We start from the raw sequence: 53,826 nt of genomic DNA, 5'->3' as shown, positions 1-53,826 counted from the left end.
GGGCGATCAGCGGAATGTCGAAGCGCTTGGCATAGGCCAGCACGTTGGCGAGCTCGGCGGTCTCGCCCGACCAGGACAGCAGCAGCAGCGTATCGTCGGCGGCGATCATGCCGAGATCGCCGTGGCTCGCCTCGGTCGGGTGCACGAAGAAAGCCGGCGTGCCGGTCGAGGCCATGGTGGCGGCGATCTTGCGGCCGATATGCCCGCTCTTGCCGACGCCGGAGATGATCAGCCGGCCCTTGCGGCCCGCCACCAGTTCCACCGCGGCGTCGAAGGCGGCGCGCAGCGCCTCGTCGCCCCGCACGAGGTCGGTGAGGGCCTCGACCGCCTCGGAAGCCTTGTGCAGCGTGCGCAGCAGCGAGGCGACGCCGGGGCTGTCGGCCCGCTCGGCCGGAAGGGTCCTATTCAGCATCGACTCACCATGAGGCATTCCACCATCATCGCGTCTTCCTATCCGATTTGCGCGGCCGGCGCACGGCGGCGGGTGGGAAGGCCCTCTCCGCGCCGCCGCTGCATAGCCGTGTTCTGCCGGTTTGTCTCGTTTCCGTGTCAGCTCCGTCCGTTGTCCGTCTCTTGCCCAGCCATGCGGGCGGGAATGCGGCACGGGGATTGCGAAGGGGGCCGGGCCGCTTCGCCTTAAATCGATCACACGAACGTCACGTGGTAGTAGCTAGGAAGGCGGCGGCGTGGCTGGCGAGATGGCCGGCGACGCCAGACCAGCAGAGGATCGAGCCGATAATGAGCGACGCAGCCGGCACGGTGCCGAACGGAAGTCTCGGAGCCTTCTCCCTGGCGGGACTGGCCGAACGCCATGCCCGGCTCGCCCTGGTGCTGCTGTTCTTCGCCTGCGTGCTGCCGGGCTTCTTCACCCTGCCGGTGATCGATCGCGACGAGGCGCGCTTCGCGCAGGCCTCGCGGCAGATGGTGGCGAGCGGCGACTATGTCGCACCTCGGCTCGGCGACGAATACCGTTTCAAGAAGCCGATCGGCATCTACTGGCTGCAGACGGCGGCGGTGAAACTCACCGGGCTGGCGCCGGAGGCGCCGATCTGGGCCTATCGGCTGCCCTCGCTGTTCGCCGCGCTGATCGCGGTGCTGGTGACGCATGCGGTCGGGCTGCGGCTGTTCAATCCGCGCGCGGCCTTCATCGGCGCGGCGCTGCTCGCGGCCTCGCTGATCCTCGGGGCCGAGGCGCGGCTCGCCAAGACCGACGCGACGCTGCTTGCCTTCGCGGTGACCGGGCAGATGGTGCTGGCCCGCTTCTACACCGCCCGGGCGGGAGAGCCGGTGCCGCTCGGCTGGACGCTGCTGTTCTGGGGCGCGATGGGCGGAGGCATCCTGATCAAGGGTCCGATCGTGCCGATGCTGGCCGGCTTCACCGTGCTCGGCCTGCTCGCCTGGGAGCGCCGGGCGGCCTGGCTGAAGCCGCTGCGGCCGTTGATCGGCGTGCCCTTCATGCTGCTGATCGTGCTGCCCTGGCTGATCGCCATCTTCATGAACACCGGCATGGCCTTCTTCCACGAGGCGATCGGCAACGACCTGCTCGGCAAGGTGTCGACCGGGCAGGAATCGCACGGTGCGCCGCCCGGCGCGCATCTGCTCGCCTTCTTCGTCATCTTCTGGCCCGGCGCGGCGCTGGCGGCGATCGCCACGCCCTGGGTGTGGGCGAACCGCTCGCTGCCGGCGGTGCGCTTCGCCCTGTGCTGGATCATACCGTTCTGGATCGCCTTCGAACTGTTCGCCACCAAGCTGCCGCACTACACGCTGCCGGCCTATCCGGCGATCGCGCTGCTCGCCGGCGCGGCGCTCGCTTCCGGCCGGCTGACCCCTCCGGCCGGCTGGGCGCGCGTGCTGGCGCTGGCCGCCGCGACGGGAGGCGTGTTCGCCGGCATCGGCCTCGTCGTCGGGCTGCACCTGCTGGCGGGGCGACTGCCGGTCGAGGCCGTGGTCCTCGCGGCGCTCGCGACCGTCCTCGGCCTATGGGCGGCCTTCAGGGCGCTGCGCTCGACGTTGGAGGCCACCTATGTCCCGCTGATCGCCCAGGCGGTGGTGCTCTACGGCCTCGGCTTCGGGGTAGCGGCGCCGCGCGTCGAGGCGCTGTGGGTCTCGCCGCAGATCGCCCGCTCGATCGCCTCTCATGTCTCCTGCGCCAATCCGCAGATCCTGGTGTCCGGCTTCGACGAAGCCAGCACGCTGTTCGTGCTGGGCACGGAGACGCGGCATGGAACTGGCGCTGACGCGGCCGATTTCCTCGCCGGGCCGGGGTGCCGGGTGGTGGCGGTCACCGACCGCCAGCGCGCCGCCTTCGAGGCCCGTCAGGCCGAACTTGGCGCGCAGGTCGCGCTACTCGACACCGTTTCCGGCTTCAATCTCGGCAATGGCCGCGCGATGACGCTGCAAATCCTGGGCGCTCCGGCGACCGGCGCGAAAGGATCGTGAGCATGATGTCGTTGACCATCACGCCGTGGCTGATCATCGGCTTCATCGGCCAGGTGCTGTTCACCGGCCGCTTCGTGGTGCAGTGGATCGCCAGCGAGCGGGCGCGGCGCAGCGTCGTGCCGCTGACCTTCTGGGTGTTCTCCATCGCCGGCGGCGTGACGCTGCTTGCTTATGCGATCTATCGCGAGGATCCGGTCTTCATCTTCGGACAGGCGGCGGGGCTGCTCATCTATGCCCGCAACCTCTATTTCGTGATCCGCGAGCGACTGGGGCGCACGCCTGTCGTGGTGGCGGCCGAGGCGAAGCGGGGCGCCGACACGGCGGCCTGAGCCTGTGTCATAATGCCAACTATCCCCAGCTTTCGCCAACGCGTCACCGAGGCTTCATCGACGCTACACCTACGCCTTGTTGAGTCCCCCGCATCGCAGCAAGGGGGACCGGATGGTGATGCGATTCAAGGTATTCTGCGCGGAGAACCGGGTGATCGCCTGCCTTCTCGCCACCTTGCTGCTGTCATCGGCGTTCATCCTGTTTCCAGGCATCGATTTGGCGATCAGCCGGCAGTTCTATGTGCCCGGCATCGGCTTCCCGCTGGCGCATAGCGGCCTGTTACAGGACGTCCGCATGGCCGGCAGCAACATTCCCGTCACGGTGGCGGTGGTGGTGTTCGCCGCGCTGGTGCTGAAGCTGCTGCACCCGCTGCGCCCCTGCCTGCTGCCGCCCCGCTTCGCGCTCTATTTCGCCAGCCTCTATCTGCTCGGCCCTGTGCTGCTGGTGAACGGGGTGCTCAAGACCTTCTGGGGGCGTCCGCGGCCGGTGAAGGTGGAGGAGTTCGGCGGCTCGGTCCCCTTCCTCGACGCCTGGTCGCTGGGCGAGAGCTTTACCCACCGCTCCTTCGCCTCCGGCGAGGCGGCGACCATCGCCTGCCTGTTGCCGCTGGCGCTGTTCGTGCCGCGCCCCTGGCGCTGGCGCGTCGCGGCGATGCTCGGCGTCGTCGTCGCGCTGGTGTCGTTGAACCGCGTGGCCTTCGGAGGGCATTTCCTCTCCGACATCACCGTCGCCATCGCGCTGGTGCTGACGATCGCGGTCGCGCTGCGGCAGATCTTCTATGTCAGCCACGCCGAGCTGTTCGCCGATGCGCGCCTCGATACCGAGCTGACCCGCCTCGGCCTCGCGGCGCAGAGCAAGACGAGGCGCGATCTCGACGCGGCCGCCGCCCTGATGCGGAACGGACTGGCGCGCCTCGCCGGTCCGTTCCGGCGCGTCGCAACTCAGAGGCTGGCGGCTCAGAGGCTGACGGTGTCGGCGTCGATCCTGCCGGCCGAGTGAGCCGGCGCCGCCGGTCGCAGCGGGATGGCGGCGCCGCTGTCCTCGGCGATGGGCGGCACGATGGTGCGACGGCGGAGCCAGACCACGCCGAACAGGTCGTAGATGCCCACGAGGGCGCGCCCGAAATTGGTGTATTTCGAGCTTCCGGCCAGGCGCGGCCGATCCCCGACCGGCTCATAGGCGACCTCATGCCCGTAGCTGAGGAACAGCGCGGGCAGGTAGCGGTGCATGCTGGAGAAATAGGGCAGGCGCAGGAAGGCTTCGCGCCAATAGACCTTGATGCCGCAACCGGTGTCGGGGCAATCGTCCTTGAGCAGGCGCGCACGCAGCCCGTTGGCGAAGCGCGACGCGAAGCGGCGCGAGCCGGTGGCGAGCCGCCGGGCCCGCAGGCCGCCGACCAGAGCGGGGCCTGGGCCGCCCGGCGGGGCGAGGCGGGCGAGCAGGGCTGGGATATCGGCAGGAACGTTCTGGCCGTCGCCATCCATGGTGGCGACGACGGGGAAGCCCGCGGCGAATATGCCGGTGCGCAGGCCGGCGCTCTGGCCGGCCCGGTGGGCGTGCCGGAGGTAGCGCAGGCGCGGATATTGCGCCATGAGCCCGCGAATCTCGGCACGCGTGCCGTCGTCGCTGCAATCGTCGACGACGACCACCTCGCCGAGAATGTCCTCGGGCAGGACGTTGAAGGTTTCGGTAACGAGACGGCCGATATTGCCGGCTTCGTTATAGGCAGGGATCACAACTGAAACGCGCATCGTATCGCAATCTCGATCAATCCGCAGATACTGCCAAACTTCGATGAAATCGGCGTGAATAGACAATACGCGCGTAGTTAATGGCGAAAATCAGCTGGCCGTCAATTTCCGTAACGTCGTGTGCGCCCGCCAAGACGACATGCGGCGGCGTTCCGTGTCGTGCCGCGGCGCGCCTTTTCATCCGCGTCGGAGGCAGCAGATTCGCGCCGCCGGAACTTCATCGCGGTCCGGACCGTTGCACCGTACCGGCCATCGCCCGCGCTGCGCGCGACCGCAGGCCGGTGTCTCGGCACAGGGGGAGCGAATGCCCGGAAAGACCGCGAAAAAGTCGAACCCGACGCCGCCCGACGTCACGGTCCATGGGGCCTCCACCCTTGCCGCCGTCACCGTGGACGGGTTCAACGCCCAGCTGCGCGATGGCGACGGCTTCGTGGGGGATCGCGCCCGCCGCGCCGCCTTCTTCGAGATATTCGAACGCTGGCGCCAGCTGGCGGAGCGCAAACTGCCACTGCTCGACGAGGTGTCCCCCGACGACATGTCGAAATCGCGCATTGACGAGGCGCTGGCGGAGGGGAGGCCGCAGGAGCAGGCGCTGGTGCACAGTGCCATCGAGGACTATGCGCGCGAGCTGCTGGTTGTCATCCGCCGCCTGCTGCGCAGCGAGAGCTGGCGCGATACCCAGCGTATCGTCATCGGCGGCGGGCTGAAGACGGGTCGTTTCGCCGAGATCGCTATCGCCCGGACCGAATTGCTGGCGCGGGCGGACAAGATCGATATCGAGCTGCGCCCCATCCACAACGACCCCGACGAGGCAGGGCTGATCGGCGGCGCCCATCTGGCGCCGAGCTGGATGTTCGCCAGCTACGACAACATCCTCGCCATCGACATCGGCGGCACCAACATCCGCTGCGGCATCGTGAGGCTCAATCTCGACAAGGCTGACGACCTGTCCAAGGCGCGGGTCCGCGACCTCGAGCTGTGGCAGCATGCGGAGGAGAAGCTCGGGCGCGACGCCGCCGTCGCCCGGCTGGCCGGGATGCTGGAAGGGCTCATCCGCAAGGCCGACAAGGAGGGATTGCGGCTCGCGCCCTTCATCGGCGTCGGCTGCCCCGGCTCGATCGCCGCCGACGGCTCGATCGAGACCGGCGCCCAGAACCTGCCGGGCAATTGGGAAAGCGCGGGGTTCAACCTGCCGACAAGGCTATGGGAGGCGATTCCTTCCATCGGCGGGCACGAGACGACGGTAACGATGCACAATGACGCCGTCGTGCAGGGCTTGAGCGAAATCCCCTTCATGCAGGACGTCGCGCGCTGGGGCGTGCTGACCATCGGCACCGGCCTCGGCAATGCGCGCTTCACCAATCGCGCGCGGCCCAATGAGGAGCAGAAGGCGGCACGCAAGCGGGACGACAGCAGGGATGCCGGCGGGGGCACGCGGAAGGGCTGACGGGCGGGAGGACTGGCAACCGGAAAGGCTAGGCGCTTTTTGCCGCCATCAGCACCCGCGTGGTGCGGGTGGCGACCGTTGTGTCGCCGCGGGCGAAGCCGCGTGCCTCCAGCGTGCAGCGCCAGGGGAATTCGGCGCCGGGCAGGCGTTCGATCCGGTAGAGGTGGTAGCCGCCCGGCCAATGGCTGTCCTCCGGTCCGGCGGCGAAGGACGGTGCCTCGACGACCGGCACCAGCCCGCCGGAGGGGCCGGCCAGCATTTCCACCATCGGCCGGTGGTCGTGGCCGCAGATCACCAGTTCGGCGCCATGCGCTGCGAGGCAGGCCCGCACCGCCTCGGCATCGAGGAGCCGCTTATGCGCCGAGCGGTGGCCGCAGGGCGGGTGATGGATCAGCACCACCCGGAACAGTTTCTGCTCGCCGAGTTCCTTCAGCACCCCGGCCAACCGCTCGATCTGCCCGCGTCCGACCTTGCCGGTCGCCATGAAGGGCTGGGTCGGTACCGCCGTCGAGACGCCGATCAGCGCGACGTCGCCGCGCCGGCGCACGAAAGGGAAGGGGAATTCGGCGACCACGCCCTCCGCGTCGCCGCCCTCGGCGCCGTCGCCGCGCATGTAGTTGCCCCAGTTGAGCAGCGCGTGATGGGCGGTGGAGCGCACATAGGCGTCGTGATTGCCGGGCACGACCGTCACATAGTGGCCGGGCCCCAGTTCCTGCAGGAAGTCGAGGCCGGTGCGATATTCCGCCGGCAGGCCGACATTCACCAGATCGCCGGTCACCGCGATATGGTCCGGCGCCGTCGCCTTGATGTCGGCGAGGAGGAGATCGATGGTGTCTTCCGAGAATCGCCGACGCCGTCCGCGGCGCCAGTTGATGACGCCGAGCGCCCGCTTGCCGGCGAGCTCGAGGAGCCGCGCCCGCGGCAGCGGACCGAGATGGGGGTCGGTGAGATGAGCGAGCACGAACACGGGGCCCTCCATAGCAGCGCCGACATGCGGATGGGAAGCCGGGCCGAGGGACCGGACATCGCGTCCACGCCAAGTCGAACCGGGCTGCCGCCGTTCCGCCTGCCGCGCCTGCTGCATCTGTGGGGCCGGCTGACGCGCGGGGTGACGCTGGGCGTGCGCGCCGCCGTCATCGATCCGCAGGGGCATATCCTTCTGGTGCGTCACACTTATGTCGCCGGCTGGCATCTGCCCGGCGGCGGCGTCGATCCCGGCGAGACGGCGGAGGAGGCGGCGCGCCGCGAACTGATGGAGGAAGCGGCGATCCGTCTCACAGAGCCGCCGCTGCTGCACGGGCTGTTCCTCAACGCCCATCTCGGCTCGCGCGATCACGTCGCGGTGTTCGTCTCGCGCGGCTTCGACATCGGCCCGCCGGTACATCCCAACCGCGAAATCGCCGAAACCGGCTTCTTCCCGCCGCAGGATCTGCCCGCCGCGACCACGCCGGCGACGCGGCGGCGCATCGCCGAGATCGTCGAGAAACGCCCACCGGCCGCGTTTTGGTAGGCCGCAACGCGCTTCGGCTGTGTGAAGTATGCACAGCGGCGCTTGACACCCTTCGGCGAGCTTCCTTATATCCGCGCACCTCGCGAGGCGGCCCGACACGGCCGCTCCCGATGGCGGAGTAGCTCAGCTGGTTAGAGCACGGGAATCATAATCCTGGGGTCGGGGGTTCGAGTCCCTCCTCCGCTACCAATTTTTCTCAAGAAGCATCAATGATTTAAGTGGCGCGCTGCCTTCGAAAGGAAGGCCTGCATGTCGCGCCCCGATGCGAGCTGCTTTCCTTAATTTCCAATGATTCCCGGGACGGTACGGCGAATCCACGCGGCATAAAACGCGCCACCCCTCCTGATAGCGAATGGCCTCGCCACCCGGCGATGATTGAATTCGTCCAAGGGTTCGCCCGCATTCAGGCCCGCGCTGATTTCGCTCGTGAAATGGAAGCCGCCCGAACCGAGGCCGCTTCTCAGCAGCAAGCCGATCTCTCCGCCAGCCCTTCAGAAGCGCCTGTGAGCTTCGTCAACACGCCAGAAGAGGTCGTGCTGCGCTGGACATGCTCGCCGGCCGAGCTTCGCCGCTTCGCCCGCGCAATCCTCGCCGCCTGCGGCTAGGCGGAGAGCTCGAGACAGCCCGATGGGTGGCCGGCGGGCTCCCTGCACACTCTGTCGGCCGATGGCGTCTGACGGAACCCTTTTCGCTCGGCGCGATTGATCCGCCATGCGCAAGAACATGCAGCCCGTCAGCATCTGGGAAAGCGATGCGGTCATGCGCACGCTGACCGACGTCGAGGGCGCGGCCCAGTTCCTGCTGACGAAATGGCCTGACGTCGACGATACGGAGATTCGCCGGGCGGCTCGTCAGGCGGCGCTGGACGCGCTTATCGGAGCCACGTTCGTCGAGACGTTCCGAGCCGCATTCATTGCGGCAGCAGAGGAGGCCGGCATTCTGGCTTGAGCCCGCCAGCCGAATGACCGGCGGGCTTTATCGCAGCAGATCAGGCGGCGACGATCTTCGACGGCATTTGAGCGGCGATCCGAGCGCGGATGGTCGCCGGCAGCTGGCGAGCCGACTTGACGCGCGGCAGGTCCATTTCGGCTATCGTATCGCTGGGCTCGCCGTACAGCGCCTCGAATTCCGCGTAGTTGTCGAACCGCCGGCGCGTGACGTTGTTCACGAACGTTTCGGCCGGAACGCCCTCGGCCAGCACCAGCGCGTGGTCCTCGAGTTCGATGTGGTAGTAGGTGAAGCGGATTTCCTCCGGCTTGTGGCGCAGGATGGTGACGCCGTTCACCAGCGCGCCGGCCTGGACGAGGATGCCGCCCAGCATCAGCGCGTGTTTCGGCGAAACAAAGAGATCGCGCAGGGGGAGATCGTCGCCCAGCACACCGGCCGTGATGCGGATGGGGTAGTTCGCCAGCGGATCGGCGAAGCGGGACACAACGGTTTGCCGGCCCAACCAGCGCACCGGGCGTGTCTCGCCGGAAGCGGTCAGCAGGAGGTCGCCAATGGCAAGCTCTTCCACCGGGCGCTCGCCATCCGGCGTGGCGATCAGTGTGCCTGCGAGGAAGCAGGTCGTGTAGTTGGCCCTCGTCATCGTGAGTTCGGATTCCGAGGGAACGTCCACATGCGTGGCATACCAGTAAAACCCGGAGGTGTACTGGATGATGATGCCGTCGTCGCTGTACCCGGCATAGTACCCGATAAGGGAGGGTTCGCTGCCCTGCGTCGAGATGTAGATCGGGTCGCCAATCGCAAAGGTCTGCGTCTCGTCGTTGAGGTTGGTGACATAGGTTGAATCGTAATGGATATTGTACCAAGTCTCGAAGGTGTCGCCTTCTCCGACAAGGCGGACCATGTAATCGAGCGAAAGATCGGCCATTTCAGCGGTTCCGGAAGTTCGTGGCATGAAGCTGTGCGGCACCTCGATGGAGCCGCGTGAGGGATGTGCCGGTCGAAGCCTTTCGCACGGCGTTCGTCGCCGCCGCAGAGGAAGCGGGGATTTTGGCTTCACCATGCCGGCCCAAGGGCTTGGCCACGCGGTTCTGAACGAATGCGTAAGGTTCCATGGGGCACTTCATGGGCGATTCTCGGTGTGCGTTCCAGAGCGCCCCTGACTCCCGTGTTCCTGTTTCGCTCTCATAGTGGGCATGGAACCACGCCTCTTGGATTTCCCCCTATGTCGTCGTCCGCGTGCAGTGCTCGCGCGGCGAAAGGTTTGGCGAATATAGGCTTGCACGGCTTGCCGCGCGCTTCGGCCGGGAAATCGGGCTTGGCGAGCCGATCAAGGCGCTGTCGCAGGACTGCTGCCACCGTCGCGAGACACACCTCCGCCAGCTAGGGTGCCGCGCGCGGCTGCTCTACTGCCCGCCGAACCGGCCTCGGATGAACCGTTCTCGGGCTTCATGGTCGCGCGCGGCGGGAGGGCGGCGTAGCCGTGGTGCAAGACGTCTGCAATCCGTCCAACATTCCGAGCCTCCGTTCCTGCGGCTGGAAGATGGGGATGGAGTGCCTGACGTGCGGGCATCGCGCCGTGCTGACTGTCGACGAACTGATGAAGCGCAGCAACGTCGGCGAGATGGGCTGCCTTGACGAAATGGCGCGTCGTGCCAGGCGTGGCCCCTGCGGCGGCAAGAGCAGCCGCTGCCAGCCGATCGAAAGCGCGACCGGGGCCAAAGAGTGGGTTTGAGAGGCGCTGTCCCAGGTCGCGGCTGGCAGATCCAAATACTCGCCGAAATGCGTTAGCAAACGCTTCCGGGCAGAAACCCGACGACGGCGTCGACCTCGTTTACATGCGTTCTGCGCCTGTGCGCCGGCCTCGATCCGTCCATTCGCTTGCGCTCGCGCGGATCACAGTGTCGGGAACGGGTCGGCAATTTATTGACCGATCGTTCCATAATAGCTATCGCTGGGCCATGGCGAGACCCAAGGAATTCGACAAGGACCTGGCACTGGATGCCGCGATCGGCGTGTTCCGCGAGCACGGCTTCGAGGGCACGTCGGCGGGCATGCTGACCGGGGCGATGAAGATTGGCCGGCAGAGCCTCTACGACACTTTCGGCGACAAGTGGCGGCTCTATTGCGCGGCCGTCGCGCGCTATGCCGAGGCGGAGACGCGGGCGCATCTTGCCGCCCTGCGCGGCGCGTCCCGCGCCATCGACGGCCTTGGCGAGATGATGCAGCGGGTGGTCGCCGAGGCCCGGCGTCCCTGTCTCGGTATCGGCTCGATCTGCGAGTTCGGCCGGCGCAGCGCGGAATTGTCCGCCATTCACGATGCTGCCCATGCCGCGCTTCAGGCCGCCATTGTCCGGCGGGTGGGCGAGGCGCAGGCGGCCGGCGATGTGCGGCCGGACCTCGACCCGCAGGAGGCCACCGGCTTCCTGCTCGGCAATGTCGCCGCCATCCGCCTCGCGGCGCGCGGTGGCGCCGACGACGCCCATCTGGCGGCGCTCGGCCGGCTGGCGCTGCGCGCCCTGCGGTGAGGCCGCGCATTTTTTTGCCGGATTATGGAATGATCAGTCAATAAAGGAGAGCGGCATGAAGACGGTGGTGATGACCCGCACGGGCGGGCCGGAGGTGCTGGAGGTGATGGAACGGCCTGACCCCGTGCCGGCCGCGGGGCAGGTGCTGGTGGAGGTCGCGGCTGCCGGCGTGAATTTCATGGATACCGGCGTGCGCCGGGGGCTCGCCTGGGCGCCCGAGCCCAATCCCAAGGTGCTCGGTGTCGAGGGAGCGGGCCGGGTGCTGGCCGTCGGCGAGGGTGGCGCCCGCTTCCGGCCCGGTGACCGGGTCGCCTGGGTCTATGCGCCGGGGAGCTATGCCGAGCGCATCGCGGTGCCGGCCGATGCCCTCGTCGCCGTACCGGACGCCATCGACGACCGCACCGCCGCCGCCGTGATGATGCAGGGGCTGACCGCCAGCCACTTCGCGACCGATTTCTACCCGGTGCAGCCGGGCGACATCGCGCTGGTGCATGCGGCGGCCGGCGGGCTCGGGCTGCTGCTCACCCAGATCGTCAGGCTGCGCGGCGGCCATGTCATCGGCCGCGTTTCCTCGCCGGACAAGGTCGCGGCCGCCCGCAATGCCGGCGCCGACCATGTGATCGTCGCGACCGGGGGAGACTTCGCCGCCGAGGCGGTGCGGCTGTCCGGCGGGGAGGGGGTGCATGTCGTCTATGACGGCTCGGGTCCAGCGACGTTCCAGGGCTCGCTCGATTCGCTGCGGCGATCCGGCACCTTCTGCTGGTACGGTCCGGTGCTGGGCGGGCCGGGGCCGCTCGACATCATGAGCCTGCCGAAGAGCATCAAGATCGGCTACGCGACCTTCTTCGACCACATCCACACGCCCGAGCTGCTGCGGGCCCGCGCCGGACAATTGTTCGAATGGATCGCCTCCGGGGCGCTGAAGGTGACAGTCGGCGCCACCTATCCGCTCGCCGACGCCGCCCGGGCGCATCGCGACATGGAGAGCCGCGCCACCACCGGCAAGCTGCTGCTGCTGCCGTGAGGCGGCCCCCGACGGCCATCCGGGCCGGGTGCTCGGCTGGCCGTCGACGGCGGCGTGCGCGGCGAGGATCAGCCGAGCCGGACCTCGGCCCGCAATCCGCCCTGCGGGCGGTTGGCAAGCGTCAGCGTGCCGCCGATCGCCAGGGCCAGCTGCTGGGCGATGGCGAGGCCGAGGCCGGTGCCGCCGGTATCGCGGTTGCGGGACTGCTCCAGCCGGTAGAAGGGTTGCAGCACCGTGTTGAGCTGATCGGGCGGGATGCCCGGCCCGTCGTCCAGCACGGCGATGATGACGACGCCTTCCGCCGTGCGGTCGATCTCGATCTCGGCCGCGCCGGCGAATTTCAGCGCGTTGTCGACGAGGTTGGTGAGGATGCGTCGCAATGCGTGCGGCCGCGTGGTCACCACCGCATCGAGGTTGCCGGCGTAGGAAACCGGCTTGCCGGTGTCCTGATAGTCGAAGGCGAGGCTGGCGACGAAGGAGCCGATATCGATGCGGGCGGGCTTTTCGACGTCGCCATGGGCGCTGCGCGCATAGGCCACCCCCTCGCGCACCAGCCGCTCGATCTCGGAGAGGTCGGCGGTCAGCTTGTCCTTCTCCGGTCCGTCCTCGGCCATTTCCGCCCGCAGCTTCATGCGGGTGATAGGGGTCTGGAGATCGTGCGAGATGGCGGCGAGGATCTGCACGCGTTCCTGTAGATAATGAGCGATCCGGTCGCGCATGGCGTTGAAGGCGCCGGCGGCATAGGCGACCTCCGCCGGTCCGCTCTCGTCCAGCCGGCCGGTGGTCCTGCCGGGCTCCAGCGCCTCGGCGGCGCCGGCGAAGCGCAGCAGCGGCCGGATCGCGAGGCGCACCGCCAGCCAGGTGAACAACAGCAGCAGCACCAGCTGGGCGGCCAGCACATAGGGGAGCCAGCTCGCCAGCGGCATCAGCTGCGGCAGGATGTCGATGGTCACCTGCGAGCCGTCGCTCAGCGTGACATGCGCCTGCAGATGCTCGCGCTGGCCGGGAATGGTCTCGACCCGGACGGGAAAGCGGCTGCCCGCCGCGGCATTGATGGTCTCGGCGATCTCGGTGGCGCGGGCGCTGAGCTCCGGTAGGCCCGGCTGGCCGGATCCCAGCTCGTAGCGATAGTTGCGGCGGGCAAGCATCGGCAGCCATTGCGGCCGCTCCGCCGCCGGCAGCCGGTCGAGCAGGGCGATGGAGGTGGCGACGTCGTATTCCAGCGTCGTCAGCATCGCCGCCTTGGCGCTCATGCTGCGCTCGGCGAACAGCACGATGAAGGACAGCGCGTGCGCGGCGGCGAGGCCGGCGAACAGGATGAGGAACAGCCGCCAGCGCAGGGTGCGCGGCACGTGGAAGACGGCGCGCAGGCGGGCGAGGCCGCTCGTTGCCGGGCCGTTCATTGCCTTGCCGTGGTGATCTCGACCGGCATGGCGAGCACATAGCCCTCGCTGCGCACGGTCTTGATGTAGGCGGGCTCGCGCGCGTCGTCGCGCAGGCGCTGGCGCAGACGACTGACCAAGAGGTCGATGGATCGCTCGAACAGCTCGGCCTCGCGACCTTGAGTGAGGTTCAGCAGCTGGTCGCGTGACAGTACACGCTGCGGATGGTCGAGAAACACCCGCAGCAGCCGGTATTCGGCGCCGCTTAACGCCACCACAGTGCCCTCCCTGTCGAGCAGATGGCGGGCGACGGTGTCGAGCTGCCACTCGCCGAAGGTCAGCAACTGGCCGAGCTCGGTGACCTGCAAGTTCGGCGGCAGCATGCGGGTGCGGCGGAGCACCGCGTTGATACGGGCGAGCAGCTCGCGCGCCGCGAAGGGCTTGGCGAGATAGTCGTCGGCGCCCATTTCCAGCCCGACGATGCGGTCGGTCTCGTCGGTGCGGGCGGTGAGCATCAGGATCGGCGTGGCCTTGTGCCGGCCGGCGCGCAGTTCGCGGCACAGCACCAGCCCGTCATCGCCGGGCATCATGACGTCGAGCACGACGAGGTCGACGCGGTCGGCTTCGAGGAAATGGCGCATCTGCCGGCCATCCGCCGCGACGGTCACGCGCAGGCCGTTCTTCTTCAGATAGCTGGACACCAGGTCGCGGATCTCGCGGTCGTCGTCGACGATCAAGATGTGGTCGATATGATCCATCCGCCCCGGGCTCCGATGATGACGCCTCTGCCTAGCATGTTCCGCCGGCGGGCGATTTCCTGGAATTGTACCCGCGTGTAGCGGGCCGTGGCGGCTGCGGGAGCTGGCGCCGCCATCTGCCGCCCTTCGGGCCGGGGCAGGGAGCGGCGTTGCTACACGCCGTTACAATTCCGGCCGGACCGAAAACATCGGCGACACGCGCGCCGGCGACATGAGCCGCCATTCCACGCGGCCGGCGCCGTCCCGGTGCCGGTTCGTCCGAAAGGATCGGCCATGACCCTTCTCGTCGTTTCCTATCTGGCGGGCGTGCTGACCATCGTCAGCCCCTGCATCCTGCCCATCCTGCCTTTCGTATTTGCACGGGCGGGGACGTCCTTCCTGCGCGGCGTGCTGCCGATGCTCGCCGGCATGGCGGTGACCTTCGCGGCGGTGGCGACGCTCGCCGCTGTCGGCGGCAGCTGGGCCGTCCACGCCAACGATGTCGGCCGTGCCGCTGCGCTGGTTCTGCTCGCGCTGTTCGGTCTCACGCTGTTGTCGCCGTCGCTGGCGGCGCGCGTGTCGGCGCCGGCCGTCGCGCTCGGCGACCGGTTGTCGCGCGGCGTCGAGGACGGCGGTGCCGGCATCGGCGGCTCGCTGCTGCTCGGCATGGCGACCGGGCTTCTGTGGGCGCCCTGCGCCGGGCCGATCCTCGGGGTGATCCTCACCGGTGCGGCGCTCAAGGGCGCGAGCGTCGAGACGACGCTGCTGCTCGCCGCCTATGCCGCCGGCGCCGCCACCTCGCTCGGCCTCGCCGTGCTGGCGGGCGGGCGCGTGCTGGGGCTGATGAAGCGCGCGCTCGGCGTCGGCGAGCGCATCCGGCGGGGGCTCGGCGTCGCCGTCCTTGCCGGCGTCGCGGTGATCGCGCTCGGGCTCGACACCAGCCTGCTGGCGCGGCTGTCCTATGCGAGCACGGCCGGCATCGAGCAGTCGCTGCTCGATCGGTTCGGTCGCGGGCCTGCCGGCGGGCCGTCCCGGCTCGCCAGCGTCGGGGCCACCATCGTCGCGGATGCACGCGTGGAGCCCTATCGCAGCAGCCTGCCGGTCGAAGGCACCCTGCCGTCGCTGGGTGGGGCGGTGAGCTGGCTCAACAGCGCGCCTTTGAGCGCCGAGGCGTTGCGCGGCAAGGTCGTGCTGGTCGATTTCTGGACCTATTCCTGCATCAACTGTATCCGCACGCTGCCCTACATCCGTGCCTGGGCCGACAAGTACAAGGACCAGGGGCTGGTGGTGATCGGCGTGCACTCGCCGGAATTCGCCTTCGAGAAGAAACTCGACAATGTGAAGGAGGCGGTGCGCGACTTCGGCATCACCTATCCGGTGGCGGTCGACAGCGATTTCAACATCTGGCGCGCCTTCGGCAACAATTACTGGCCGGCGCTGTACGTCGTCGATGCCGAGGGGCGGATCCGCTACCACCAGTTCGGAGAGGGCGGCTATGCGCGTTCCGAGCGGGTGATCCAGGATCTGCTGGCCGAAGCGGCGGGCAAGCCGCGCGCCGAGGGCGGACTGGTCGCCCCGCGGGCGGCCGGCGTTCAGGCGGCGCCCGATCTCGCCGGGATGGGCTCGCGCGAGACCTATGTCGGCTATGGACAGGCCACCGGCTTCGCGTCGCCGGAAGGCGTCGGCGCCGACCGGCCGCGCGACTACACGCCCGGTTCGACGCGCCTCAACCAATGGGGCCTCGCCGGCAACTGGACCGTGGGCGCCGAACGCGCGGCGCTCAACGCGCCCGATGGCGGGATCGTCTACCGCTTCAGCGCGCGGGACCTGAACCTCGTGCTCGGCCCCGGCGAGGCGTCGCGGCCGGTGCGTTTCCGGGTGAGCGTCGACGGCGCGGCACCCGGCGAGGATCACGGCGCGGATGTCGGGCCCGACGGCGAGGGAACGGTGTCGGAGACGCGGCTTTACCAGCTGGTGCGCCAGAGCGGGCTGGTGCGGGAGCGTCGCTTCGAGATCCGCTTCCTCGACCCCGGCGCCGAGGCCTACGCCTTCACCTTCGGCTAGGCCACATGGCCAGTTCGGATGCGGCCGCCGGGATGTCTCGGCGGCCTTTTCGTTACAATCGCAAACAATTCGGCCGCCTGTCGCACATATCGGCGATACGCCGGTCCGCCAGCCTCTCCGGATGCCAGAGGAGGCTGACCATGCCCGACATTGTCGACGAACTGACCCCCAAACTGCTCGAGTGCTTCTTCATCAACGGCGCCTGGGTTGCCGGCCATAGCGGGCGGCGTGCCACCGTCATCCATCCCGCTACCGAGGCGACGATCTTCGATGTCGCGCTGGCGGATACCGCCGACATGGATCGCGCCATCGCCGCCGCCCGCCACGCCTTCGATCACGGCCCCTGGCCGACCATGAGCGGCGGCGAGCGGGCACAGCTGATCGCGCGGCTCGCCGACCGGCTGGCGTTGCGTTCCGAGCTGCTGGCGCGCCTTGCCACCGCACAGGTCGGCATGCCCATCGGCTTTGCCGAAATGCTGATCCGCACCGGCCTTGCCCGATATCGCTACTATGCCGAACTCGCGGCCAGCTACGCCTTCGAGGATCGCCGCCCGACCGCGCGCGGCCATGCCCGCGTCCGGCGCGAGCCGGTTGGCGTGGCGGCGCTGATCGCGCCGTGGAACGCGACCTTTCCGATCACTGCGCAAAAGCTCGGTGCCGCGCTGGCGGCCGGCTGCACCTGCATCGTCAAATCGCCGGTGGAGAGCCCGGCCGAAGGGCTGATCCTCGCCGAATGCGCGATGGAGGCCGGGTTGCCCCCGGGTGTCCTCAATGTGGTGACCGCCGATCGTCCGGAGAGCGCCTATCTCGTCGCTTCGCCGGAGGTCGACAAGATCAGCTTCACCGGCAGCGTCGCCGCCGGCCGGCAGATCGGTCTCAGCGCGGCCGACCGCATGGCGCGGGTGACGCTGGAACTGGGCGGCAAGTCGGCCGCCATCCTGCTGGAGGATGTCGATCTCGCGGCGGCGCTGCCGGCGCTCGCACCCTTCACCATGCCGTTCGCCGGGCAGATCTGCTTCGCGCAGACCCGCATCCTGGCGCCGCGGTCGCGTCTTGACGAAGTGGTCGCGGCCTATGCCGGCATCGCCGGCTCGCTTCGGCTCGGCGATCCGTGGGACCGGCAGACGCAGGTCGGCCCGGTGCTGAACGCCCGCCAGCGGGACCGCATCCTCGGCTACATCGCCGAAGGCCGGGACGAGGGCGGGCGCATCGTGCTCGGCGGTGGCCAGCCGGCCGGCTTCAACCGGGGCTATTTCATCGAACCGACCGTCTTCGTCGACGTGACGCCGCAGATGGCGATTGTCCGCGAGGAGATCTTCGGCCCGGTGGTGACCGTGCAGGGCTATGCCGACGAGGAGGAGGCGATCCGCCTCGCCAATGACAGCGAGCTGGGCCTCAGCGGCAGCGTCTATGGCCGCGAGGCCGAGCATGCCTATGAGGTCGCCTGCCGGATCCGCACCGGGCAGGTCGGCATTAACGGCATGGAGCTGGCGCCCTCGGTGCCCTTCGGCGGCTACAAATCGTCCGGCCTCGGCCGCGAGGGCGGTCCGGAAGGGCTGGAAGCCTTCCTCGAGACAAAGGCTGTCTTCATGCCGGTGCCGGCATGAAACGGGTTCCGCAGCCAAGGGAGAAACAGATGCGCAGCTTTGTCATTGCCGCGACCGTGCTGGCGCTGGCCGCCTTTCCCTGCGCCTGGGACATGAACCCGCGCGAGGCGCCGCCGGTGCTGGCCATCCTCGCCGCGCCGGCCGGCCGCTGAAGCGCGTCCGACAGAAGAAGGGGCCGGGACCCGACGCGCGTCGGATCCCGGCCCCCCCTTACGGCCTGGCGATCGGCGCTACTTCACATTCAGGGTCACGTCGATGTTGCCGCGCGTCGCCTTCGAATAGGGGCAGGTCTGGTGCGCCTCCTCGACCAGGCTGCGGGCGAGTTCGGCATCGAGGCCCGGCAGTTGCACGTTGAGGCGCGCACGCAGGAAATAGGCGCCGTCCGTGGTGCCAAGATCGACCTCGGCATCGACGGCGAGATCCGCCGGCAGGGCGACCTTGCGCTTGCCGGCGGCGATGCCGATGGCGCCGATGAAGCAGGCCGACCAGCCGGCAGCGAAGAGCTGCTCGGGGTTGGTGCCGCCACCGGTGCTGCCGGGCGGCGACAGCTTGATGTCGAGCCGGCCGTCGGTGCTGCGCGAGAGGCCGTCGCGGCCGCCCGTCGTGTGGGTCTTGCCGGTGTACAGCACCTTGTCGATCGTCGTCATGGGTACGCTCCGTTGGTTCGCGCCGCACGGTGGCAGCGGACGGACGGCACATTGCAGGCGGGCATGTCCGGCATGTGTGCGGATTGGCGCGCTGCGTCTTCCGAGGTGTCCCGCACCCGGTCCGTTACATTCGGATACGCGGGTGTGCGGGAGCTGGCATGCGGCGGCGTGCATTGAGGAAGGCGTGGCGGCGAGACGTGCATTTCCGGCATCCGGCCCGCGTGTTGTATCGCAGTGTGTCGCCTCGCCGGGATCCTACACGGGCTTTCAAATCCGGCCCGATCCCACACAGCGCAGATACAGGACGGCCGTCTTCTGTGGCCGTCCCTCAGCAGGCGAGAACATCCCATGTCAGACCCGATCAACCAGCAGCGCCGCACCATGCTCGGCATGGCCGCGCTGGGGCTTGCCGCCTCTCCCCTCGTCTCCATCTCGGTGGCCTCCGCGCAATCGAGCCCGGAGCCCGCGACCCCCACCCCGGCGAGCCCTTCCGCCGGTGGCGTGCGCGGCTCGCACACCTCCTTCGGCGCGCTCAAGCATGTCGACGCCGGCGAGCTCAACGTCGCCTATGCCGAAGCCGGCCCGGCGGACGGACCGCCGGTGCTGCTGCTGCACGGCTGGCCCTATGACATCCATGCCTATGTCGATGTGGCGCCTATCCTCGCCGCCGCCGGCTATCGGGTGCTCGTCCCCTATCTGCGCGGCTATGGCGGGACGCGCTTCCGCTCCGAGGAGGCGCCGCGCAACGCCCAGCAGGCGGCGCTGGCGGTCGACGTCATCGCCTTCATGGACGCGCTGAACATCAGGACGGCGCTGCTCGGCGGCTTCGACTGGGGCGCGCGGACGGTCAACATCGTCGCCGCCCTGTGGCCGGAGCGCTGCAAGGGCATGGTGTCGGTCAGCGGCTATCTGATCGGCAGCCAGGAGGCCAATCGTGCACCGTTGCCGCCCAAGGCGGAACTGCAATGGTGGTACCAGTACTATTTCGCCACCGAGCGCGGCGAGCTCGGCTATCGCAAGTACACGAACGACTTCGCCCGGCTGATCTGGGAACTGGCCTCGCCGAAATGGGCGTTCGACGACGCCACCTTCAACCGGTCCGCCGCCGCCTTCGACAATCCCGACCATGTCGCCATCAGCATCGACAATTATCGCTGGCGACTGGGTCTGGCGCCGGGGCAGGCGAAGTACGAGGCACTCGAAAAGCGGCTCGCGGCCCTTCCGAGCATCGGCGTGCCGACCATCACCATGGAGGGCGACGCCAATGGCGCGCCGCATCCCGCTCCCGAGGCCTATGCGAAGCGGTTCACCGGCAAATACGCGTTCCGGCTGGTCACCGGCGGCATCGGCCACAACCTGCCGCAGGAGGCGCCGGAAGCCTTCGCCAAGGCGGTGATCGACGTCGACAGGCTGTGAGCCGCGGGAGACGACAGATGAAGCGGCTTTATCTGCTCGCCGGCGTCGGCGCGATCCTGACTTCCTGCGCACTGGCGGCGGTAAGCCGGGCGGATGGCGAGGCGCCAGGTAGTGCCTCTCCTAGCAGTGCCGCACCGGACAACGCCTCGCCGATCTACGGCGTCACCATCCCGCCGGGCTATCGGCAATGGGAGCTGATCGCCCCGGCGCTGGAGGATGCTCCGCTTAACGAACTGCGCGCGGTGGTCGGCAACCAGACGGCGGTCGATGCCTATCGCGCCGGCACCCTGCCGTTCCCGGACGGCACGGTGCTGGTGAAGCTGGCCTGGAAGCGCACGCCATCGCCGGAATTCGCCTCGGCGACGGTGCCGGGCATGGCCACCACGGTGCAGGTGATGGTGAAGGACTCGAAGAAATACCCCGACACCGGCGGTTGGGGCTTCGGGCGCTTCATCGACGGCAAGCCGGTCGACCGTGCCCAACACGAGACCTGCTTCGCCTGCCATGAAGCACTGGTGAAGGACCACGACTACGTCTTCACCCGCTACGCGCCGTGAGACGGTCGGCGCAGGTCTCGCGCCGGTCAGTGCCCCTGCAGCAGCAGCCAGCCGGCGACGGTCGCGGCGATGCCGGCGAGCAGGCCGATGAAGAAGGCGCCGGCCCCGCTCCGCCGCGGCTCGACAGTCGAGGCGGCGGCCGGCGCCGGGGGATGGTGCGGCAGCGGGCGCGGCGCCTCGGGTTCAGGCGGCGCACTGGTGGCGATCGCCTGCTCGCGGGCGATGAGCCGGCGGGCGACATAGCGCGTCACCGCATCGGCGATGTCGTTCGGATTGGTGCTTTCGGCGAGCACCCGCCGGCCGGAGCGGGTGTCCTGCAGGAAGCGGAAGGTGCGCCGGTCGCGTCCCAGAGTCACATGCGCGACCATGTCGACGAACAGGCGCGGGGTCTCGCCCGGCATCAGCCCGCGATCGAACAGGTCGGCATGTTCCAGCGGTACCTCGGCGAAGACCGGGTCGAGAATCTCGTTGAGCATGGACAGGCGGGCGAGGCTGGCGTCGCGCAGCTCGACGATGACGCCGGCCTGTTCGGCAGCCTCCACCCGCGCGGCGCGGATCGCCTCGCGCAGCGACAGACCGGACGCATCGTCCCGCTGGTGGCGGCCTTCTTCCATGGATCCCCCGCTTATCGCCTGCGAGACTAGCTGGCGACTCAGGCGCCTGCCATACGCAGGCTCCGACTATGCTCCTCTTGGGTTAATAGATGGCCTGCATTAAGGCGGGCGGGAGTGGCAGCGGAGCGGATATGGCAAGGTTCGAGATTCCCGAGGGCGTGGTGGCGGTGGAGGACTACGAGCCGGTCGCCCGAGAGCGGCTGGGGCGGGAGGCCTGGGGCTATTATTCCGGCGGCGCCGCCGACGAGGCGACGCTGCGCTGGAACCGCGAGGCCTTCGCGCGCCTGCGACTGAAGAGCCGTGCCTTACCGGAGATCGCCGGCGGCGGCACCGGGCTGCGGCTGTTCGGGCAGGATTTCGCGCATCCGATCCTCGTCGCGCCGACCGCGCATCACCGGCTCGCCGATCCGGCCGGCGAACTGGCGACGCTGGTTGGGGCCGGCGGCGCCAAGGCCGGCATGGTGGTGAGCACCGAGGCGGACGTGACGCTGGAGGAGATCGCGGCGGCGGCGCGTACCCCGCTATGGTTCCAGCTCTACATCCAGCACGAACGCGGCTACACGCTGGAGTTGGTGCGCCGCGCCGAGGCGGCGGGCTATGGCGCGCTGGTGGTGACGGTGGACGCGCCGGTGTTCGGCATGCGCAACACCGAGCAGCGGGCCGGCTACAAGCCGCCCAAGCTTTCGCAGCACGCCAACCTCGCCGGCCTGCACACCAGCTATTTCGCCCATGCCGAGCTCGGCGAGAGCCTGATGTTCGGCGGCTTCATGGATGTGGCGGCGCGCTGGGCCGACATCGAACGGCTGCGCGCGGTCACGAAATTGCCGATCATCCTCAAGGGGATACTCTGCGAGGAGGATGCCGAGCGGGCGATCGGCGCCGGCGCCGATGGCCTCGTCGTCTCCAATCATGGCGGCCGGGTGCTCGACACGCTGCCGGCCAGCATCGAGGCGCTGCCGCGGGTGGCGAAGGCGGTCGGCGGCCGGGTGCCGGTGCTGATGGATGGCGGCATCCGGCGCGGCACCGACGTGCTGAAGGCGCTGGCGCTGGGGGCGAGCGCGGTGATGGTCGGCCGGCCGGTGCTCTACGGGCTGGCGGTGGCCGGGCCGGCCGGCGTCGCCCATGTGCTGCATCTCCTGCGCTGCGAGCTGGAGATTGCCATGGTGATGACCGGATGCAGTCGGCTCGACGAGATCGGCCCGCAGGTGCTGTGGGACGCAGGCACCTGATTTTTCGTCGCTTTCCGCCGATGCGGCGAGGGCGACCTACCTAGTAGAGCGTCTCGCGGTAGCGCTGGAGCATTTCCGCCTGGGTCTCGGCGGTGGCGAGGCGGAGCTGGTCGCGCAGCATCTCGCCCATGCTCGGCAGGCTGTCGCGGGGGACGAAATGCGCCGGGTCCCAGGCATGCGAGCGCATGAAGGCCTTGGCGCAGTGCAGATAGGCCTCCTCGACCGCAACGCGCAGCACGGTGGCCGGCTGGCGCCCGTCCACCTCGAAGCGGGCACGCAGATCGGCGTCGTCATGGATGGTGGCGCGGCCGTTCACCCGGAGCGTCTCGTCGACCCCCGGTACCAGGAAAAGCAGGCCGATTGCCGGGTTGGTGAGGAGATTCGTCAGCGTATCCAGTCGGTTATTGCCGGGGCGGTCGGGGATCAGCAGCGTCGTCTCGTCTTCCGCCACCACGAAGCCGGGCGCGTCGCCGCGCGGGGTGACGTCGGCGCGGCCATCGGCGCCGTAGCTGCCCACCATCACCAGCGGCGAGACGGCGATCAGGTGCTGGCAGTGAATATCGAGCGCCGGCAATACCTTGCGCCGGCTGCGTTCTCGCGCCTCGCCATAGATGGCGCGCAGTTCCTCGGGGCTGGTGATGCGGGCCATCGGCGTCTCCTTGCTCAGTTCTTGGCTCAGTTCTTGACGATCAGCTGTACACGGTCGGCGGAAAAACGGGCACGGGTGAACTGAAGCGGCCGGCGCTGCGGGTCGCCATTGATGCTCTCCACCACCATCACCGCGCGGCCGGGAGGTAGGGCGAGCAAGGTGCGCTCCTCCTCGTCGGCGAGACGGGCGGTGATGCGGGTCTCCAGCCGCCTGTAATCGCCGAGGCCGAGGGCTTCCAGCGCGCGGGTGACCGAGCCGGTGGCGGCGGCGATCAGGTCGAGGTCGCGGCAGCGCTCGGCAATATACCAATGCGTGCCGATGGTTAGCGGCACATTGTCGGCCTCGCGCAGCATGTCGAGCCGCAGCACCTGCGTGCCGGGGGCGACCCGCAGCGCGGTGGCGATGTCGGGCGTGGCCGCTTCGACCTGCGAGGCGATCACCCGTCCGCCGGGTGCGCGGCCCTCGCCGGAGACGATCTCTGAGAAGCGGGTACGCGGGCTGATCGGATAGCGCAGCGGCGGCTCCTTCACGAAGGTGCCGCGACCGGGGGTCGCCTCGACAAGTCCTTGATCGGTCAGCGTTGCCAGCGCCCGGCGCAGGGTGTGGCGGTTGACGCCGAAGCGCTCGGCGAGTTCCGCCTCGGTAGGCAGGCGGGCGCCGGGCTTCAGCCGGCCCTCGGAAATATCCGCCTCGATGCGTTCGGCGATCTGCTTCCACAGGGCGACGCCGCTGCCGCGCGCGACATCGGAGGGTGCCTCGTCGGAGGGGGGCGTCATCGGCGTGTCGTCGGTGTCGGTCATCAAGGGCGTGTTCCGTCGCGAACGGCTATTGCGCATTTGTATAGATTAATATACAAAGTCGGCGTGGTTGTAAACCATATGCTGAAGGCGAGGCCGGATCGAACCGATGCCGAACGATTCAAAAAATTCAAGCCATCATAATGAGATAGCAGCGCGCCAGGCCGCGCTGGCGACGCTGGCCCGTGCCCGGCGCGACGAGCTGGAATCGATGCTCGCGCATCTGGCGCCGCTGCCGGTGGCCGGTGATCTGCGGCCGGCGGAGGTTGGGCTGGTGATGTTGCGGGGGCGCACGGGGGGCGACGGGGCGCCGTTCAACCTCGGCGAGGCGACCGTCAGCCGCGCCGCCATCCGCGTCGAAGGCGGGGCGACGGGCTTCGGCTACCGGCTCGGGCGCGACGTCGCCGCCGCCCGCCACGGGGCGCTGATCGATGCGCTGTGGCAGGACGCGCGGCGGCGCGACGCGGTGGAGGCGGCGCTCGCTCCGGTGCGGGCGCGGCTCGCGACCGAGGCGCGCACGGTGCGGGCCGAGACGGCGGCGACCAAGGTCGACTTCTTCACACTGGTGCGCGGAGAGGATTAATCGTGCAGACGCAAGAACTTGCACGCGGCTTTGCCGATCCGGTCCTCGAGGCGCAGGGGGCGTTTCGCGCCGCCATGTGGGCGCTCTCCCGGCCCGGCCAGCCGCAGGAACTGACGACGGAACTCGTGCCGCCGGCGCCGCTGTCGCCGGAAGCGGCGGCGCTGGCGCTGGCGCTTTGCGACTATGAGACGCCGGTTTTCCTCGACGCGGCACTGGCGGCGGAGCGGGCGGTGGCGGACTTCCTGCGCTTCCACACCGGGGCGCCGATCACGGAAGATCCGGGCGAGGCGCGCTTCGCCATTATCGCCAATCCGATGGAATTGCTCGATTTTTCGCAATTTTCGCCGGGCTCTCCCGACTTCCCCGACGCCTCGACGACGCTGATCCTGCAGGTCGCGGGCTTCGCCGGTCACGGCTTCATGCTGGAAGGGCCGGGCATCAAGGGGCGCATCGGCTTCGGGGCGACGCCGCTGCCGGGCGATTTCCCGGCGCGGATGGCGGCGAACCGGGCGTTGTTTCCGCGCGGCGTCGACCTGTTGCTGGCCGGCGCGGGACAGGTCGCCGGGCTGCCGCGCTCGGTCGCGGTGAAGGGGGCTTGAGCGATGTATGTAGCGGCCAAGGGTGGCGAGAAGGCCATCCGCAACGCACACAAGCTGCTGGCTAAGCGGCGGCGCGGAAACAAGAATCTGCCTTCGGTCACGCTGGAGCAGATCGCCTCCCAGCTCTCGCTCGCGGTCGACCGGGTGATGGCGGAGGGCTCGCTCTACGACACGCATCTGGCGGCGCTGGCCATCAAGCAGGCGCGCGGCGACCTGATCGAGGCGATCTTCCTGATCCGCGCCTTCCGCACCACGCTGCCGCGCTTCGGCGCTTCGCAGCCGCTCGATACCGGCGACATGCTGGTGCGGCGGCGGGTATCGGCGACCTTCAAGGACCTGCCGGGCGGGCAACTGCTCGGCCCGACCTTCGACTATACCCATCGGTTGCTGGATACCTCGTTGGCGACGGCCGATCAGGCCGGTGAGGTGGACGATCAGGCCAACGCCGCGCCGGCGCTGTCCGATGCGGCCGATGCGGCATCAAAAATGCCGCGCGTGACCGATTTGATCGGCGCCGAGGGGCTGATCGAGGCCTCTCCCGTCGATGCCGGCGGCGAGCCCTTCGACATCACCCGCGCGCCGGTGAGCTTCCCGGTCGACCGCGCCACTCGCCTGCAGACTCTGGCGCGCGGCGACGAGGGCTACCTGCTCGCGCTCGGCTATTCCACCCAGCGCGGCTATGCCCGCTCGCATCCCTTTGTCGGCGAGATCCGCTTCGGCGATGTCGAGGTGATCCTCGACGTGCCGGAGCTGGGCTTCCCGGTCTCCATCGGCGAAGTGCAGGTGACCGAGTGCCAGATGGTGAACCAGTTCAAGGGTTCGGCCGCCGAGCCACCGCAGTTCACCCGCGGCTATGGCCTCGTCTTCGGGCAATGCGAGCGCAAGGCGATGTCGATGGCGCTGGTCGAGCGGGCGCTGCGCTGGCAGGAGCTCGGCGAGGAGCCGGGCGCGCCGGCGCAGGACGAGGAATTCGTGCTCTCCCACTGCGACAACGTGCAGGCGACCGGCTTCGTCGAGCATCTGAAGCTGCCGCACTATGTCGACTTCCAGGCGGAGCTGGATCTGGTGCGGCGGATGCGTGCCGAGGCTTCAGGAAAGCCGGCTGCCGACGAGATGAAGGAGGCGGCGGAATGAGCGGGATGCCGGAAATCTCCTACAACTTCGCCTATCTCGACGAGCAGACCAAAAGGATGATCCGCCGGGCGATCCTGAAGGCGATCGCCATTCCCGGCTATCAGGTGCCGTTCGCGGCGCGCGAGATGCCGATGCCCTATGGCTGGGGCACCGGCGGCGTGCAGGTGACCGCCGCCGTGCTCGGCCCCGACGATGTGCTCAAGGTGATCGACCAGGGGGCGGACGACACCACCAATGCGGTGGCGATCCGCGGCTTCTTCGAGAAGACGGCCGGGGTGGCGACCACCACCGCGACCACGCAGGCGAGCATCATCCAGACCCGGCACCGCATCCCGGAGACGGCGCTCGCCGAGAACCAGATCCTCGTCTACCAGGTGCCGATTCCCGAGCCGCTGCGGTTTCTCGAGCCGCGCGAGACCGAGACGCGGCAGCTGCACGCGCTCGCCGAATACGGCCTCATGCATGTGAAGCTGTATGAGGACATCGCCCGGCACGGGCACATCGCCACCACCTATGCCTATCCGGTGGAAGTGGCCGGACGCTATGTGATGGATCCCTCGCCGATCCCGAAATTCGACAACCCCAAGATGGACGACTGCCCGGCGCTGCAGCTGTTCGGCGCCGGGCGCGAGAAGCGCATCTACGCCATCCCGCCCTACACCACGGTGCGCTCGCTGGATTTCGAGGACCACCCGTTCAAGGTGCAGCGCTTCGCCAAGCCCTGCGCGCTGTGCGCGGCGACCGGGGTCTATCTCGACGAGGTGATCCTCGACGACAAAGGAGGGCGGATGTTCGTCTGCTCCGACACCGACCATTGCAACACGCGGCAGGCGCAGGGGCATCGCGGCGAGATGGCGGCGCCGGCGGGAGAGGCGGCATGAGCGCGACCAACGTCTCCGTGCGCCCGGCCGGGCCGGCGGACCTGCCGGCGGTGCTGGCGCTCTATCGCGAGCTCGACGCCGAGGATGTGCATGACCTCGCCGAGGCGCGCGCCGTGTTCGACCGCATGGCCCGCTATCCCGACTACGCGCTCTATGTCGCCGAGGTCGATGGTGCCGTGCTCGGCACCTTCACCCTGCTGGTGATGGAAAACATCGCCCACCGGGGCTCGCGCACCGGCATCATCGAGGCGGTGGCGGTGAGCGCCGCCGCGCAGGGGCAGGGCATCGGCCGCGCCATGATGGGCGTGGCGCTCGACATGGCGCGCGAGAAGGGCTGCTACAAGGCGGCGCTCTCCACCCGCATGGCGCGCGAGCGGGCGCATGCCTTCTATGAGAGCCTCGGCTTCCGCCGGCACGGCTTCAGCTTCTACACCGATCTTCAGGAGGCCCCGGCTTCCGGGGAGGCGGCATGAACGCGACGCTACCGTCCGACGACGCCCCGCTGCTCGTCGCCGAGGGGCTCGGCAAGAATTACGGCACCCGCATCGGCTGCCGCGACGTGTCGCTGGAGGTGTTCCCCGGCGAGGTGCTGGCGGTGGTGGGGGAGAGCGGCTCGGGCAAGTCGACGCTGCTCGGCCTGCTCTCCACCGAGCTGGCGGCCAGCGCCGGGCGCGTCAGCTACCGCATGCGCGACGGCGCGTTGCGCGACCTCGCCGGCCTCGGCCCGGCGGAACGGCGGCTCTTGATGCGCACCGACTGGGGCTTCGTGCGGCAGAACCCGGCGGACGGGCTGCGCATGGCGGTCTCCGCCGGCGGCAATGTCGGCGAGCGGCTGATGGCGGTGGGCTGGCGCCACTACGGCAATATCCGCGAAGAGGCGACCGACTGGCTCGGCCGGGTCGAGATCGCCGCCGACCGCATCGACGACGATCCCCGCGCGTTCTCCGGCGGCATGCGCCAGCGGCTGCAGATCGCCCGGAACCTGGTGACGAAACCCCGCCTCGTCTTCATGGACGAGCCGACCGGCGGGCTCGACGTCTCCGTGCAGGCGCGGCTGCTCGACCTGATCCGCTCGCTGGTCAGCGAGATGGGGCTGGCGGTGGTGATCGTCACCCATGACCTCGCGGTGGCGCGGCTGTTGTCGCACCGCATGGTGGTGATGCGCCACGGAAGGGTGATCGAGACCGGGCTGACCGACCAGGTGCTTGACGATCCGCGCGAGCCTTATACCCAGCTGCTGGTTTCCTCGGTGCTGGCGGCGTGAGGGGAATGACGATGAGCGAACCCATCCTTTCCGTTTCCGGCGTCGAGAAGAGCTTCGTGCTGCATCTGCGCGGCGGGGCGCGGCTGCCGGTGGTCTCCGGCGCCGGCTTCGAGCTCCATCCCGGCGAATGCGTGGCGCTGGGCGGGCCGTCCGGCGCCGGCAAGAGCTCGCTGCTCAAGATGGTGTACGGCAATTACCGCATCGATGCCGGGCACATATTGGTGCGCGACGGCGACGAGAGCATCGACGTCGCCAGCTGCGCGCCGCGCCGGCTGATGAAGCTGCGGGCGACCACCATGGGCTATGTCAGCCAGTTCCTGCGGGTGATCCCGCGCGTCGGCGCGCTCGACGTGGTGGCCGAGCCGCTCATCGGCGACGGCATCCCGCGCGAGGAGGCGACCGGGCGGGCCGGGGCGCTGCTCGCCCGGCTGAACCTGCCGGAGCGGCTGTGGAGCCTGCCGCCGGCCACCTTCTCCGGCGGCGAGCAGCAGCGGGTGAACATTGCCCGCGGGCTGATCGCCCATCGCCCGCTGCTCCTGATGGACGAGCCGACCGCCTCGCTCGACGCCGCCAACCGGCAGGTGGTGATCGGCCTGATCGAGGAGAAGAAGCGGGCCGGCGTCGCCATTCTCGGCATCTTCCACGACGCGGAAGTGCGCGAGGCGGTGTGCGACCGGGTGATCGACGTGACGGAATTCGCAAAGGCAGCGTGACCGGGCCGCGTGAGGTGTACGACAAAACAGGCTGTTCATGATGTTTCGAGCGTTCAGATGCCTGCCGGCTGCCATCGTATTCGTTCTGGCAAACGGATTTGCCCTGGCTGCTGAAGTCCAGATTGAGAGCGAAGCGTTTCGAGGGGCGGACGACCGCAGGCTCGCAATTGCTGCAGCGCAGTTCATAAGAGCGAGTGGCTACAGGTGCGACAGCGTGTCTGGAGCGATACGGGCACTTGGAACAGACCCATACACCCTGAAGTGCAACCGCTTCAGCCTCACCTACCAGATCAAAATCAATGACCGCGAAGGTTTGCAAGCAAGATGAACGAGACCATTCTCGCAAATGCGCAGCTGGTGCTGGAGGACGAGGTGCGTCCCGGCCATCTGGTGATCCGCGACGGGCGGATCGCCGAGATCGGCGAGGGCGCCGTGCCGCGCGGGGCCATCGACGTCGGCGGCGACTATCTGCTGCCCGGCTTCGTCGAGCTGCACACCGACCATGTCGAAGGTCATCTCTATCCGCGCCCGCGGGTGATGTGGAACGCGTTTGCCGCCGTGACCGCCTATGACGCGCAGATCGCGGCGGCCGGCATCACCACCGTGTTCGATTCGCTGCGGGTCTGGCCGGACAAGAAGGCGGTGGGCATGGATGGCGACGCGCCGCTGCTCGCCGCCACCCTGGCCGAGGCGTCCGAGGCCGGGCTTTTGCGCGCCGAGCACCACGTACACCTGCGCTGCGAGGTGGCGGCCGACGGCGTGGTGGAGGACGCGCAGACGCTGATGGAGGCCTGCGACGTGCGCCTCGTCTCGCTGATGGACCACACGCCCGGCCAGCGGCAATTCCTCACCGAGGAGCATTTTCGCAGCTACTACAAGAAGAAGAGCGGGCTGACCGACGCCGAGATGGACGTGATCGTCGCCGACCGCCTGCTGGCGCACGAAAAGCACGCCCGCGCCAATCGCGAGCGGCTGGTGGCGATCGCCCGCCAGCGCGGCATCGTGCTGGCGAGCCATGACGATGCCACTCCGGCGCATGTCGCCGAGGCGGTGACCGACGGCGTCGCCATCGCCGAGTTCCCCACCACGGTGGCGGCGGCGGAAGGCTCGCACAAGGCCGGCATCCGTGTGCTGATGGGCGCGCCGAACGTGGTGCGCGGCGGCTCGCACACCGGCAATGTCGCCGCCGGCGACCTCGCCGGGCGCGGCGTGCTCGACATCATGAGCTCCGACTATGTGCCGGGCAGCCTGCTGCTCGCCGCCTTCGCGCTGCCGACGCTGGTCGAGGGCATCACCCTGCCGCAGGCGGTGGCGATGGTGAGCGCCAATCCCGCCGACGCGGCGAGCATGGGCGATCGCGGGCGGCTGAGGCCGGGGCTGCGGGCCGATGTGCTGCGCGTCTCGCTCGCCGGGCCGGCGCCGGTGGTGCGCACGGTCTGGCGGCAGGGCGAGCGGGTGGCGTGAGGCAGCGCGAGGCGACGTCTGGCGCGGGCGGTGTAGCGTGTGTCGCCGGGGCGGCCTATGACGGCGGCAGGGACGAGACGGGAGTTGCGGGCGTGAGCGGCGAGACCGAGGCGGATACCTTGCCGGGAGTCGGCGCGGATGCCGAAGCGGGCGTGGTCCGCCTCGGCCCCGGCACGCTGGTGCTGGTGGTCGGCCCCTCCGGCGCCGGCAAGGACACGCTGATCGGCCTCGCGCGGGCCCGGCTCGACGGACGGGCGGGCCTCGCTTTCGCCCGTCGCCGCATCACCCGGCCGACCGACGTGACCGAAGACCATATCAGCCTCGACGAGGCGGCGTTCGCGCGCGGCGTGGCGGCCGGCGAGTTCCCGCTGCACTGGCGGGCCAACGGGCTCGCCTATGCGCTGGGGCCGGAAGTGGCCGAGGCGATCGGCGCCGGCCGCATCGTGGTGGCAAACGGCTCGCGGGCGGCGGTGCGGGAAGCGCGGCGGCGCTTCGCCGATGTGCGGCTGGTGCTGGTGACGGCGCCGCCCGAGGTGCTGGCGGCACGGATCGCCGCGCGCGGACGCGAGAGCGCCGAGGACGCGGCGCGGCGCCTGACGCGCGAGCCGGCGCTGACGATGGCGCCGGCGCTCACCCTCGTCAATGACGGCGCGCCGGAGGCGGCCGGCGCGCGGCTTGTGGCCTTCCTGGAGCAGCTGGCGGGATAGGGCGGTCCGGCAAGTCCGGCCCCGCAGACGACAACGGCCGGAGCGAGGTCCGGCCGTGCGATCCGTCATGAAAGCGAGGGGATGGCAGGCTACTGCCGGTATTGCTGGATGCGGGTGGTGCGCAGGCCGGCGAGGCCGTGGCGGTCGATCGAGGCCTGCCAGGACAGGAATTCCTCAGTGGTGAGCGTGTAGCGCTTGCAGGCTTCCTCAAGGCTGAGCAGCCCGCCGCGCACGGCGGCGACCACCTCGGCCTTGCGGCGAATGACCCAGCGGCGAGTGTCCGGCGGAGGAAGATCGGCAATGGTCAACGGACTGCCGTCCGGTCCGATCACGTATTTCACCCTGGGGCGGTAGGCCTCGGTCATTGTACGCTCACTCATGACACCCGAACTTATGAGATGATGGTATCCTGACAGCGATAAATATTTTCCTAAACGAATCACGAGCCGGTGAGTTCACCAAGGTTAAGGCCTTCTTAACATCCGCTAAACTTTTTGTTTACCTTGCGGAATCTTAAGGGGTGCTGCTTTCATTGCGCCGGTGGCGGATGGGCACGAAGCGCCCGGGTTGCGCGGCAGGGGCGGTATTGCGTAGAAACAGGTTCGACGAACGGCGCCGACGCCCTATATAGGGACTCCGCAGTCGTTACCTTTTGATGTCTCTGACCCGCTATTCGCCATGATCCGCCTCGACGACACAGGCCGTGCTCCGAAGGACATCCGCGTGGTGGTGGCGATGTCGGGCGGGGTGGATTCCTCGGTGGTCGCCGCGCTCTACGCGCAGGCCGGCTACGAGGTGATCGGCGTCACGCTGCAGCTCTACGACCATGGCGAGGCGATGCACCACCGCCCCGGCGCCTGCTGCGCCGGGCAGGACATCTACGACGCCCGCATGGTGTGCGAGAAGCTCGGCATCCCGCATTACGTGCTCGACTATGAGAGCCGGTTCCGCGACGCGGTGATCGAGCGCTTTGCCGACGCCTATGCGGCGGGCGAGACGCCGATCCCCTGCGTCGACTGCAACCGCACCGTCAAGTTCCGCGACCTGATGGAGACGGCCAAGGATCTCGGCGCCGACATCCTCGCCACCGGCCATTACGTCACCAGCCGCGGTCTGCCCGACGGCACGCGGGCGCTCTACCGCCCGCTCGACGAGAGTCGCGACCAGAGCTACTTCCTCTATGCGACGACGCAGGCGCAGATCGACATGCTGCGCTTCCCGCTCGGCGAGACGACGAAGCCGGAAGTGCGGGCGCTGGCGGAAGGCTTCGGGCTGAAGGTAGCCGACAAGCCGGACAGCCAGGACATCTGCTTCGTGCCCAACGGGCACTACACCGCCATTGTCGAGAAGCTGCGCCCCGAGGCCGGCGAGCCGGGCGAGATCGTGCATCTCGACGGCAGGGTGCTCGGGCAGCATTCCGGCGTGATGCGCTACACGATCGGCCAGCGCAAAGGCCTCGGCATCGCCAGCTCCGAGCCGCTCTACGTGGTGGGCATCGATGCCCGCCAGCGCCGGGTGCTGGTGGGGCCGCGCGCGGCGCTCGGCGTCACCGAGGTGCGCGTCGACGAGGTGAACTGGCTCGGCGACGAGAGCCTCGACGCGGCGCTCGATGCCGGCCGCGAGATCTACGTGAAGGTGCGCTCGACCCGCGCGCCGGTGCCCGGCCAGCTCGGACGCGCCGGCGACGGGGCTCCGGTGGTGCGGCTCGCCGCCGCGGAGGAAGGGGTAGCGCCGGGACAGGCGTGCGTCTTTTATGCGGATGCCGCGTCGGGGACGCGGCTGCTCGGCGGCGGGGTGATTCGCCGCGCGCCGAATACGTTCACAGCGCTGACACGCGGTCAGGAGATGTTGGCGAACGTCCGTACCGCGTGAGTCGGGCGTCGCACCGGGACCGGCAGCAAAGCCGGACCGGACCTGTTGGGGGAAAGCATGACGACCGATCTCGACCGCGCCACCGTTGAGGAAGCCTATGCCCGCTGGGCGCCGGTTTACGACGTGGTGTTCGGCGCGGTGTTCGACGCCGGCCGCAAGGCGGCCATCAAGGCGGCGGAGAAGATCGGCGGGCGCATCCTCGAATTCGGCGTCGGCACCGGCATCGCGCTGCCGGCCTACAAGCGCAGCAACCGCCTCGTCGGCGTCGACATCTCCGAACCCATGCTCCACAAGGCCCGCGAACGGGTGAAGAAGGAGCATCTGCGCCATGTCGAGGGGCTGTGCCTGATGGACGGCGCGCATCTCGGCTTCAAGGACGACAGCTTCGACGTGGTGATCGCCCAGTTCGTCATCACCGTGGTGCCGCATCCCGAGGAAACGCTGGACGAGATGGCCCGCGTGCTGAAGCCGGGCGGCGAGATCATCCTGGTCAACCATCTCGGCGCCGAGGACGGGCCGCGCGCGGTGTTCGAGCGCTGGTTCGCCCGCAAGGCGCGCAAGCTCGGCTGGCGGCCGGAATTCCAGTTCGCCCGGCTGCGCAACTGGGCGCTGCAGAACGGCACGGTCGACCTGCCGATCGCCAAGGATGTCGGGCTCGGCATGTACACGCTGGTGCGCTTCCGCAAGCGCAGCGCCGCCGAAATCGCCGCGCCGGCGGAAGAGCGCAAGGTGGCGCTGGCGGGGTAACCCGCCGGTCCGGCGCGGGTGGGGGCCGGCATCGCACTCACGGCGTCATTGCCCGGCACACGGCCTGTCCCGTAAAGGAGTGTCGCGCGCTGAGTCTCCCCTGGATGCCAGCGCGGTTCCTCGCGCCGCCATCATCCTGACCGGGAGACCTGCATGCCGCCTCTTCTGCGACTGTCGGCGGCGCTTGCGCTGCTGATACTGGCCATGGCCGCCGGTACGATCCTGCCCGTCCGCGCGCAGGACGGCGCGGCGGTCGAGGTGGCGTCCGGCGTCCGCTACGAGTTCCTGGCGCGCTGGGATGTCGAGCGGCTCAACCAAATCCTTGAGGTCGACACGCCGGCCTTCGCCGGTCTCGCGCAGACCTACACGCCGGCCCGCAATGCGGTGCGGCTCTATCGCGTGACCTATCCTTCGGTGATCCCGGAGCGCGGCAACCGGCCGACCGTGGCGAGCGGGCTGCTGGCGATCCCCGAGACGCAGGAGACCGGCGCGGGCGAGACGACGTTCCCGATGGTCTCCTACCAGCACGGCACGGTGTACGGAAAGCAGGAGGTGCCGTCGTTCCCCGAGCAGTCGCCGGAAACCCAGCTGATGATCGCGCAGTTCGCCGGGCAGGGCTATGTGATGATTGGCGCCGACTATTTCGGCCTCGGCACTTCCGACGAGCCGGAAGGCTACATGGTGAAGGCCAGCCACCAGCAGGCGACCTTCGATATGCTGACGGCCAGTCGCAGTGTGCTGGCGGCGATGAAGCTGGCCGCTCCGAAACTGTATCTCGCCGGCTGGTCGCAGGGCGGCTTCGTGACGATGGCGTTCCTGCAGAAGCTGGAAGCGGCCGGGGTCGCGGTTGAGGCGGCAGCGACGGCCAGTGCGCCGGTCGACATCTACGTAGCGCTGAGCGGCTTCCTCGATTTTCCGCGCGCCAACGATGCCTCGTGGGTGACGACGCTGTTCATCCTGTCGTCGTTTTCCTTCGAGCGCTATTACGGGGTACCAGGCCTCGCGCGTTCGCTGATCAACGACGACTATTACGAGGTGGCGCGCAAGGCCTATGAGCGGCAGCCCTTCGATGCCAAGGACATACCGACCGAGCTCAAAAAGCTGATCCGCGCGGAGTATTTCGATCCGCAGTTCTTCGCGGCCTCGGCCTATGGACGGCTCGTCGCGGCGACCGAGGCCTATCGCTGGATCATCCGGACGCCGGTGCGCAACTACTATGGCGAGGCGGACGAGGTGATCAGCGTCGGCCTCGGCCGGATGGCGATGACCTATCACCGCGCCATCGGCGCCGGCAACGCTAAGGTGGAAGCGGTCTCAACCGGAGAGACCAACCATCGCGGGACGTTCGCCCGCGCCGTGCCGCAGTGGAAGGCGTGGTTCGACGCCATGTGACCGCGCCGCTTCGCGGGCGTCATTGCGCGCGGTGCCCATGATGGCACTCACCCATTCAGCTCCCCCGCCGCCGCGATCACCTCGGCGACGATCTCGTGCACGTCGTCTTCCGTGGTGCGGTGGTTGACGAAGCAGGCGCGCAGGGCGAAGCGGCCGTCCAGCGTGGCGTTGGACAGATAGACCCGGCGGCGGGCGAGGAGCCGGCGCAGCAGCGCCTCGTTGTCCCGCTCCCGGTGGCGGAAGCACACCGCGCTGAGCGAGCCGGCCGACATCAGCTCCAGCTCGGGACGCGCGGCGACCGCGCGCTCCAGCAGCCGGGCATGGGCGAGGTCGCGGGCGATGGCGGCGCGGAAGGCGGCGCGGCCGTGATAGCCGAGCGACATCCACAGCTTGAGCGCGCGGAAGCGGCGGGACAGCTCCAGGCTCTCGTCGAAATAGGCGAAGGTCTCGCCGGGATCGGTGTTCAGCGCCCGCACATAGTCGCCGCTATGCGAGAAGGTCTTTCGCGCGACGTCGGCGTGGCGGTGCAGCAGGCAGCCGCAATCGACCGGCTGGTACAGCCATTTATGCGCGTCGAGCGAGACCGAATCGGCGAGCGACAGGCCCTCGAACAGCTCGGGCGCGGCGAGCGCCGCCAGCACGCCGAAGGCGCCGTCGACATGCATCCAGAGGTCCTCGCGTTGGGCGATGGCCGCGATGGCGGGCAGGGGATCGATGGCGCCGGTCGCCACGGTGCCGGCGGTGGCGACGATGGCGATGGGCGTGCGGCCGGCGGCGCGGTCCTCGGCAATGGCGGCCTCCAGCGCGTCGAGGCGCATCCGCCTCTCCGCATCGACCGGGATGAGCCGCAGGTTGCGGCGGCCGAGGCCGATCAGCGCCACCGCCTTCGGCACGGACATGTGCACCTGCTCGGAGGCATAGACGATGCCGGGGCGGGCACCGTCCTCATTGGCCGGCAGCTTCGCCTCGCGCGCCATGGCGAGCGCCATCAGATTGGCCGAGGAGCCGCCGCCGCACAGCGAGCCGGTGAAGCCGGGGCAGCCGATCGCCTCGCCGAGCCAGCCGATCACCGCCTGCTCGACGGCGACCGCCGCCGGGGCGGAGCGCCAGGCGCCGACATTCTGGTTCAGCACCGAGGCGAGCAGGTCGCCGAGCGCGCCGACCGGCTCGCCGGAGCCGAACACATAGCCGAAGAACCGGCCGCCGGAGGGACGGGAATGCGCGGCGATGGTGGTGAAGTCGTCCAGCACCGCCGCGCCGCGCCCGTCCTCGGCCCAGGGGCGGGCGAACAGGCTGGTGGTCTCGCCGGCGGTTGAGACGGGACAGGCCGGGCGGGCGTCGAGCCCGGCCCAATACTCGGCGGCAAGCCGGGCGGCGGTATCGAGGAGGCCGGCGAGCTCGGTGCCGGAGATGTCCAGCGCGCGGGGCTGCCGGTCGCTGTCGTCCTGTCGCGCGTGATCCATCGTCGCCCCCTCGCCGCCGTCGCCCCTCAAGGGAGCGGCGCGGGAGGCTAGAGCATGTTCCGCGAAAGCGGAAAAGCTTTCGCGGAACATGCTCAGCTTATCGAATCTGGAGCACTTTCTTGTCGATCAGGTGATTCCACCTGATCGGAAAGGGCTCCCGGATTCCCCGGCGCGTCCGGCAATACGGCGAGGCGTCGTGCCGCCCGCGCTCATTTGGCCCAGGAGAGATCCGGTCCCACCGGGACGATGCCGGTCGGGTTGATGGTCTTGTGGCTCTCGTAATAGTGCCGCTTGATGTGGGTGAGGTTCACCGTGCCGGCGACGCCGGGCGTCTCGTAGAGCGCCTTCAGGTAGCGCGACAGGTTCGGGTAGTCGGCGATGCGGCGGATGTTGCACTTGAAGTGGCCGACATAGACGGCGTCGAAGCGGATCAGCGTGGTGAACAGCCGCCAGTCGGCCTCGGTCTGCGTCGCCCCGAACAGCCAAGGGCCGTCGGCGAGGCGGGCCTCCAACTCGTCCAGCATGGCGAACAAAGCGAGCACCGCCTCCTCATAGGCCTCCTGCTTCGTCGCGAAGCCGGCCTTGTAGACGCCGTTGTTGACCGCGTCGTAGATGCGGGCATTGAGCGCGTCGATCTCCGCCCGCAGCGGCTCGGGATAGTAGTCGTGCCGGTCCTGCGTGAAGGCGCCGAAGGCCGAGTTGAACATGCGGATGATCTCCGCCGATTCGTTGCTGACGATGGTGCCGCGCTTCTTGTCCCACAGCACCGGCACGGTGACGCGGCCGGAGAAATGCGGGTCGGCCTGCAGATAGACCTCGTAGAGCCGCTGCTTGCCGAGCACCGTGTCGGCGGTGGCGCCAAGGGTGGGGCGCTCGGCGTGGCCGGCGAACACCCAGCCTTCCTCGCCCATATGCGGATCGACCACGTCGACGTCGATGAGGTCCTGCAGCTGCTTCAGCTGGCGGAAGATCAGCGTGCGATGCGCCCACGGGCACGCATAGGAGACATAGAGGTGGTAGCGGCCGGGCTCGGCGGCAAAGCCGCCCTCGCCGGTGGGGCCGGGCGCGCCGTCCGGCGTGATCCAGTTGCGGAAACGGGTGACGGTGCGCTCGAAGCGCCCGCCGGTGCTCTTGGTATCGTACCAGGTATCGGCCCATTTGCCGTCGACCAGCAGTCCCATCGCGTCTCTCCCTCTGGATCGAGCGCGAAGCTAGGACGAAACCGCGGCGATGGCACCCTGCGATGCATGGCAGTGGCGAGAAGGACGGATTGCGGGAATGCCCGTGCGGCCCGTGCCGCGCCAGCCAGAGCCGCTTGCGCTACAGCCGCTTGACGTAGAGCCGGGTGGCGGTGAGCCCGCCATGCGGCTTCAGCGCGAATTCCGGGATCTCGCCGCAGAACACGAAGCCGTGCCGCTCATAGAGGCCGGCGGCGCCGCCATCGCTGGCGGTGTCGAGGACGAGATGCGTGCGGCCCTTTTCGCGGGCGACGGTCTCGGCGGCGGCGAGCAGGGCGCTGGCGATGCCGCGGCCGCGCAAGGCGGGCAGGGTCATCATCTTGGCGATCTCGGCGCGGTGCGGCTGGTTTTCCGGCAGAGCGAGCTGCAGCGTCACCGTGCCGGCCAGCGTGTCGCCGACGAAGGCGCCGAGCACCACGCGCTCGCCGCGCCCGGCCGCCGCCAGCGAACCGCGCCAGAAATCGGTGGCCTTTTCGAGGGCGAGCGGGTGCATGAAGCTGACCGAGCCGCCGCCAGCCACGGTGTCCACCAGCAGCGCCGCGAGGGCGGTCACGGTCGGCTCGTCGTCGGCGAGCGGGCGGATGGCGAGATCGGGCAGGTTTGGCATGGGAAGGCTCGTTCCGGGGGTCAGAGACGGGTGAGGGCGACGATGTAGCGGCAGGGCACGGCACCTTCATTGGCGAAGGTGACTTCCGCCGGCGGGCCGAAGCCGAGCGCGTCGCCGGGCTTCAGCTCGTGGCGGGTGCCGTCCTCGATGAGGGTCAGCGCGCCCTCGCGCAGCTGCAGCACCTGGCGGATCGGCGCATAGGAGGAGGCCGGCAGGGTGACGCGGGCGCCGGGCGGCAGCTCGACCTCGACCAACTCGACCGGATGGTCCGGCCGGGCGAAGATCTGCCGCCGCAGATAGGCGGTGGCGGGATCGCGCCACAGCGGCTGGTCGGCGGCGCGCACCAGCCGGTCGGCGCCCTCGGCGCGCAGCAGCAGCCCGGCGAGGGTGAGGCCGAAGGCATTGGCGAGCCGCACCAGGGTCACGGCCGTCGGGCTGATCTCGCCGCGCTCGATCTTGCTGATCGTCGCCTTGCCGACCTCGGCGCGGGCGGCGAGATCGGCCAGCGACCAGCCGCGTGCCTCGCGCTCCAGCTTGAGGCGGCGGGCGAGGCGGGCCTCGGTGTCGTCAATTAAGTTGGACATACGTCTCTTATAGGAGACGATGGCGGTAACGATCAAGAGGGAGGGGCTGCCGCTGCGTCGGCGGCGCGCGGTAGCGTTGCGAGCTACCTCTCGACCTGCGTCCCGGCCTGTGCTATCCGGCCGAACCTTTTTCGGGAAAGACGGCGATGGCCCCGAGGCCGATGCAGCGACGACGAGACGAGGCGACCCGCGCGGAGATGCTTCCGCGCGTGGGCGATTTCGCTCGCCGATGCCGGCGGCCGTGAACAGACGGTCGCTCGGCGCGGCGATGTGCCGACCTTGAGCCTTCCGAGCGCCGACATGACCGAGCTTTCCATTACCGTCCTCACCGAGAAGCCCGCCGACGATGCCGCCATCGAGCGGCTGGTGGCCCGCACCTTCGGCCCCGGCCGCTATGCCCGCACCGCCTACCGGCTGCGCGAGGGCAACCCGCACCGGCGCGACCTCTCCTTCACCGCCTATATCGGCACCATGCTGGTCGGCTCGGTGCGGCTCACCCCGATCGTCATCGGCGAGGACGCGGCGCTGCTGCTCGGCCCGCTCACCGTCGAGCCGCCGTTCCGCTCGCACGGCATCGGCCGGCGGCTGGTGGAGCGCTGCCTGGAGGCGGCGAAGGCCGAGCTGGCGTCGAAGGCGGCGCTCGACGAGGCCGGCGCCGCGCGGCTGGTGCTGCTGGTCGGCGACGAGCCCTATTACGGCCGCATGGGTTTCAAGCGGGTGCCCCCCGGACAGGTGAATCTGCCGGGGCCGGTCGATCCGGCGCGGGTGCTGGTGTGCCCGCTCGACGACACCCTGCCCGAGGCGGTGCATGGGGCGGTGCGCAAGGCGTTCGCCACCGCGCTGCCGGCGGCGGCGGAGTAGGACGGCGCAGGGGCCGGAACGCGCGCCGCGTCCCGGCCCGGCTGGTCCTACGCTACAGCGCGCCGAGCAGCGCCTTGTGGAATTCGTCGGGCGCCTCGACCTGCGGCGAATGGCCGAGGCCGGGAAACTCGATGAGCTTCGCGTTCGGGATCGCCTTCGCCGCCGCCTTGCCGAGCTCGGCATAATTTCCCAGCGTGGCGGCGATCTCCGGCCGGGCGCGGTTGGCGCCGGGGGCGGTCCTGTCGTTCATGCCGATCATCAGCACGGTCGGCACGGCGATGTCGCCGAACTCGTAGAGCACCGGCTGGGTGTAGACCATGTCGGAGGTCTGCGCCTGGTTCCAGGCGACGATCTCCTTGCCGGGCCCGGCATAGAGCCCGGCGGCCATGTCGACCCAGCGGTCATAGGCCGGCTTCCACTGGCCGTTGTAGTAGAACTTCAGCTGATAGGCCTTGATGCTGTCGGCGCTGGTCTTCAGCTCGCCCTGATAGAGCTGGTCGATGGTGGCGTAGGGCACGCCCCTGGCCTTCCAGTCCTCGAGGCCGAGCGGGTCCACCATGACCAGCCGGTCGGTGGCGGTAGGGAAGGACAGCGCGTAGCGCGCCGCCAGCATGCCGCCCATGGAATGGCCGATGATCGTCGCCTTCTCGATGCCGAGCGAGGCAAGCAGCTTGTGGGTGTTGTCGGCCAGCTGGTGGAAGCTGAACTGGTAGCCCTTCGGCTTGGTCGAGGCGCAGAAGCCGATCTGATCGGGCACGATCACCCGGTAGCCGGCCTTGGACAGCACGTCGATGGTGCCTTCCCAGGTGGCGCCGCAGAAATTCTTGCCGTGCAGCAGCACCACGGTGCGGCCATTGGGATCGGCGACCGGGCCGACATCCATATAGGCCATCGATACCGTCTGTCCCTGCGAGGCGACGTCGAAGCGCTTGATCGGGTGCGGATAGGCGAAGCCTTCGAGCTGCGGGCCATAGGCGGGCGCGGTCTGGGCGAATGCCGGCAGGGACGGGGCGACGAGGGACACAGCAGCGAGGGACAGGGCGGCGAGCGGCAGGCGTTGGGCGACGCGGCGCCGGCGTGTGGATATCAACGGATCAGGCCTCCAGGACTGGCGGACAGGATGTGCGGCAGCGCCGGCGGATGCCGGACGCTGCCCGCAGCCTAGGGCGCAGGCCTGACGGCAGGGTGTCACGAGGCGGCGAGGCCGGGCCGCCATCCCCTCAACAAAGAGCGAGCGGGTTGGCCGGGGGAGCGCCGAGATGCGCCGCTGGCGAGAGGCTCGGCGCCGCAAATCCGCCACTGAGCGAGGGGCTATCGCCCCAAACTCGCCAGTGGACGAGGGGCTTACCGCCCCAAACTCGCCAGTGGACGAGGGGCTTACCGCCCCAAACTCGCCAGTGGACGAGGGGCTTACCGCCCCAAACTCGCCAGTGGACGAGGGGCTTACCGCCCCAAACTCGCCAGTGGACGAGGGGCTTACCGCCCCAAACTCGCCAGTGGACGAGGGGCTTACCGCCCCAAACTCGCCAGTGGACGAGGGGCTTACCGCCCAACTCGCCAGTGGACGAGGGGCTTACCGCCCCAAACTCGCCAGTGGACGAGGGGCTTACCGCCCCAAACTCGCCAGTGGACGAGGGGCTTACCGCCCCTCGCGGGCCCAGGCGGCGGCGATGCCGGCCATGAGGATCAACAGCCCCGTCAGCCCGGCGAACAGCGGGAACAGGCCAAGCCCGCGCACCACCGAGACGTCGCGCAAAGCGAGGCCCATCCAGTCCTCGCCGGCGAAGCGCTCGCCCGAGCGCACCGCCACTACGCGCGGCACGCCGCCGGCGAGGTCCGCCATGCGCCAGACGCCGCCGCCGGTGGTCGCCAGCGGGGCGCGCAGCGTCTCGGTGGTCGAGGTCACCTCGGAAAATTCGCGCGGATTGAGCGGGCCGACATTGACCAGCGCGGTATGGGTGCCGTCGGTCGCCCGCCACAGGCCGAGCATGTCGGCCGGGAAGGTGGCGCGGAACAGGCCGGGCTCGACCGAGGTCAGCGTCAGGGTGCGGGTCGCCCCGGTTGGGTTGGTGACGACGACGGTGGGCGCGGTGTCGCCCATGGTCTGGCGTTCGACCACGAGATCGGGGCCGTGCGCGGTGAGGCGCAGGCGCTCCTCCTCGAGGTCCGGCTCCTTCATCAGCCAGTGGGACAGGCGGCGCAGAAGGTCGATATAGGGGCCGCCGCCCTCGAAGCCGCGCGCCCACAGCCAGAAATGATCCGATAGCAGCAGTGCGACGCGGCCCTCGCCGACGCGGTCGAGCAGCAGGATCGGCTTGCCGTCCGGCCCATCCATCACGCTAGTGCCGCGGGCGCCTTGCGTGTCGACGATGCGGAAGAAGCGGGCCCAGGCCGGCGGGTTGCTCTCCGAGCCGGGCAGAGCCCGCGTCACCGGGTGGCGGCGGCCGGCATCGGTGAGCGCGGCGCGGAACGGCGTCTCGGTCATGTGGCCGGCGGGAGCGGCCGGCAGGATCGCCTCCAGCGGGGTGTTGAACACCGAGCCGTCCGAGATGTAGTCGGTGCCGGCGGCGACCAGGAGCGCGCCGCCTTCCTCGACATAGCGGACGATGTTGTCGAAATAGATCATCGGCAGCACGCCCTGCTGGGAGTAGCGGTCGAAGATGATCAGGTCGAAGTCCTTGATCTTCTGCTGGAACAGCTCGCGCGTCGGGAAGGCGATCAGCGACAATTCGTTGATCGGCGTGCCGTCCTGCTTCTCCGGCGGGCGCAGGATGGTGAAGTGCACGAGGTCGACGTTCGCGTCGGACTTCAACAGGTTGCGCCAGGTGCGCTCGCCGACATGCGGCTCGCCGGAGACGAGGAGCACGCGCAGCTTGTCGCGCACGCCGTCGATGGAGACGGCGGCGCGGTTGTTCACCGGGGTGAGTTCGCCCTCGAGGCCGGCGGCCTCGATCTCGACGATGTTGGCCCCCGCATGGGTGATCTCGACATCGACCTTCGCCTCCTGTCCGGCGGTGACGATGGGGCGTGCCACCACCTCGCCGTCGCGGCGCACGGTGACGCCGACGCGGGCGCCGGCGGGGGCGCCCTCGTCGACCACCCGGTAGCCGATGGTCTGGTTCTGGCCGACGATGCCGAAGCGCGGCGTGGTGGTGAGCGCCACCCGGCGGTCGCGCTCGCCCGGCTTGCCGGAGATGATGGCGTGCACCGGGGCGCGGAAGCCGAGCGCCGCCATGTTGGCCGGGATGTCGTGCACGCGGCCGTCGGTGAGGAAGATGGCGCCGGCCACCCGCTCGGGCGGCACGTCGGCCAGCGCGGCGGAGAGCGCGGTGAACAGGCGGGTGCCGTCGACCTCGCCGGCACCGGCGCCGGCATCGACGAAGCGGATCTCGGCGCCCTGCTCCTTCAGCCGGGCGAGGCGGGTCTCCAACTCGGCGCGGGCGGCCTCGGTCACGGCGTTGCGGTCGCCGAAATCCTGGCTGGCGCTCTTGTCGACGACGACAGCGACCACGGTGGAGAGCGGCTCGCGCTCCTCGCGGGTGAGCGAGGGGTTGGCGAGCGCCAGCACCGCGAGGGCGAGGGCGAGGCTGCGCAAGAGCGCGCCGCGCGAGCGGGCGACGATGAGCAGAATCGCGACGGCGGCGGTGATCGCGGCGGCGGCGATCAGGAACGGCAGCGCGATGAGCGGATCGAAGGCGAGGCCGAGATTCATCGTGCGGGGCCTCCGGAGGCGTTATGCGACATCATTGTCCCAGCCTTTCGAGCAGCGCGGGGACATGCACCTGGTCGGCCTTGTAGTTGCCGGTCAGCACGTACATCACGAGATTGGCGCCGGAGCGGAAGGCGAGCTCGCGCTGGCGGGCGCCGCCTTCCGACAGCGGCAGCAGCGGGCCGCCATCCGGCGCGGTCGCCCAGGCGCCGGCGAGGTCGTTTGAGGTGATCACCACCGGCGAGACGCCGTCGCCGGCACGGGCCGGACGCTCCTCGCCCTCCTCGGCCGGGGGCAGCGCCTCCACCCAGGTGGTGCCGCCGGTGAAGCGGCCGGGGAAATCGCGCAGCAGGTAGAACGCCTTGGTGAGCACGTGGTCGCGCGGCACCGGCTCCAGCTCGGGGATATCGAGCCCGTCGAGGATCTGGCGCAGCGCCGGATTGGTCGGCGTCGCGCCGCCGACGCCGGGGATGGTGGTCTCGGCGTCGCGGGTATCGAAGACGATGGTGCCGCCCTGCTTCATGAAGGCGTCGACGCGGGCCAGCGTTTCCGGTGAGGGACGCTGGGCGTTGGGCAGCACCGGCCAGTAGAGCAGCGGGAAGAAGGACAGCTCGTCGCGCGACAGGTCGACGCCCATCGGCTCGCCGGCCTCCAGCGCGGTGCGCTCGCCGAGGAAGTCGGTCAGCGCCTTGAGGCCGGAAGCGCTGACCTCGTCGGTCTCGGCGTCGCCGGTGACGACATAGGCGAGGCGGGTGGCGCTGGTCGCCTTCACCGCGAAGTCGGTCTCCGCCGGCGTCATCGGCGTGTCCGGGCGGGCGGCGGGAGCTTGGGCCTGTGGCCGGGCTTGGGGCTGGGCTTGCGCCTGAGGCGCTGGCGCGGTCTGGGCGTGCGCCGGGGCGCCGGCGAGCAGGCCGAGCAATCCGGCCAGCGCGAGCGCCAGCAGGAGGCCCGCGGCGGTGGAGGTCCGGCGCGGCGCGAGGCGGGACAGGCCGCCGGCGAGCAGGAACACGATCATGGCATCCACCAGCAGGAGGGCGAGCAAGGCGAGCAGCAGCGGCGCGCGCAGGTCGCGCGGGGCGGCGTCGCGATAGGGCTCGACGCGACCGAGGGCCGAGAGGTCGAGCGGCGCCAGCCGGTCGGCGGGCAGCAGCGCGTTGACCGCTACCAGCCCTTCCGGCGGGCCGTAGAAGCCGGGCGGGTGCTCGGCACTGGCGCGGCCGTTGAAGCCGACCGGGATGGCGCGGGCGGTCGGCGTGACCGGCCGGAAGGCGCCGAAGCCGTCGAGCAGCCGGCTCGGCGGCACCGTCTCGCCGGTGGTCTCCACCGTGCCGACAGCGGTGCCGTCGCCGGCCGCCTCGGCGGCGCTGGAGCCGCCAAGCGCCACCACTCGTCTGAGCATGTCGACGAAGGCGCCGGAGATCGGCAGGTTCGACCATGAAGTGTCGGCGGTGACGTGGAACAGCACCACCATGCCGGCGCCGCGCTTCTCGCCGGTGACCAGCGGCGTGCCGTCGGTGAGGGTGGCCCAGGTGCGGGTGGCGAGCAGGCCGTCCGGTTCGGCGAGCACCTGCCGGCCGACGGTGACGTCGTTCGGTACCGGCACGTCGCGGAACGGGCCGTCGGGGTTGAAGCCGCCGAGCGATTGCGGCTGCTCCCACGACAGCGAGCCGCCGAGCACGCGGCCGCCGCGGCGCAGCGTCACCGGGACGAGGTCGTCCGAGCCGTTGGCAAGCCGCGGGCCGGCGAAGCGGATCAGCACGCCGCCGCCCTCGATCCAGCGCTGCAGCCGCTGATGCACCTCCGGCGGGATGGTGCCGACATCGGACAGCACGATCACCGGCAGCTTCTGATCGATGAAACGCTCTATGGCTTCCGGGGTGGCGGCGCCGTCGGCGGTGCGGATATCGGCGAACGGGCCGAGGGCGCGGGTGAGATAATAGGACGGCGACAGCAGCGGCTGGCGCTGGTCGGCGGTGACGCCGGAGACCAGGCCGACGGTGCGCCGCCGCCAGCGCTTGTCGAGCAACTGCACCGCGCCGGCGGATTCCACCCCGGCGATGTCGAGGCGCGCGACCTCGTTGCGGATCTCGACCGGCATGTCGAAGCGCGCCTCGGTCTCGCGGGCGCCGGGCTCGAAGCTGAACGGCGCCTCGCCGAGGGTGAGGCCACGCATGTCGAGCGCCCGCACGGTGCCCGCACGGGACAGAGTCTGGCGGTCGGCGCGCAGCACCTTCACGGTGAGGGCGCCGGCGGCATTGTCGGCGGCCGCGAGCGCCAGCGGCTCCTCGACGCCGTCAGCCAGGGTGGCGAGCGGGTGCTGGCCGGCGATCGCGGCGAGCTCGGTGGCGAAGCCGTCAGTGCCGTCAAGGCGGACGCCATCCGACAGATAGACGATGCCGGGGCTCTGGCCGGCGCCGGACGCGGCGTCCAGCGCCTTGCGCAGGCTGGCGAGCGCGGCGGCGCGGTCGGGCAGGAAGGGCTGCGGCTCCAGCGTGCGCAGGCGCTCGCGCGCCTCGCTCGGCGTCATCAGGCGCGGTTCGAGCGGCGGATCGCCGGTGGGGATCAGCACGATGCCGCGGCCGGCGAGGTCGGCATCGGCGACGATGCCCTCGGCGGAGACGCGGCGCGCCTCCCAGGTGGAAGCGGCGGACCAGCCGGAATCGATCAGCAGCACCACCGGGCCGGAGGAGGACGGGCCGGCGACCGGGGGATTCCAGATCGGCCCGGCGGCGGCGAAGATGACGAGCGCGGCGAGCAGCAGCCGCAGCACGGTGAGCCACCACGGCGTGCGCGCCGGGGTCTCTTCCTTGGGCGGGATGTCGAGCAGCAGCCGGGTCGGCGCGAAGGCGATGCGGCGCGGGCGCGGCGGCACCAGGCGCAGCAGGAACCACAAAAGCGGCAGCGCGGCGAGCGCGGCGAGCAGCAGCGGGGTGGTGAAGGCGAGGGGGAGGCCGAGCAGGTTCATCGGCTGTGTCCTCCCGCCGTTTCGCCATGCGTCTCGCCGGCATGGGCGCCGCGCTCGTCGGCGGCATCCTCATATTCCGGAGCGCCGGCCGGCAGCGCGGCGAGCGCATCGGCGCCGCCGGTCATGCGGGCGTGCAAAGCGAGCAGCAATTCGGTGGCCGGCCGATCGGTGCGGTGGACGAGGAAGCTCCACATGCGGCGCTCCGCCTCGCGGCGGATGATGGCGCGGTGGCGGGCGACGCGCTCAACATAGTCCTCGCGCACCGTCTCGGCGCGACCGACGGTGAGCAGCGTGCCGCTCTCCGGCTCGCGGAACTCGATGCGGCCGGAGAACGGGAAGGTCTCCTCGGCGGGATCGCAGACCTGCACCACATGGCCATGGGCACCGGAGGCGGCGAGGCCGGCGATGCTCGTCACCACCTCCGGCGTCGGGCTCCAGAGATCGCCGAGCAGCACCACCTCGGCGAGCGGCGAGGGCGCGAAGGCCGGCGGCAGGCTCTGCGGCAGCGCATGGGCGTGGACCAGCGATTCCGCCATCTTCTCGACGATGCGGCGCGAGGCGGAGGGGCGCATGACGCCGGGAATGCCGACCCGCTCGCCGCCCTTCACCAGAAGCTCGGCGAGGGCGAAGGCGACGACGAGGGCGCGGTCGCGCTTGGTCTCCCAGACCAGCGGCGAGGCGAACACCATGGAGGCGGACAGGTCCGGCCAGATCCACACCGTGTGGGCGGCTTCCCATTCGCGCTCGCGGACATAGAGATGGTCGTCGCGCGCCGAGCGGCGCCAGTCGACGCGGGCGGAGGGCTCGCCATCGACGAAGCGGCGGTACTGCCAGAAGTTCTCGCCGGAACCGGCGCGGCGGCGGCCGTGCAGGCCGTGATAGACGCTGGCGGCGATGCGGCGCGCTTCCAGCACGAGACGCGGCATGGCGGCAACGAGGCCGGCGGCGTCCTGCGCCGCGCTCCTGACGGCATTGTCCGCATCAATTTCCATCAAACCGTCCCATGCCACGCCACGCCACGTTCCTCAGCCGATCTTCGCCGCCAGCTTGGCGATGAGGCCGGTTACCGTCTCGCCATCGGCGCGGGCGGCGAAGGTGAGCGCCATGCGGTGCTTGAGCACGGGCTCGGCCAGCGCCACCACGTCGTCGACCGAGGGGGCGTAGCGCCCGTCCAGCAGCGCACGGGCGCGCACCGCCAGCATCAGCGACTGCGAGGCGCGCGGGCCGGGGCCCCAGGCGATGAACTTGGAGAAGGCGCCGGCATCCGGGCCGGGGCGGGCGGAGCGCACCAGGGTGAGGATCGCCTCCACCACCGATTCGCCGACGGGGAGCCGGCGGACGAGGCGCTGGGCGGCGGTGAGTTCGTCGGCGGTCATCACCGCCTTCGGCCGGGTTTCCTCGGCGCTGGTGGTGTCGAACAGGATCTTCCGCTCGGCCTCGCGGTCGGGATAGTCGACGTCGATTTCCATCAGGAAGCGGTCGAGCTGGGCCTCGGGGAGCGGGTAGGTGCCTTCCTGCTCCAGCGGGTTCTGCGTCGCCAGCACATGGAACGGCTTGGGCAGGTCGTGGCGCGCGCCGGCGACGGTGACGTGGCCTTCCTGCATCGACTGCAGCAGCGCCGACTGGGTACGCGGCGAGGCGCGGTTGATCTCGTCGGCCATCAGCAGCTGGGCGAAGACCGGGCCCGGGATGAAGCGGAAGGAGCGCCGGCCGCCGGCGCCTTCCTCCAGCACCTCGGCGCCGAGGATGTCGGAGGGCATCAGATCGGGGGTGAACTGCACCCGGCGGGCATCGAGCCCGAGCACGGTGCCGAGCGTCTCGACAAGCTTGGTCTTGGCGAGGCCGGGCACGCCGACCAGGAGGCCGTGGCCGCCGGACAGGATGGTGATGAGCGTGCGCTCGACCACCGCCTCCTGACCGAAGATGACCTGGCCGATGCCGGCCTTGGCGGCGCGGACATTGGCCGCCGTCGCCTCCGCCGAGCGAACGATCATGGCGTCGAGGGATTCGAAATTCTCGCCGGTCGCGGACGTCATGTCGTGCTCCTTCAACCTTGCTGCGCCATGGGGTCCATGATCGGTACCCCGCGGCTCCATCGGCACTTTGCAAGCCCGGGGCCACACCAGTCCCCGGGCCGGTTTCCGCCGGACGCCCGGCGCGGCAGGCTTCCCTCAGCCCGACCCCCGCCGATGGTTTGCCGGTTATGTTGCGCTGCAAAATGCCTTATTGCAACGCACATATTCCGCTACCGCCCGGACGGCGTTCGGGCTTCCTGACGGTCAAGCTTACGCTATCTTCAGATCGCGTCGACTATCGGGCGGGGGATCACGACTGCGCGATTAAGCCTGTGTGACAGAGAAAGAATCATGGTTTCAGACACTTCCGGGCGACTTGACGATTTCATGAGGTCGATCGCCACAGCGAAGGGCGAGGGCGGGCCGCCGCTGGAGCGCTGGAACCCGCCGGACTGTGGCGACATCGACATCCGCATCGACCGCGAGGGCGGCTGGCACCATGAGGGGCGTCCGATCGGGCGGCCGGCGCTGGTGAAGCTGTTCGCCTCGGTGATGCGCCGCGAGGGCACCCGCCACGTGCTGGTGACGCCGGTGGAGAAGCTCGGCATTACCGTCGAGGACGCGCCGTTCCTCGCGGTGGAGATGCGGGCGGAGGACGCCGCGCCGGACGCCGGGCAAGACCGGCCGGCGCGGCTTGCCTTCCGCAGCAATCTCGACGACTGGGTGATGTGCGACGACGCGCATCCGCTGCGCTTCGACCGGCAAGCGGACGGGTCGGTGCGCCCCTATATATATGTGCGGCGCGGCCTGTGGGCGCGGCTGACCCGGCCGGTGTTCCTCGAACTCGTCGAGCGGGGCGAGGAACGCGTGGTCGAGGGGCAGCCGATGTTCGGCGTCGCCTCGTCCGGTGCGTTCTTCCCGATCGCGCCGGTCGAGGGCCTGTCCGCCGAGGAAATGGAAGACCGATCATGAATGCCGCCGTGCCGCTGCCCGCCCTTCCCGATCTTCCGCCCCGGCTGGAGGACTTCGTTGCCCGTGCCCGCGCCCGGCTGCTGCCGGTGCCGGATCTCGACGGGGTGCCGACGCGAGGCGACCACGAGCTGACGCCGGAATTCCGCGACCTGGTGGCGAAGGTGCGGGGCGCGGCGGTGCTGATCCCGGTGGTGGCGCGGCCTGAGCCGACGGTGCTGCTCACGCTGCGCTCCTCGCATCTGCCGAGCCATGCCGGGCAGATCGCCTTTCCCGGCGGCAAGATCGACCCGACCGACCCCGACCCGCTGCACGCCGCGCTGCGCGAGGCGGAGGAAGAGGTCGGCCTCGATCGCAAGCTGGTGGCGCCGCTCGGCTATCTCGACCCCTATCTCGCCCGGACCGGCTACCGCATCGTGCCGGTGGTGGGGCTGGTGCAGCCGGATTTCGGCCTGACTCTCAATCCCGGCGAAGTCGACGAGGCCTTCGAGGTGCCGCTGGACTTCCTGATGAGCCCGGACAATCACCACCGGGAAAACCGCGAATGGCTGGGGATGATGCGCACCTTCCACGCCATGACCTATGACAAGCGGCGCATCTGGGGCATCACCGCCGGTATCCTGCGCAGCCTCTATGACAGGGTGTATGGCTGATGCTGCGGATCGCGCTCACCAATATCCTGCTGTTCCTGACGCCCTTCGCGCTGTTTGCGCTCTATCTGCGCTTCGGCCGGCGGGTGGACGCGGCGCTGGCGGGCTGGTCGACGCGGGCTCTGGCGGGCTGCCTGTTCGCCGGGGTGGCGCTGGTGGCGGCGAGCCTGCTGCTGTTCGAGGCCGGCACGCGCGGGCCGACCACCGGGCGCTACGTGCCGCCGACCTGGGAAGGCGGCAAGCTGACGCCGGGCCACATCGAATGACGCGGGCGACGCATGAGCTGATCGACGCCCGCCCCGGCCTCGCCCGCCTGCTCGACGTGCTCGACGGCGCGGGCGAGGAGGCGCGCATCGTCGGCGGCGCGGTGCGCGACTGGCTGGTGGGACGCGGGGCGCGCGGCGATGTCGACATCGCCACCACCGCGACGCCGGACGAGGTGACGCGACGGGCGAAGGCCGCCGGCTTCAAGGCGATCCCGACCGGCATCGAGCACGGCACGGTGACGGTGATCGCCGAGGGCCTGCCCTATGAAGTGACGACGCTGCGCGAGGACGTGGAGACCGATGGGCGGCGGGCGCAGGTGGCGTTCGGCCGCGACTGGCGGGCCGACGCCGCGCGGCGCGACTTCACCATGAACGCGCTCTATTTGACGCGCGGCGGCGAGCTGATCGACTTCATCGGCGGCGAGGCCGATGCCCGCGCCGGACGGGTGCGCTTCATCGGCGACGCCGACCGGCGCATCGCCGAGGATTATCTGCGAATCCTCCGGCTGTTCCGCTTCCATGCCGGCTACGGCCACGGCCCGGTCGATCCCGAGGCGCTGGCGGCGGCGGTGCGCGGCCGGGACGGCCTCGCCCGGCTGTCGCGCGAGCGGGTGCGGGCCGAGCTCCTGAAGCTGCTGACGGCGGCTCGCGCGGCGGAAACGCTGGAGGAGATGGACGCCGCCGGGCTGCTGGCGCCGGTGCTGGGCGAGCCGGGTGACGTCGCTACCTTCGCGCGGCTCGCCGCGCTCGAGGCGGCGCTGGGGCTGGCACCGGACGCGGTGCGCCGGCTCGGCGCGCTTGGCGTGCGCGAGGAGGCGGACGCGGTGGCGCTCGCCGAGAAGCTGCGGCTGTCGCGCGCCGAGGCCGCCCGGCTGGCGGCGCTGGCCGGCCCGGCGCCGACGCCCGGCATGTGCGAGAAGGGCCAGAAGGCGTTTCTCTACCGCATGGGGCGCGAGCGCTTCACCGACCGGGCGCTGATCGCCTTCGCCCGTTCGGGGGGCGCCGTCGACGACGCCGGCTGGCTGGCGCTCATCGACATTGCGCGGGACTGGCCGATCCCGAATTTTCCTTTGAAGGCGGCGGATTTTCTCGCGCGCGGGCTGGCGCCCGGGCCGGCGCTCGGTGCGGCGATGAAGCGGACCGAGGAGGCGTGGATCGAGGCCGGCTTCCCGCAGGAGCCAGGCGCGCTCGACCCGCTCGTCGCGACGGTACTCGCCGACGACCGCTGAACCGGCGGCCATGCCATAGTGCGCCCTGACCCAAGGGGAGGGAGCACCATGGCCAGTGAGGGGCTGCACGTCGCCCGGCAGATTTTCGCCCGGCAGATTTTCGTCAATTTGCCGGTGAAGGACCTGAAGCGCTCGGTGACGTTCTTCACCGCGCTCGGCTTCAGCTTCAACCTGCAATTCACCAATGACGACGCCACCTGCATGATCATCGGCGAGAATTTCTACGCCATGCTGCTGGTCGAGCCGTTCTTCAAGCGCTTCACCCACAAGGCGATCGCCGACGCCTCGAAGACGACCGAGGTGCTGGTGGCGCTGGCGGTGGACGACCGGGAGGTGGTCGACGCGCTGGTGGCGAAGGCGCGCGCCGCCGGCGGCGCGGTGCCGCGCGAGCCGCAGGATATGGGCTTCATGTATTCGCACGGCTTCGAGGATCCCGACGGCCACATCTGGGAGGTGTTTCACATGAGCGAGATGCCGCCGGCCTGAGCCCCCGCGCCTCTGGTCGCGGCGCGGGAAGGGTGGTTGAATGACACCCTTGCCGTCGTTTCGGGTGATGCCATGGTCGCCGCATGGGTGCGGGTCTTGCGGTTGGGTCTGCTGGCAGTGCCGCTGCTTGCCGCCAATGTGGGAATTTCCGTCGCCGATGAGGCGGAATGGCACATTGAGGGCCGGCTGTTCGGCAAGCTCGAACCCGGCGGCAGCGGCAAGAAGCTCGACTTCAAGACCTCGCGCGACGTCAGCGGCATCGCCTGCGAGGATGGCAACGCGCCGGCGCGCCTGTGCCTGATCGCCGACGACGAGGCGCAGGGCGTGCAGATCGTCATGGCCAAGCCGCATGGCGGCGAGGCCGGCGCCTTCATCCCGCTGATTTCCGACCGCTATGCCGGCGAGCCGCTGTCGCTCGACGCCGAGGGCGTCGCCTACGCCGACGGCGCCTTCTACGTCATCGGCTCACACGCCCGGCCGCGCCGCGAGAGCGACCCGGCGGCGGCGAACGCCCGTGCCAAGGCGACGTGGCGGGTGTTCCGCATCCGCTTCGTGCCGGGCTCGGTGAACCGCAATGGCGACATAAGGGGGCCGCGCCCGTCGGTCGAGGTCTCCACCGACCTGCCGGCCTTCCTGCGCTCGGTGCCGCAGCTGGCTACGGCCTTCGACGGCAAGCTGCTCGACCACGGGCTGAACATCGAGGGCGTCGCGGTGCGCGAGGGGCGGCTGATCGCCGGCCTCCGGGCGCCGGCGGTGGAGGGACGGGCGGCGACGGTGTCGGTGCCGCTCGCCTCGCTGTTCGACGGCCAGCCGGGCAAGGCGGAGCTGACCACCTACGATCTCGGCAAGGACACCTCGGGCACGCCGCGCGGCATACGCGACCTCGTCGCCTTCGGCTCGGGCCTCCTGTTCCTCGCCGGACCGCAGCTCGACCCGCCGCGCGCCACCTATGGCGACTATGCGGTGTACCGCACTTTGCCGGGCGGAGGCGCGGCGCTGGTGACGAACCTGCCGTCCTTCGGCGGCGAGGCCAAGCCCGAGGCGCTGCTGCCGCTGAAGCACGAGGGCGGCGCGCTGCGCGCGGTGCTGCTGTTCGACGGCCCGCGCGAGGGCGGTGGCCGGGTGCTGAGCTTCGAGATCCGCTAGTTGCGGGTGACGCACGGGAAGATTGCGGCGGCCGGGCAGGAGCTTGCCGGGCTGGGCCACGCCGTGCTTGACCCGGAGATGGGGCGTCCCTAGCTTGCTCGGAGGAACGGGGAGCACCTAGCAACCATGTCGATGACCTTCGTCGGGATTACGCGGTTCAGCGTCGTCACCCGCGATTCGCTTGGCTGGTTCCGGTCCACCCGCGATCTGACCGTGGAAGAGGCCAAGCAGCAGCTCTTCGAAGGCAGCCGCATCAAGTCCCGCCTGCACATGTTCCGGCGCTTCGCCCTGCCGAGCTATGTGGCGATGACCAAGCGGCCGCGCTCCTATGCGCTGATCGTGATCAATGACGACCTGCCGCCCTATGCCCGCCGGCGGTTGGACGAGATGCTCGCGCCCCATCCCCGGATCCGCCTCGTCACGATCGGTCGGGGGCAGAGTTTCCGGTCGAAGCCGCGCCAGGTGTCGATCGAGCTGGCGGAGGGCGGGCGGCTCTATTCCTATCGCCTCGACGACGACGACGCGCTGTCGCCGGCCTATTTCGACGTGATCGCGCCGCGCCTCGATGCGCTCGCCGACCGCACGGTGGTGTCGGCCATCGATGGCCTG

General features: G+C 69.7%; 56 protein-coding genes and 1 tRNA gene (2 of these 57 cut by a window edge). 37 read left to right on the top strand and 20 right to left on the bottom strand.

The features are described 5' to 3' along the window. Window positions 1-412: the 5' portion of a KpsF/GutQ family sugar-phosphate isomerase gene (locus KHC28_RS23415; protein ID WP_214010757.1), read on the bottom strand. 596 nt of this gene lie to the left of the window's left edge; the window shows 412 of its 1,008 coding nt (coding positions 1-412); the start codon lies at window positions 410-412; the stop codon falls past the left edge of the window. A gap of 326 nt (window positions 413-738) precedes the next feature. Here KHC28_RS23415 and KHC28_RS23410 point away from each other — a divergent pair, with 326 nt between their 5' ends. The 3 genes from KHC28_RS23410 (at window position 739) to KHC28_RS23400 (ending at window position 3,768) form a co-directional block, all read left to right on the top strand. Next, window positions 739-2,439, top strand: a complete 1,701-nt coding sequence (locus KHC28_RS23410; protein WP_214010756.1) for an ArnT family glycosyltransferase — start codon at window positions 739-741, stop codon at window positions 2,437-2,439. A 2-nt stretch (window positions 2,440-2,441) separates the two neighbouring features. Continuing rightward, the gene (locus KHC28_RS23405) at window positions 2,442-2,768 is read left to right on the top strand and encodes a lipid-A-disaccharide synthase N-terminal domain-containing protein (RefSeq protein WP_214010755.1); all 327 of its coding nucleotides are present in this window, start codon (window positions 2,442-2,444) and stop codon (window positions 2,766-2,768) included. Window positions 2,769-2,886: 118 nt separating this feature from the next. Further along, the gene (locus KHC28_RS23400; protein WP_214010754.1) at window positions 2,887-3,768 is read left to right on the top strand and encodes a phosphatase PAP2 family protein; all 882 of its coding nucleotides are present in this window, start codon (window positions 2,887-2,889) and stop codon (window positions 3,766-3,768) included. Here KHC28_RS23400 and KHC28_RS23395 read toward each other — a convergent pair. Continuing rightward, on the bottom strand, window positions 3,726-4,520 hold the full coding sequence (locus KHC28_RS23395) for a glycosyltransferase family 2 protein (RefSeq protein ID WP_214010753.1): 795 nt from the start codon (window positions 4,518-4,520) through the stop codon (window positions 3,726-3,728). The genes KHC28_RS23400 and KHC28_RS23395 overlap by 43 nt on opposite strands. A gap of 304 nt (window positions 4,521-4,824) precedes the next feature. Here KHC28_RS23395 and KHC28_RS23390 point away from each other — a divergent pair, with 304 nt between their 5' ends. Beyond that, entirely contained in the window at window positions 4,825-5,967 is a 1,143-nt protein-coding gene (locus tag KHC28_RS23390) for an ROK family protein (protein ID WP_214010752.1), read from the top strand. A gap of 28 nt (window positions 5,968-5,995) precedes the next feature. On the opposite strand, the gene KHC28_RS23385 is transcribed toward KHC28_RS23390, so the two are convergent. Beyond that, a complete protein-coding gene (locus KHC28_RS23385; RefSeq protein WP_214010751.1) occupies window positions 5,996-6,934 on the bottom strand; it encodes a metallophosphoesterase family protein in 939 nt (312 codons plus the stop codon). Between the two features lie 30 nt (window positions 6,935-6,964). Between KHC28_RS23385 and KHC28_RS23380 the strand changes: the two genes are divergently transcribed. From KHC28_RS23380 to KHC28_RS23365, 4 genes are all read left to right on the top strand, one after another. After that, on the top strand, window positions 6,965-7,477 hold the full coding sequence (locus KHC28_RS23380) for an NUDIX domain-containing protein (RefSeq protein ID WP_214010750.1): 513 nt from the start codon (window positions 6,965-6,967) through the stop codon (window positions 7,475-7,477). A gap of 112 nt (window positions 7,478-7,589) precedes the next feature. Then, window positions 7,590-7,666: transfer RNA gene (locus KHC28_RS23375), tRNA-Met, on the top strand. Between the two features lie 182 nt (window positions 7,667-7,848). After that, the gene (locus tag KHC28_RS23370; protein WP_214010749.1) at window positions 7,849-8,082 is read left to right on the top strand and encodes a hypothetical protein; all 234 of its coding nucleotides are present in this window, start codon (window positions 7,849-7,851) and stop codon (window positions 8,080-8,082) included. 106 nt (window positions 8,083-8,188) lie between these two features. Next, the gene (locus KHC28_RS23365) at window positions 8,189-8,425 is read left to right on the top strand and encodes a DUF982 domain-containing protein (protein ID WP_214010748.1); all 237 of its coding nucleotides are present in this window, start codon (window positions 8,189-8,191) and stop codon (window positions 8,423-8,425) included. 40 nt (window positions 8,426-8,465) lie between these two features. On the opposite strand, the gene KHC28_RS23360 is transcribed toward KHC28_RS23365, so the two are convergent. Beyond that, window positions 8,466-9,350, bottom strand: coding sequence for a Hint domain-containing protein (locus KHC28_RS23360; RefSeq protein WP_214010747.1), 885 nt, complete (start codon window positions 9,348-9,350; stop codon window positions 8,466-8,468). A 555-nt stretch (window positions 9,351-9,905) separates the two neighbouring features. On the opposite strand from KHC28_RS23360, the gene KHC28_RS23350 reads away from it, so the two are divergent. The 3 genes from KHC28_RS23350 (at window position 9,906) to KHC28_RS23340 (ending at window position 11,974) form a co-directional block, all read left to right on the top strand. Further along, complete coding sequence (locus KHC28_RS23350; RefSeq protein WP_214010745.1) at window positions 9,906-10,157, top strand: hypothetical protein; 252 nt, start codon at window positions 9,906-9,908, stop codon at window positions 10,155-10,157. 226 nt (window positions 10,158-10,383) lie between these two features. Further along, window positions 10,384-10,950 (top strand): TetR/AcrR family transcriptional regulator, encoded by a 567-nt coding sequence (locus KHC28_RS23345; protein WP_214010744.1) that lies wholly within the window; start codon window positions 10,384-10,386, stop codon window positions 10,948-10,950. Between the two features lie 55 nt (window positions 10,951-11,005). Then, the gene (locus KHC28_RS23340) at window positions 11,006-11,974 is read left to right on the top strand and encodes a quinone oxidoreductase family protein (protein WP_214010743.1); all 969 of its coding nucleotides are present in this window, start codon (window positions 11,006-11,008) and stop codon (window positions 11,972-11,974) included. A 68-nt stretch (window positions 11,975-12,042) separates the two neighbouring features. Here KHC28_RS23340 and KHC28_RS23335 read toward each other — a convergent pair whose 3' ends face one another. Beyond that, on the bottom strand, window positions 12,043-13,377 hold the full coding sequence (locus KHC28_RS23335) for an ATP-binding protein (protein WP_214010742.1): 1,335 nt from the start codon (window positions 13,375-13,377) through the stop codon (window positions 12,043-12,045). Beyond that, entirely contained in the window at window positions 13,374-14,114 is a 741-nt protein-coding gene (locus KHC28_RS23330; RefSeq protein ID WP_214010741.1) for a response regulator, read from the bottom strand. The genes KHC28_RS23335 and KHC28_RS23330 overlap by 4 nt, the downstream gene beginning before the upstream one ends. Before the next feature lie 273 nt (window positions 14,115-14,387). On the opposite strand from KHC28_RS23330, the gene KHC28_RS23325 reads away from it, so the two are divergent. The 3 genes from KHC28_RS23325 to KHC28_RS27790 all read left to right on the top strand — a co-directional run bounded on the left by KHC28_RS23325 (window position 14,388) and on the right by KHC28_RS27790 (window position 17,916). Further along, on the top strand, window positions 14,388-16,157 hold the full coding sequence (locus KHC28_RS23325; RefSeq protein WP_214010740.1) for a cytochrome c biogenesis protein DipZ: 1,770 nt from the start codon (window positions 14,388-14,390) through the stop codon (window positions 16,155-16,157). A 140-nt stretch (window positions 16,158-16,297) separates the two neighbouring features. Further along, window positions 16,298-17,764 carry an aldehyde dehydrogenase gene (locus KHC28_RS23320; RefSeq protein ID WP_214010739.1) on the top strand — a complete coding sequence of 489 codons (1,467 nt, stop codon included), beginning with the start codon at window positions 16,298-16,300 and terminating at the stop codon, window positions 17,762-17,764. Between the two features lie 29 nt (window positions 17,765-17,793). Beyond that, a complete protein-coding gene (locus KHC28_RS27790; protein ID WP_281419148.1) occupies window positions 17,794-17,916 on the top strand; it encodes a hypothetical protein in 123 nt (40 codons plus the stop codon). A gap of 78 nt (window positions 17,917-17,994) precedes the next feature. Here KHC28_RS27790 and KHC28_RS23315 read toward each other — a convergent pair whose 3' ends face one another. Further along, on the bottom strand, window positions 17,995-18,411 hold the full coding sequence (locus KHC28_RS23315) for an organic hydroperoxide resistance protein (protein ID WP_214010738.1): 417 nt from the start codon (window positions 18,409-18,411) through the stop codon (window positions 17,995-17,997). A gap of 348 nt (window positions 18,412-18,759) precedes the next feature. On the opposite strand from KHC28_RS23315, the gene KHC28_RS23310 reads away from it, so the two are divergent. Further along, window positions 18,760-19,827 (top strand): alpha/beta fold hydrolase, encoded by a 1,068-nt coding sequence (locus KHC28_RS23310; RefSeq protein WP_214010737.1) that lies wholly within the window; start codon window positions 18,760-18,762, stop codon window positions 19,825-19,827. A gap of 17 nt (window positions 19,828-19,844) precedes the next feature. Further along, window positions 19,845-20,384 (top strand): cytochrome P460 family protein, encoded by a 540-nt coding sequence (locus tag KHC28_RS23305; RefSeq protein ID WP_214010736.1) that lies wholly within the window; start codon window positions 19,845-19,847, stop codon window positions 20,382-20,384. A gap of 26 nt (window positions 20,385-20,410) precedes the next feature. Here the strand turns inward: KHC28_RS23305 and KHC28_RS23300 are convergent, their stop codons facing one another. Further along, entirely contained in the window at window positions 20,411-20,998 is a 588-nt protein-coding gene (locus KHC28_RS23300) for a hypothetical protein (protein ID WP_214010735.1), read from the bottom strand. Window positions 20,999-21,129: 131 nt separating this feature from the next. Here KHC28_RS23300 and KHC28_RS23295 point away from each other — a divergent pair, with 131 nt between their 5' ends. Continuing rightward, entirely contained in the window at window positions 21,130-22,227 is a 1,098-nt protein-coding gene (locus tag KHC28_RS23295) for an alpha-hydroxy acid oxidase (RefSeq protein WP_214010734.1), read from the top strand. A gap of 40 nt (window positions 22,228-22,267) precedes the next feature. Here KHC28_RS23295 and KHC28_RS23290 read toward each other — a convergent pair whose 3' ends face one another. Beyond that, a complete protein-coding gene (locus KHC28_RS23290) occupies window positions 22,268-22,876 on the bottom strand; it encodes a pyridoxamine 5'-phosphate oxidase family protein (protein WP_214010733.1) in 609 nt (202 codons plus the stop codon). Window positions 22,877-22,902: 26 nt separating this feature from the next. Further along, window positions 22,903-23,676, bottom strand: coding sequence for a phosphonate metabolism transcriptional regulator PhnF (gene phnF, locus KHC28_RS23285; RefSeq protein ID WP_214010732.1), 774 nt, complete (start codon window positions 23,674-23,676; stop codon window positions 22,903-22,905). Between the two features lie 106 nt (window positions 23,677-23,782). Between phnF and phnG the strand changes: the two genes are divergently transcribed. The 9 genes from phnG to phnN all read left to right on the top strand — a co-directional run bounded on the left by phnG (window position 23,783) and on the right by phnN (window position 31,018). Beyond that, on the top strand, window positions 23,783-24,256 hold the full coding sequence (phnG, locus tag KHC28_RS23280) for a phosphonate C-P lyase system protein PhnG (protein ID WP_214010731.1): 474 nt from the start codon (window positions 23,783-23,785) through the stop codon (window positions 24,254-24,256). 2 nt (window positions 24,257-24,258) lie between these two features. Beyond that, the gene (gene phnH, locus KHC28_RS23275) at window positions 24,259-24,855 is read left to right on the top strand and encodes a phosphonate C-P lyase system protein PhnH (RefSeq protein WP_214010730.1); all 597 of its coding nucleotides are present in this window, start codon (window positions 24,259-24,261) and stop codon (window positions 24,853-24,855) included. A 3-nt stretch (window positions 24,856-24,858) separates the two neighbouring features. Then, complete coding sequence (locus tag KHC28_RS23270; RefSeq protein ID WP_214010729.1) at window positions 24,859-25,989, top strand: carbon-phosphorus lyase complex subunit; 1,131 nt, start codon at window positions 24,859-24,861, stop codon at window positions 25,987-25,989. After that, window positions 25,986-26,870 (top strand): alpha-D-ribose 1-methylphosphonate 5-phosphate C-P-lyase PhnJ, encoded by an 885-nt coding sequence (locus tag KHC28_RS23265; protein WP_376772786.1) that lies wholly within the window; start codon window positions 25,986-25,988, stop codon window positions 26,868-26,870. The genes KHC28_RS23270 and KHC28_RS23265 overlap by 4 nt, the downstream gene beginning before the upstream one ends. Further along, the gene (locus tag KHC28_RS23260; RefSeq protein WP_214010728.1) at window positions 26,867-27,343 is read left to right on the top strand and encodes a GNAT family N-acetyltransferase; all 477 of its coding nucleotides are present in this window, start codon (window positions 26,867-26,869) and stop codon (window positions 27,341-27,343) included. Before KHC28_RS23265 ends, KHC28_RS23260 begins: the two co-directional genes overlap by 4 nt. Further along, window positions 27,340-28,134: a phosphonate C-P lyase system protein PhnK gene (phnK, locus tag KHC28_RS23255; RefSeq protein WP_214010727.1), complete on the top strand. Its 795-nt coding sequence runs from the start codon at window positions 27,340-27,342 to the stop codon at window positions 28,132-28,134. Before KHC28_RS23260 ends, phnK begins: the two co-directional genes overlap by 4 nt. A gap of 11 nt (window positions 28,135-28,145) precedes the next feature. Next, entirely contained in the window at window positions 28,146-28,847 is a 702-nt protein-coding gene (gene phnL, locus KHC28_RS23250; protein WP_214010726.1) for a phosphonate C-P lyase system protein PhnL, read from the top strand. 324 nt (window positions 28,848-29,171) lie between these two features. Beyond that, window positions 29,172-30,311, top strand: coding sequence for an alpha-D-ribose 1-methylphosphonate 5-triphosphate diphosphatase (locus KHC28_RS23245; RefSeq protein WP_214010725.1), 1,140 nt, complete (start codon window positions 29,172-29,174; stop codon window positions 30,309-30,311). 92 nt (window positions 30,312-30,403) lie between these two features. Next, window positions 30,404-31,018: a phosphonate metabolism protein/1,5-bisphosphokinase (PRPP-forming) PhnN gene (gene phnN / locus KHC28_RS23240; protein WP_376772785.1), complete on the top strand. Its 615-nt coding sequence runs from the start codon at window positions 30,404-30,406 to the stop codon at window positions 31,016-31,018. An 89-nt stretch (window positions 31,019-31,107) separates the two neighbouring features. On the opposite strand, the gene sciP is transcribed toward phnN, so the two are convergent. Beyond that, window positions 31,108-31,383: a CtrA inhibitor SciP gene (sciP, locus tag KHC28_RS23235; RefSeq protein ID WP_213356345.1), complete on the bottom strand. Its 276-nt coding sequence runs from the start codon at window positions 31,381-31,383 to the stop codon at window positions 31,108-31,110. A gap of 313 nt (window positions 31,384-31,696) precedes the next feature. Here sciP and mnmA point away from each other — a divergent pair, with 313 nt between their 5' ends. The 3 genes from mnmA to KHC28_RS23220 all read left to right on the top strand — a co-directional run bounded on the left by mnmA (window position 31,697) and on the right by KHC28_RS23220 (window position 35,029). Beyond that, window positions 31,697-32,890 carry a tRNA 2-thiouridine(34) synthase MnmA gene (gene mnmA / locus KHC28_RS23230; protein ID WP_214010724.1) on the top strand — a complete coding sequence of 398 codons (1,194 nt, stop codon included), beginning with the start codon at window positions 31,697-31,699 and terminating at the stop codon, window positions 32,888-32,890. 57 nt (window positions 32,891-32,947) lie between these two features. After that, complete coding sequence (locus KHC28_RS23225) at window positions 32,948-33,637, top strand: class I SAM-dependent methyltransferase (RefSeq protein ID WP_214010723.1); 690 nt, start codon at window positions 32,948-32,950, stop codon at window positions 33,635-33,637. Between the two features lie 153 nt (window positions 33,638-33,790). Continuing rightward, window positions 33,791-35,029 (top strand): alpha/beta hydrolase family protein, encoded by a 1,239-nt coding sequence (locus KHC28_RS23220; protein WP_214010722.1) that lies wholly within the window; start codon window positions 33,791-33,793, stop codon window positions 35,027-35,029. A gap of 47 nt (window positions 35,030-35,076) precedes the next feature. Here KHC28_RS23220 and KHC28_RS23215 read toward each other — a convergent pair whose 3' ends face one another. From KHC28_RS23215 to KHC28_RS23200, 4 genes are all read right to left on the bottom strand, one after another. Beyond that, window positions 35,077-36,492 (bottom strand): pyridoxal phosphate-dependent decarboxylase family protein, encoded by a 1,416-nt coding sequence (locus tag KHC28_RS23215; protein WP_214010721.1) that lies wholly within the window; start codon window positions 36,490-36,492, stop codon window positions 35,077-35,079. Window positions 36,493-36,701: 209 nt separating this feature from the next. Continuing rightward, a complete protein-coding gene (locus KHC28_RS23210) occupies window positions 36,702-37,673 on the bottom strand; it encodes a glutathione S-transferase family protein (RefSeq protein ID WP_214010720.1) in 972 nt (323 codons plus the stop codon). 139 nt (window positions 37,674-37,812) lie between these two features. Then, entirely contained in the window at window positions 37,813-38,337 is a 525-nt protein-coding gene (locus tag KHC28_RS23205) for a GNAT family N-acetyltransferase (protein ID WP_214010719.1), read from the bottom strand. Between the two features lie 20 nt (window positions 38,338-38,357). After that, complete coding sequence (locus KHC28_RS23200; protein ID WP_214010718.1) at window positions 38,358-38,921, bottom strand: helix-turn-helix domain-containing protein; 564 nt, start codon at window positions 38,919-38,921, stop codon at window positions 38,358-38,360. Window positions 38,922-39,221: 300 nt separating this feature from the next. Here KHC28_RS23200 and KHC28_RS23195 point away from each other — a divergent pair, with 300 nt between their 5' ends. Beyond that, on the top strand, window positions 39,222-39,782 hold the full coding sequence (locus KHC28_RS23195) for a GNAT family N-acetyltransferase (protein WP_214010717.1): 561 nt from the start codon (window positions 39,222-39,224) through the stop codon (window positions 39,780-39,782). 52 nt (window positions 39,783-39,834) lie between these two features. Here KHC28_RS23195 and KHC28_RS23190 read toward each other — a convergent pair whose 3' ends face one another. The 5 genes from KHC28_RS23190 to KHC28_RS23170 all read right to left on the bottom strand — a co-directional run bounded on the left by KHC28_RS23190 (window position 39,835) and on the right by KHC28_RS23170 (window position 48,492). After that, a complete protein-coding gene (locus KHC28_RS23190) occupies window positions 39,835-40,821 on the bottom strand; it encodes an alpha/beta fold hydrolase (protein ID WP_376772792.1) in 987 nt (328 codons plus the stop codon). A gap of 600 nt (window positions 40,822-41,421) precedes the next feature. Further along, entirely contained in the window at window positions 41,422-43,494 is a 2,073-nt protein-coding gene (locus KHC28_RS23185) for a hypothetical protein (protein WP_214010715.1), read from the bottom strand. Between the two features lie 31 nt (window positions 43,495-43,525). Next, window positions 43,526-46,450, bottom strand: coding sequence for a DUF4159 domain-containing protein (locus KHC28_RS23180; RefSeq protein WP_214010903.1), 2,925 nt, complete (start codon window positions 46,448-46,450; stop codon window positions 43,526-43,528). A 2-nt stretch (window positions 46,451-46,452) separates the two neighbouring features. Further along, on the bottom strand, window positions 46,453-47,448 hold the full coding sequence (locus KHC28_RS23175) for a DUF58 domain-containing protein (RefSeq protein WP_214010714.1): 996 nt from the start codon (window positions 47,446-47,448) through the stop codon (window positions 46,453-46,455). 33 nt (window positions 47,449-47,481) lie between these two features. After that, a complete protein-coding gene (locus tag KHC28_RS23170; RefSeq protein ID WP_214010713.1) occupies window positions 47,482-48,492 on the bottom strand; it encodes an AAA family ATPase in 1,011 nt (336 codons plus the stop codon). A gap of 330 nt (window positions 48,493-48,822) precedes the next feature. Here KHC28_RS23170 and KHC28_RS23165 point away from each other — a divergent pair, with 330 nt between their 5' ends. The 7 genes from KHC28_RS23165 to KHC28_RS23135 form a co-directional block, all read left to right on the top strand. Further along, window positions 48,823-49,443: a DUF1285 domain-containing protein gene (locus KHC28_RS23165; protein ID WP_214010712.1), complete on the top strand. Its 621-nt coding sequence runs from the start codon at window positions 48,823-48,825 to the stop codon at window positions 49,441-49,443. Then, window positions 49,440-50,093, top strand: coding sequence for a CoA pyrophosphatase (locus tag KHC28_RS23160; protein ID WP_214010711.1), 654 nt, complete (start codon window positions 49,440-49,442; stop codon window positions 50,091-50,093). The genes KHC28_RS23165 and KHC28_RS23160 overlap by 4 nt, the downstream gene beginning before the upstream one ends. Continuing rightward, on the top strand, window positions 50,093-50,356 hold the full coding sequence (locus KHC28_RS23155; RefSeq protein WP_214010710.1) for a DUF6111 family protein: 264 nt from the start codon (window positions 50,093-50,095) through the stop codon (window positions 50,354-50,356). The genes KHC28_RS23160 and KHC28_RS23155 overlap by 1 nt, the downstream gene beginning before the upstream one ends. After that, entirely contained in the window at window positions 50,353-51,585 is a 1,233-nt protein-coding gene (locus KHC28_RS23150; protein ID WP_214010709.1) for a CCA tRNA nucleotidyltransferase, read from the top strand. The genes KHC28_RS23155 and KHC28_RS23150 overlap by 4 nt, the downstream gene beginning before the upstream one ends. A 48-nt stretch (window positions 51,586-51,633) precedes the next feature. Continuing rightward, window positions 51,634-52,071: a VOC family protein gene (locus tag KHC28_RS23145; RefSeq protein WP_214010708.1), complete on the top strand. Its 438-nt coding sequence runs from the start codon at window positions 51,634-51,636 to the stop codon at window positions 52,069-52,071. Window positions 52,072-52,107: 36 nt separating this feature from the next. Continuing rightward, window positions 52,108-53,217 carry a DUF3616 domain-containing protein gene (locus KHC28_RS23140; protein WP_214010707.1) on the top strand — a complete coding sequence of 370 codons (1,110 nt, stop codon included), beginning with the start codon at window positions 52,108-52,110 and terminating at the stop codon, window positions 53,215-53,217. A 126-nt stretch (window positions 53,218-53,343) separates the two neighbouring features. After that, window positions 53,344-53,826, top strand: partial view of a glycosyltransferase gene (locus KHC28_RS23135; RefSeq protein ID WP_214010706.1) — the 5' portion only. Its footprint extends 363 nt past the window's final position; only the first 483 of its 846 coding nucleotides appear in the window; its start codon is at window positions 53,344-53,346; its stop codon lies off the right edge, out of view.

It is taken from the genome of Ancylobacter sonchi (assembly GCF_018390695.1).
Lineage (GTDB): Bacteria > Pseudomonadota > Alphaproteobacteria > Rhizobiales > Xanthobacteraceae > Ancylobacter > Ancylobacter sonchi.
This window is presented reverse-complemented; position numbering and strand designations above follow the sequence as displayed.

Excerpts from the sequence above, each read along its gene's own strand:
- KHC28_RS23410 (WP_214010756.1), top strand. The coding sequence starts at position 739 with ATGAGCGACGCAGCCGGCACGGTGCCGAACGGAAGTCTCGGAGCCTTC.
- KHC28_RS23405 (WP_214010755.1), top strand. The coding sequence starts at position 2,442 with ATGATGTCGTTGACCATCACGCCGTGGCTGATCATCGGCTTCATCGGC.
- KHC28_RS23400 (WP_214010754.1), top strand. The coding sequence starts at position 2,887 with ATGCGATTCAAGGTATTCTGCGCGGAGAACCGGGTGATCGCCTGCCTT.
- KHC28_RS23395 (WP_214010753.1), bottom strand. The coding sequence starts at position 4,520 with ATGCGCGTTTCAGTTGTGATCCCTGCCTATAACGAAGCCGGCAATATC.
- KHC28_RS23390 (WP_214010752.1), top strand. The coding sequence starts at position 4,825 with ATGCCCGGAAAGACCGCGAAAAAGTCGAACCCGACGCCGCCCGACGTC.
- KHC28_RS23380 (WP_214010750.1), top strand. The coding sequence starts at position 6,965 with ATGGGAAGCCGGGCCGAGGGACCGGACATCGCGTCCACGCCAAGTCGA.
- KHC28_RS23370 (WP_214010749.1), top strand. The coding sequence starts at position 7,849 with ATGATTGAATTCGTCCAAGGGTTCGCCCGCATTCAGGCCCGCGCTGAT.
- KHC28_RS23365 (WP_214010748.1), top strand. The coding sequence starts at position 8,189 with ATGCGCAAGAACATGCAGCCCGTCAGCATCTGGGAAAGCGATGCGGTC.
- KHC28_RS23360 (WP_214010747.1), bottom strand. The coding sequence starts at position 9,350 with ATGGCCGATCTTTCGCTCGATTACATGGTCCGCCTTGTCGGAGAAGGC.
- KHC28_RS23345 (WP_214010744.1), top strand. The coding sequence starts at position 10,384 with ATGGCGAGACCCAAGGAATTCGACAAGGACCTGGCACTGGATGCCGCG.
- KHC28_RS23340 (WP_214010743.1), top strand. The coding sequence starts at position 11,006 with ATGAAGACGGTGGTGATGACCCGCACGGGCGGGCCGGAGGTGCTGGAG.
- KHC28_RS23335 (WP_214010742.1), bottom strand. The coding sequence starts at position 13,377 with ATGAACGGCCCGGCAACGAGCGGCCTCGCCCGCCTGCGCGCCGTCTTC.
- KHC28_RS23330 (WP_214010741.1), bottom strand. The coding sequence starts at position 14,114 with ATGGATCATATCGACCACATCTTGATCGTCGACGACGACCGCGAGATC.
- KHC28_RS23325 (WP_214010740.1), top strand. The coding sequence starts at position 14,388 with ATGACCCTTCTCGTCGTTTCCTATCTGGCGGGCGTGCTGACCATCGTC.
- KHC28_RS23320 (WP_214010739.1), top strand. The coding sequence starts at position 16,298 with ATGCCCGACATTGTCGACGAACTGACCCCCAAACTGCTCGAGTGCTTC.
- KHC28_RS27790 (WP_281419148.1), top strand. The coding sequence starts at position 17,794 with ATGCGCAGCTTTGTCATTGCCGCGACCGTGCTGGCGCTGGCCGCCTTT.
- KHC28_RS23315 (WP_214010738.1), bottom strand. The coding sequence starts at position 18,411 with ATGACGACGATCGACAAGGTGCTGTACACCGGCAAGACCCACACGACG.
- KHC28_RS23310 (WP_214010737.1), top strand. The coding sequence starts at position 18,760 with ATGTCAGACCCGATCAACCAGCAGCGCCGCACCATGCTCGGCATGGCC.
- KHC28_RS23305 (WP_214010736.1), top strand. The coding sequence starts at position 19,845 with ATGAAGCGGCTTTATCTGCTCGCCGGCGTCGGCGCGATCCTGACTTCC.
- KHC28_RS23300 (WP_214010735.1), bottom strand. The coding sequence starts at position 20,998 with ATGGAAGAAGGCCGCCACCAGCGGGACGATGCGTCCGGTCTGTCGCTG.
- KHC28_RS23295 (WP_214010734.1), top strand. The coding sequence starts at position 21,130 with ATGGCAAGGTTCGAGATTCCCGAGGGCGTGGTGGCGGTGGAGGACTAC.
- KHC28_RS23290 (WP_214010733.1), bottom strand. The coding sequence starts at position 22,876 with ATGGCCCGCATCACCAGCCCCGAGGAACTGCGCGCCATCTATGGCGAG.
- phnF (WP_214010732.1), bottom strand. The coding sequence starts at position 23,676 with ATGACCGACACCGACGACACGCCGATGACGCCCCCCTCCGACGAGGCA.
- phnG (WP_214010731.1), top strand. The coding sequence starts at position 23,783 with ATGCCGAACGATTCAAAAAATTCAAGCCATCATAATGAGATAGCAGCG.
- KHC28_RS23270 (WP_214010729.1), top strand. The coding sequence starts at position 24,859 with ATGTATGTAGCGGCCAAGGGTGGCGAGAAGGCCATCCGCAACGCACAC.
- KHC28_RS23265 (WP_376772786.1), top strand. The coding sequence starts at position 25,986 with ATGAGCGGGATGCCGGAAATCTCCTACAACTTCGCCTATCTCGACGAG.
- KHC28_RS23260 (WP_214010728.1), top strand. The coding sequence starts at position 26,867 with ATGAGCGCGACCAACGTCTCCGTGCGCCCGGCCGGGCCGGCGGACCTG.
- phnK (WP_214010727.1), top strand. The coding sequence starts at position 27,340 with ATGAACGCGACGCTACCGTCCGACGACGCCCCGCTGCTCGTCGCCGAG.
- phnL (WP_214010726.1), top strand. The coding sequence starts at position 28,146 with ATGAGCGAACCCATCCTTTCCGTTTCCGGCGTCGAGAAGAGCTTCGTG.
- KHC28_RS23245 (WP_214010725.1), top strand. The coding sequence starts at position 29,172 with ATGAACGAGACCATTCTCGCAAATGCGCAGCTGGTGCTGGAGGACGAG.
- sciP (WP_213356345.1), bottom strand. The coding sequence starts at position 31,383 with ATGACCGAGGCCTACCGCCCCAGGGTGAAATACGTGATCGGACCGGAC.
- mnmA (WP_214010724.1), top strand. The coding sequence starts at position 31,697 with ATGATCCGCCTCGACGACACAGGCCGTGCTCCGAAGGACATCCGCGTG.
- KHC28_RS23225 (WP_214010723.1), top strand. The coding sequence starts at position 32,948 with ATGACGACCGATCTCGACCGCGCCACCGTTGAGGAAGCCTATGCCCGC.
- KHC28_RS23220 (WP_214010722.1), top strand. The coding sequence starts at position 33,791 with ATGCCGCCTCTTCTGCGACTGTCGGCGGCGCTTGCGCTGCTGATACTG.
- KHC28_RS23215 (WP_214010721.1), bottom strand. The coding sequence starts at position 36,492 with ATGGATCACGCGCGACAGGACGACAGCGACCGGCAGCCCCGCGCGCTG.
- KHC28_RS23210 (WP_214010720.1), bottom strand. The coding sequence starts at position 37,673 with ATGGGACTGCTGGTCGACGGCAAATGGGCCGATACCTGGTACGATACC.
- KHC28_RS23205 (WP_214010719.1), bottom strand. The coding sequence starts at position 38,337 with ATGCCAAACCTGCCCGATCTCGCCATCCGCCCGCTCGCCGACGACGAG.
- KHC28_RS23200 (WP_214010718.1), bottom strand. The coding sequence starts at position 38,921 with ATGTCCAACTTAATTGACGACACCGAGGCCCGCCTCGCCCGCCGCCTC.
- KHC28_RS23195 (WP_214010717.1), top strand. The coding sequence starts at position 39,222 with ATGACCGAGCTTTCCATTACCGTCCTCACCGAGAAGCCCGCCGACGAT.
- KHC28_RS23185 (WP_214010715.1), bottom strand. The coding sequence starts at position 43,494 with ATGAATCTCGGCCTCGCCTTCGATCCGCTCATCGCGCTGCCGTTCCTG.
- KHC28_RS23175 (WP_214010714.1), bottom strand. The coding sequence starts at position 47,448 with ATGGAAATTGATGCGGACAATGCCGTCAGGAGCGCGGCGCAGGACGCC.
- KHC28_RS23170 (WP_214010713.1), bottom strand. The coding sequence starts at position 48,492 with ATGACGTCCGCGACCGGCGAGAATTTCGAATCCCTCGACGCCATGATC.
- KHC28_RS23165 (WP_214010712.1), top strand. The coding sequence starts at position 48,823 with ATGGTTTCAGACACTTCCGGGCGACTTGACGATTTCATGAGGTCGATC.
- KHC28_RS23160 (WP_214010711.1), top strand. The coding sequence starts at position 49,440 with ATGAATGCCGCCGTGCCGCTGCCCGCCCTTCCCGATCTTCCGCCCCGG.
- KHC28_RS23155 (WP_214010710.1), top strand. The coding sequence starts at position 50,093 with ATGCTGCGGATCGCGCTCACCAATATCCTGCTGTTCCTGACGCCCTTC.
- KHC28_RS23150 (WP_214010709.1), top strand. The coding sequence starts at position 50,353 with ATGACGCGGGCGACGCATGAGCTGATCGACGCCCGCCCCGGCCTCGCC.
- KHC28_RS23145 (WP_214010708.1), top strand. The coding sequence starts at position 51,634 with ATGGCCAGTGAGGGGCTGCACGTCGCCCGGCAGATTTTCGCCCGGCAG.